Genomic DNA, 57,031 nt, shown 5'->3' with positions numbered 1-57,031 from the left:
TCAATCAAATTGTGCATAAGAGCAATGACCGTCTTGAGCACGACATGGCCTTATGCGTCAAATATAAGGTACCCATCATCATCACTTCTCTCGGTGCACGTGAAGAAATCAATATCGCCGCACATAGCTATGGCGGCATCGTGTTACACGACATCATCAATAATGCTTTTGCCAAAAAAGCAATCGAAAAAGGGGCTGATGGCTTAATTGCTGTTGCGGCTGGTGCCGGCGGACATGCCGGAATTAAAAGTCCATTTGCATTGATACAAGAAATTCGGGAATGGTTTAAAGGTCCGCTGGTTCTTAGCGGCTCCATTGCTACTGGTGGTGCGATCTTAGCTGCTCAGGCCATCGGTGCTGACTATGCTTATATAGGTTCAGCGTTCATTGCTACTGAAGAAGCTCGTGCGAGCGATGACTACAAACAAGCGGTGGTCGACTGCAACTCAGACGATATTATCTTGAGTAACTTATTTACCGGCGTATCTGGAAACTACTTGGCACCGTCAATACGGAATGCTGGCTTAGACCCAGAAAATCTTCCTGAGAGTGATCCAAGTAAGATGAACTTTGGTGGTGCAGCTCAGAAAGCCTGGAAAGATATCTGGGGCTGCGGCCAAGGTATTGGGGCAGTTAAGGCAGTTACACCTACAGCGCAGTTCGTTGCTCGTTTAAAAGCTGAATACGATCAGACTAAAACCGATTTGCTCAAAGGCTCTGCATAACTCACATGATTAATCATCAACTAACGGACGGTATTCTTAAGATATTACTAAACCGCCCCGAGAAGAAGAATGCATTTACCAACGCGATGTATCGCGAGCTGACGCAGATACTTTCTGAGGGCGATCAGAATCCTCATGTAAAGGTAATGTTGATTTCTGGCGCTGGGAATGCCTTCTCCGCCGGGAATGATATTGCTGATTTCATGAAATCACCCATTACCCATGAAGATGCCCCGCCGATTAATTTATTAAAGGTACTTGCGAGCCTTAGCAAACCATTGATTGCAGCGGTAGATGGCGTGGCAGTTGGTATCGGCGCAACACTCCTGTTTCATTGTGATTTAGTCTATGCCCAAAAGGATGCTCGTTTTATCTTTCCTTTTGTCTCGCTAGGATTGGTCCCTGAGGGTGCTGTTTCTTTGCTACTGCCTCGTCTCGTTGGCCATCAAAAAGCATCAGAGATATTGCTTTTCGGTGAACCCATCAGCGCAGATGATGCCCAGGGGATTGGATTCGTAAACAAGGTGATTTCAGAGTCGTCCGCATTGCCTTATGCGGAGCAAAGAGCCAAGAAGCTCACCGCTCTCTCCTCGGGCTCTATTTTGCGAACCAAGTCCTTATTAAAAGGTAGTGAACTGAAGGCTGCGGTACTTCATCAGATTGATGTAGAGGGAAGACTCTTCATTGATAGACTTCATAGCCCAGCAGCTAAAGAAGCACTTACTGCATTTTTAGAAAAACGTGCCCCCAATTTTGAGGGCTTAGATTAGCGATCTGCCCGAATGAGATCTATTGCTTTTTCAGCTATAGCGATAACTGGGGCGTTGGTATTGCCGCCGACCAGGGTTGGCATGATGGATGCGTCGACTACGCGTAGGCTTTCAATGCCATGAACTTTAAGAGTTGAGTCCACTACAGCCATTGGGTCATTGCCCATTTTGCAGGTGCCCACCGGGTGATAAACGGTATCCGCCCTCCCCCGAATAATCTTCCGAATGTCGTCGTCCGTTTTTACATTCGGCGTAAAGACATCTTGCTTGCGTATCTTTGTAAACGTAGGGGCATCCATCAATCTTTTAGTTAATTGATAACCCTTAACCAGTGTTTCAAGATCATCCTCTTCCTCTAAAAAGCCAGGATCTATGAATGGTGCATCTTTCATACTCGCAGTTGCTAATGTCACTTGCCCTCGACTCTTTGGTCTGAGAACGCAAACATGGCATGAGTAGCCATGAGCCATATGCAATTTACGGGCATGGTCCTCTACTAGGCTGACTACAAAATGCAACTGCACGTCAGGTGCCGCAAGAGTGGGATCCGTTTTCAGAAAACCGCCCGCCTCTGCGAAGTTAGTGGCGATCATGCCTTGGCGTGAACGGACGTACTTGACAATTTCACCGGCCAACTTAACGGTGCCACCCAAAGAAATGCCAATCAGATCCAGACTATTAGCTGAGTACCCAAAGATAAAGTCTGGATGGTCTTGCAAGTTTTGACCCACCCCCGGTAGATCGTGCACTACCGGTATGCCAAGCTGATTTAATTGCTCTTTAGGTCCTACGCCCGAAACCATTAATAATTGCGGCGAATGAAAAGCTCCAGCACATAAGATAACTTCTTTATTGGCACGTGTGATGTGCTGTTTTCCGCCCTGCGTATACGCGACACCGATTGCTTTTTTTCCTTCAAACAAAATACGCTCAACCTGAACTCCAGTTTGAACATTGAGATTTGAGCGTTTACCCATATGTGGATGTAAATAGCCACGCGCTGCACTCCAACGCTCACCATTTTTATGGGTGACTTGGTAAATTCCTAGACCCTCTTGTTCAGCACCATTGAAGTCTTCAGTGACTGGAAAGCCGGCTTCCTTTGCCGCGTTTAAATAGATTTGCTGAAAAGGATTATGTGACTGCAGAGTTGATACAGATAACGGACCATCATTGCCGTGGTATTCATTCTTGAATTTGGTATTGTTTTCACTTTTCTTAAAGTAAGGTAGCAACTCCTTATAAGACCAACCCGCATTACCTAGGGATGCCCAATGGTCATAGTCCGAAGGATGTCCTCTTGTATAAATCATGGCATTAATCGCAGAAGATCCACCCAAGCATTTACCTCGGGGTTGATATCCCCTGCGACCATTTAAACCCTTCTGGGGTAATGTCTGAAATGCATAGTTATTAATTGATGTGGGTAGCATTGCAACTGCAGCTGCAGGGGTTTTAACAACCCAGCTATCGCCCTCGCCTCCAGCCTCTAGCAATGCAACGCTTGTACCAGTATCTTCACTAAGCCGCCCAGCCATGACACTTCCAGCAGACCCACCTCCTACGACAATGTAATCAAAGGCCTGAGGCTGCATTATTGAGCGCCCCAACGCTTCATCAGTCTTGGCCTTGCTGAAGGGTGTATGTTCATTTTGCTCATATCCCCAGCGTAATGCCGCACTACTCGCTTATTCATTAAGGCGAACCAAAGGGGTGGACAGTAGGCCAAGGTGATCATAGATGCATATCCACCAGGTAATTGAGGAGCCTCTCCAAAATGACGCAACGCTTGATAACGCCGAGTTGGGTGGGCATGATGATCTGAATGGCGTTGCAGGTGATACAACAGAATATTGCCAACAATGTGATTGCTATTCCAGGAATGCTCGGGCGCACAGCGAACGTACTCGCCGTTCTCTTTATGACGCAGTAACCCATAGTGCTCTACATAATTGACCACCTCCAACATCGAGGCAGCATAGATCCCCTGCAGAACCAAGAAAACGAGAGCAGGCCATCCCAGCCAAATGATGAGAGCGCCATATAAAAGAATGGTGAGCGACCATGCTTGCAGATTTTCATTCTGAATACTCCAGACACCCTTCCCTTTTCTTTTTAAGCGCTCGCGCTCAAGATCCCATGCAGAAATCAGACTTCCTGACACTGTACGGACAAGAAAAGACCAGAATCCCTCTCCCATGCGGGCGCTGGCGGGATCTTCGGGAGTGGCTACACGTTTGTGATGACCGCGATTATGCTCAACAAAGAAGTGACCATACATACTGGGCGCTAGCGCTAATTTTGAAAGCCAACGATCAACAGATTCTTGTTTGTGTCCTAGTTCATGCGCTGTCCCTATACCAATACCATTGATAGATCCAACGGTAAATACCAAGGCGATATAGGTATACCAATCCAAGGATTGAGTTACTGCCAACCAAGCTCCGTAAACAGTGCCGATCATCTGAAATGGCACATAGAGCCAAACCATGAGGCGGTAGAAAAAATCTTTGTTTAGACTTTCAACAGCAGACTCGGGGGGATTACTAAAGTCCTCACCAAACGTCAGATCTAGGATAGGAATGGCGATATGAATGATCGCTGGGGCAAAGAGTAAATATAGCCACTCCCCCGTCAAAGAGAAGGCAAAGATAGAGGCAGTAAAAGCAAATGGAATTGAAGGACTCAATAACCAAAGCCAGCGCTTATCACTCCACACTTCATTCGCAGTTGCCGACACCATACTCATTGATCACCCCTTCAGGATGCTTTAACCAAACGATATTGCTTAAAGCGAGGAATACATAAGCACCATAATGCCATCAAAGCTAATTGCTTAATATGTCCTGAATTCTATCTAGGAAAAGGTCTTGGCCATGATGAACTTTAGCCTGCCAGTCCTCACCAGAACTCTCATTGGCATCATCTGTGATGTATTTAAAAGACTGCCAAGGGATATTGTGTTCATGTGCGATTGCAGCAATTGCAAATAGCTCCATATCAACAACATCAACCCCTTGACTGCTGAGCCAGGGATCATATGCAGTCACAAAGCTATCACCAGATCCGCATAAAAACTGCCCAGTAGACACATACTCCTGGGGTCTATTACAAAAAGGAGTGCTGCCGCGAGGTGCTAAGGGCTCAGCGTCCATATCGCGCTGAATGACTTTACCGATTTCTAGTAGCCCCTGTAATTCTGGTTTGAGTTTTCCGGCTGTACCAAAGTTCAATATTCTTTTTGGTGAGTATTGATGAATTGCTTTGATGCTGGTCATGGCAGCATTAATTTTGCCAACACCGGAATACACAATGTGCACACCTTGAGGTAATGATTCACGCTTGAGCTCGGACTCTAATGCGGTAATAATGAGGAGATCTGTTTTCATATTGGCCTGTAATGAATTTATTAGATTATCTACCCGGAGTTCCAGATTTTCCAAAACCCGGCGTCCTTTTTAGGGATATATCCCCACTACTAGCCAATCCAGCAGCTTTCAAGGAAGCTATTCGCCAGTTAGGTGAGATTGCCCAGCAATTTGATTACACCCATATCCTGGGAATTGAATCACGAGGCTTTATCTTTGGGTCAGCTCTAGCCCATCACGCAGATAAAGGCCTAGCTTTGGCTAGAAAGCCGAACAAACTTCCATTGGCGAGTCATCGTGAGGCTTATGGCTTGGAATATGGCAATGACGCTTTAGAGATTCAGCAATCTACCTTACCCAAAGGTGCAAGAGTACTGCTATTGGATGATGTCCTAGCTACCGGGGGAACGCTAGTTGCTGCGAACAGATTAACTCGTAGCGCTGGCTTTGAAGTCGTTGGTGCAGTGACTTTGTTGGAAATTACATTCTTAAATGGCAACGCGCTTTTAAATCAATCAGGCATTCGCCATCAGTCAGCATTAAAAAGTTAAACGAGCTTTTTAGCAGTCTTGATAATCTTCATAGCACCCCAACCCACAGCAAGTGCCTTGCTTGCCAATTTGGGTTTGTAATGCGCTAGCGCTGCAAAGGCGCTAGTCCACAGAATGGGATTGCTTTTGAGGAAGTTGACCGCATCTATTCCTTTGTCCGCCCAGGATAGCGGCTTTTCCCAAGCCTCAAAATGCTCAGCAAACTCCTTACGCTCACGGTGTGCCTGATGCTGGAGTTCTTGCTGGCGTCGCTCAAGCGCCTCTAGTTTGGCGCTCATTTTGAAAGCGCTTCGCGATCTTTGGCCAATTCAGTGATTGAAGCCTCAAATAATCTTGGCATCTTGCGAAGTGACTGCGCAATCAACAGGGCCAAGATGATTCCGATAGATAGGAAGGCACCTGTTAATAAACCGAGAGCCATCATTCGATCAGTCTCCCAGCTATAAATTACGATGAGCAATGCCAACATGACTAGGCCAAAGAACAAAAAGAATAGAGCGCTAATAATCATGACCAACAAGCTAACAAATTTACTTCTGGCAATTTGCACATCCAAAGATAAAAGCTCTAAACGTGTTTGGGCAATTGATGCTCCAGTTGTAGCAAGACCTTTGATGGAGGAAAGTAGATTTTCTTGAGACATAGGACTCTAGCGACGGCCAATAAATAAACCAATGAGCAAACCTAAGCCCGCTGCAACTCCAACAGCCTCCCAAGGATTGCGATGAACAAAATCATCCGCACCTTCAGCTGCAACCTTTGCTTTATCCAGCATCCTGCCCTCGACACCTGAAAGACTCTCTTTGGCACCGGCCAAAGTTTCCAGGGCTTTATTGCGAATAGAGCTAATAGCAGCGCCAGGATGATCTTCTGTCGCCTTGATTAATGCCTCAGCATCAGCCATTAAAGATTTAAATTCACCAATGAGACTTTCTGCGCCAGCTGGATGGTCATCATGGACAACAGCATGGTCGATTTTCTTAGCAGTCATGGAAGTGCTACCTATTAGATGAGACGTTCATTACAGATATAACCCTATTCTAAGCACTTCTAGCCTGAGATCCCAGCAATAAAACAGTCATGCCAGCATTACCTTCTTTGAAGCGCTTGAGGTAACGCTTTAATCCAGGACGACGTTTGAGTAAGGCATGGTAGGCCTCGCTGGCAAAAGGAACCTCTTCACCAAAGTAGTACTCTTCCACCCTGTCTGAGTAGCGGTTATTTTCCAGAGCGTCATGGATGGCCCATTTAATTCGCCCACCCTCCCCACTAGACCCATAGCCATGAATCAGCACAATGGCTTTGATCCCTATTTCTAAGGATTTACGTAAGTAATCCGTCAGGCGGTCTAAAGCCTCTTCCACATATGGCCCATCCTGCTTGATATTGAGCTCAATCGTGTCTGAACTCAAGATTGGCAAATTGACAGAACCGCAATGCGGACACTGATTAAACAGTGCCCGCATATTCCCACAATCAGGACATTCTGCGTTGTGCGCCAATGTAGTTCGGTTGGACTGAACTCCTTAAGAGCAGTACTTGCCTTCTAAGCTTCTGACATCGGATGATTTATCGTCGACCATCAGGTTCAAGGTCTTTTGCGCAAGATCACGATTCTCTGGAGTCTTCAGACTTGCGTTAATCAGGGTGGATACGTCCTTGCGAATTGAAGTGTTGCCATAACGCAAACCTTTCAAGGTGGATACCGCTTCAGCAGAGATTTTGCACTGCTGATTTACCAACTCGGAGGAATCTGACGGTGATGTATTCGCATAAGCGAATGCAGCAACGGAAATCGTTACGGCTGCTAGTAGTGTCTTTTTCATCTTAGTTCCTTATTTTGTGACCACACGTTGGACAACAACCCACTTCTTTCGCCTTTGTCTTTCTAAGGGCGGCATACACACTGGATTCTGAAATTTGCATCTTTCTGGCCGCTTGAGCAGCGGTCATACCCTTCCCCACCCACTCCAAGGCTTGATGTGTTTTCGGTATCTGTCTCTTCATTTCATCTCCCAGTTCTAGCACTATATCACAACTTCTGAAGTTGTGAAGTTGTGAAGTTTATTATTTGACTAGCGAGATACCCTAATAAAAAGGGCTAGCGATCGATGCTGGGAGTGCGGCTGTATTGGGGCGTACAGGCCGCTTTGGTGTTATAAATACTGGATAAATAAGAAATTAGGGCTTTAAAGATTGTCTTTAGAGCACCTTACAAATCGAAGGAGATCTATGTCTTTACTTTTCACACCTAAAAAAGGTTTGCTGGCAGTTTTTGCCGCCCTCATTACGGCCGCCTCAATGCCAGCCCTAGCGCAGTCATCAGCAGCATGGCCGACTAAACCCATCAAAATTATTGTTGGCTATTCGGCCGGCGGCGCTACTGATGTATTAACGCGCCTGGTATCGGTCAGTATGGGCACTACCTTGGGTCAATCTATCGTGGTTGAAAATCGCCCCGGCGCAAACAGCAACGTAGGCGCTGAAATCGTAGCTCGCTCACCTGCGGATGGCTATACGCTATACGCATTCTCAATTGCAAACACAATTAATGCCACGCTCTACCCTAACCTGAGCTATGACCCCATTAAAGATTTCGAACCAGTAGGCATGATTGCCAAGATTCCAAATATCCTGGTGGTTAATCCAAACTTGCCAGTAAAAACTGTAGCTGACTATGTGCGCTATGCCAAAGATTCAAAGGATGGGGTAACCTTTGCTTCCTCAGGCAGCGGCTCATCTATTCACCTCTCCGGTGAAATGTTTAAGATGCAGGCAAAGATTCAAATGCTGCATATTCCATACAAAGGTAGCGCTCCTGCGGTAACGGATTTGCTTGGCGGTCAAGTGGAATCCATGTTCGACAATGCTCCTTCTGCATTGCCCCACATTAAAGCCGGAAAACTCCGTCCGATTGCTATCACTAGTGCGCAACGCTCTCCGTTTTTACCGGATGTCCCTACGATTGCCGAATCAGGCTATCCAGGTTTTGATGTCCAGTCATGGTTTGCTCTGGTTGCCCCAGCCGGGACACCTAAACCCATCGTCACTCAATTAAATGCGGCCCTCAATAAAGCACTTAACTCACCTGAAGTACGTCAGCGTATGCAAGAGTTGGCTGCAACACCGGAGCCCGGCTCACCAGAAAAGATGGCTGCATTTGAGGCATCTGAAGTCAAGCGTTGGCGTGATGTAGTCAAAGCCTCTGGCGCTAAGGCTGAATAACTACTTATGTTTCCTATTGATTTCTTTTGGCGGGCTGCACAACGCTGGCCCGACCGCGTCGCCATTGATACCCCTGCGGGTCCGATTCATTACGCAACGCTGTCTGCTCGAGTAAAAGCGCTAGCATCAGGTCTTACCGCTTTAGATCCGACACTACAGAGTCGAGTTGCCATATGTGCCGGCAATAACGCCGATCACATTACTGCCCTACTTGCCATTTTAGCTTGTGGCAAGGTTTGGGTCCCACTGAATCCTAAGAGTACGCATCCAGAGATACAACGCATCATCCATGTCACTGAGCCATCCATCGTTATTTTGGATGCTACCAATCAAGATCTACTTAAAGGCGCTCCAGGGGCTTGGATTTACACAGGCATGGACTCTGGCCCATCCGCACGCAGTATGGATGAACTAATTCATCTACATGAGGATGCGCCACAACCCTCTTTTGAATTACCTTTAGATGCAATTCAAGCAATCAAATTTACTGGCGGTACCACCGGCGCTCCTAAAGGTGTGATGCAGCCCTACCGCGCTTGGATGGCGAACATTAGCAACCAGATTCAGGTGTGGGGGTTTGATGAGCATGAGCGCTATGTAGTTGCCGCTCCGATTACCCATGGCACATCTACCTATATCGTCCCCATCTTGGCGCAAGGCGGCTGTCATGTGATCTTGGATGGCGCAGGTGCTGAGGTGGTGAGATCAGCCTTCCGCGATCGAAGGGGTACTGTCTGCTTCATGCCGCCAACACTGGTTTATATGCTGATGGCTTTGCCGAATGCATCCAGAAATGATTTTCCAAAGTTACGCAGACTGATTTATGGAGGGGCACCAATGCCTCCAGAGCAAGTTCGTAAGGTTCGGGATTTCTTTGGGCCAGTATTAGGCACAACGTACGGGCAAACCGAAGCACCACAGATTTTGACAGTCATGCTTCCAGAGGACTTTGAAGATCCCAATAACTGGGCTGCAGTTGGAAGGCCTACCTGGTTTAGTGATGTAGCGATTATGTCTCCTGAAGGCAAGTTATTGCCCACCGGTGAAATCGGTGAAGTCGTTGCTCGTGGTGACCTACTGATGAATGGCTATTGGCGCATGCCTGAGAAAACGGCTGAAACCATTATTGAAGGCTGGTTACATACAGGCGATCGTGGCTTAATTGATGAGCGCGGATTTTTATACCTTAAAGATCGCCTCAAAGACATCGTGATTACCGGTGGCTTTAACGTCTACCCAGTGGATGTTGAGAATGCTCTAAGTCAGCATCCTGCTGTTCATGAATGCCTTGTCTTTGGCCTCCCCGATGAAAAATGGGGAGAAACTGTCCAAGCTGCAGTTCAGTTACATCCTGGGCAACAGGCAGATGAGGCAGAATTAATCGCGTTTGTACGCAATTTGCTTGGACCAGTTCAGACCCCTAAGCGTGTGCATTTTTACGAGAGCTTGCCACGCTCCAATGTGGGTAAGTTGCTGAAGAGTGCCGTGATTCAAAAACTTCAAACGCCTACCTAAACGTTATTTAATACCAATAGACCATGACTGACAAAAAAACACCTATTACCGGCTTATGTACTCACACCCTTACTAGCCTGCATTACCGCGATGCAGATTTAGTGGCAGATTTAATGGGCAAGAAAACATTTACCGAAGTGATGCTGATGCAGATTTTGGGTAGAGAGCCTCGTGGTGTTGATATTCGTATTACGGATGTAGTGTTGATTGTGTTGATGGAACATGGTTTAACACCGAGCGCGATCGCAACACGCCTCATTTATATGAGTGCCCCAGAAAACCTACAAGGCGCTGTTGCTGCTGGTTTACTTGCAGTAGGCAGCTCCTTTATTGGCACGATGGAGAACTGCTCCGCTCTACTCGACAGAATCATTGCCTCTAAAGATCAATATGCTGAGGCGCTTTCGATTGCGCAGCATTACAAGAGCATTAAAGGTCCTGTTCCTGGATTTGGTCATCACTTGCATAAGCCTGTAGATCCAAGAGCATACAAACTTTTAGAAATGGGTTGTGCTGAAAAGGAACTCAAAGGCGATCATATTCGTGCGCTAGAAACGCTATCTAAGGCGGTTGATGAAGTTGCTGGTCGTCCAATCACTATCAATGCTACCGGCGCTGTTGCCGCCCTACTTGGTGAGATTGGCATACCTACTGCTGTAATGCGTGGCTTTGCCGTGATCTCGCGTTCGGCTGGCTTGGTTGCCCATATTGTTGAAGAGCAACAAAGCCCGTCCGGTCGCTTCATTTGGGACACCATTGAACATGCTATTCCGTTTGTGGATGGCGCTAATAAGATTGGCTAACCTTTAATCATGGGCTCTGACATCAAAACCCCTAAAGAATCTGTACTAGTTACCGGTGCTAGCCGTGGCATTGGTCGCGCAATAACAGAGCGCCTGATTGCTGATGGCATGCATGTGATTAATTTTGATAAAGAAGCGCCCGTCAAAGTTGCCGAGCATGAAACCTTTATCAAAGTAGATGTTTCGGATGAAAAAGTATTGCGTGATGCATTAGCGGAGATAACGGCCAAATTTGCGATTACTCGTTTAGTTAACAATGCAGGCATCGTGCGCCCCGCCACCATTGAGAAAACTACGATTGCGGATCTGCAGGCGGTCATGAATGTCAATGTTGCAGCAGCCATTATTTGCGTACAGGCACTCCTTCCTACTATGAAAGCCGCTCATTTTGGTCGTATCGTGAATATTGCTAGCCGTGCAGCTTTGGGTAAGGAGGAACGTATTTCATATGCGACTTCTAAGGCAGGATTATTAGGCTTAACTCGTACGTTAGCCTTAGAGCTCGCATCTAATGGCATTACGGTTAACGCCATTGGACCTGGGCCTATTGCCACTGAACTCTTTAAGAGTGCCAATCCTCCTGGCGCACCTGCTACACAGCGCATCTTAGATAGCGTTCCATTGGGACGCATTGGTCAACCAGAAGAAGTTGCACATATCGCCGCTTCACTACTGGATCAGCGTGCTGGCTTTACAACTGGTCAGACTGTCTATGTCTGTGGCGGCATGACTGTGGGTCTAAGCCAGTAAATACGTCTAAATCCCAGAAATCAAGCTCCAAACCAAGGGATAGTATGATTTGGTGATTACTTAGGAGCTTTTTATGGATCGCATCATCTACCGAATCGTCTTATTACTCGCTATTAGCACCGGCCTTGCTGCCTGCAATCAAAATGATAAAAAGATTAGTGGCTGGGAAATTAATGATGTCTATCACTCGACCATCATTACGCCTAATGCAGTAACTGGTGGAAAAACCTATCAAGGCCCTCCTATCAATACGATGGATGAAGCCAATACTTATGAGATGTTTAGCCTCAGAGCTGAACAACCAAAGCAAGGTGCAAAGACTTATGAGCTCAACGCACAATTGACTTATTTTTCACAATGGCGTTACTACGATTCAGCAATCCTAGAAAACACGCCTGCCACGACCTTTAAGGTAGTTGGTAGAGAAGCTGGTGCTTGTGGCGATAGAGGTTGCATCTTTAGAGAAGTGGTTTCTATTCAATTGCCTGAAGCCTTCCTCAAAGACAAGATGAAGAAAGGTTTTATCCTGACTGTATCTTCCAAGTCTGGGATCAAGACTGAACTCTTTGTGCCGCCACAATATATTCAAGGCTATATGCAGGCTGTGAATGGATTTAACTGATAGTCATTAGACATTAGGAATAAATAAAGGGGCCATGAGCCCCTTTATTTTTAAGTACTTGGCGGACGCTACCTCAGCAAATATCGCTAAAGACCCAAAGCAGTCGTTTGAGGAAAAATCACTCCGAATATAGGTTAATTACAAGGTTCGAAGTATTTCCGCTTTTTTTGCGTTGTACTCGTCTGGTGTAATTAAACCCTTCTTCAACATAATATTTAAATCATCCAGTCTTTTTGCTGGGTTTGGTATGTCATTACTTTGCTTGACTTGATTGCCTGGCGTAATTGAGGCTCTGGCAGGGCCGGGCGTAGTTGTAGTGCCGCTAGATTGGGTTTCAGTTATGACGCCTGGCGCAGCTTGTGATGAAGCCATATTAGCCTGAGGACCGGTAGGAACTGCTGGAATAACATTTCCTTTAATTAGCTCAATATTTAGCGTGGGTGGATACGAAAATCCTGCGCCACTACTTGCATCTACGGCATAGCCTATCAGACCGCCAGCTAGCACATTTCCCCAAACTGAGCCTTCGTTTGCTGATTGAAAAGTGGCAACACCAACATGCGTCTCCTCCTTCTTGCAAGTAGCGGACATATCACCATAAGCTTTTAATATGGTAACTGAGCCAGGCGTATTCACGTACCAAGTTCCTTTGTCGTTTACTAGAGTGCAATAAGCACCTGTAACAGGCTTTCCTTCGTGAGTTGTCGTGACTGAAATTGGTTGATTTCTTGAGCCAGTTATTGATGCACAACCTACCAATAAAACACTCATTAAAGTTACTAGGTAAAGACTGATTCGACTCATTTACATTCCATTTTTGTTATTCGAAAGGATATAGGAATTGGAACGAGTTTCTAAAAATAATAAAAAGGGAAACCCTAGATACATTGAAATTATTGGTAGATTGGATGCTACAGAAATAAAAAAAGGGCTATAAGCCCTTGATTTATATAAGTACTGGCGGAGACGAGAGGATTCGAACCTCCGATCAGAGTTTTAGCCCCGATGCTCCCTTAGCAGGGGAGTGCCTTCGACCAGCTCGGCCACGTCTCCGTACTTCTTACTATTACAACGCCCCACAGTTTAACGGATAACCGCTTCTGAGGGGTTTATTACGCTTTTTGCTTACTTCTGGTCCAGCTCAAATGCCTTGTGCAAGGCACGTACAGCCAATTCCATGTACTTCTCATCAATCACTACTGAGATCTTGATTTCGCTAGTAGAGATCATCAGGATATTGATGCCCTCTTCTGACAAGGTGCGGAACATCTTGCTAGCAATGCCAACGTGAGAACGCATACCAACACCCACTACTGAAACTTTAGATACCTTTGGATCACCAGAGATTTCTTTAGCTTCGATGTGCGCCTGCACTGTGTTCTTCAGAATGTCTAATGCTTTTTGGTAGTCAGCACGTGGCACTGTAAATGTGAAGTCTGTCTTACCTTCTACAGATTGGTTCTGGATGATGATGTCCACATCAATATTGGCATCTGCAATCGGGCCAAGAATTTGATAGGCGATACCTGGACGATCAGGAACTCCAAGAACGGTAATCTTCGCTTCATCACGCGCAAAGGCGATGCCGGAAATAACTGCGGCTTCCATAGTGCTGTCCTCTTCAAATGTAATCAAGGTGCCCGACTTCATCTCGACGTCTAAAGGCATCAATGGGTCTGTCAAAGAAGACAGAACCCGGGTTTTAACTTTGTACTTACCTGCAAACTCAACAGAACGAATCTGCAATACCTTTGAACCTAAGCTTGCCATTTCTAGCATCTCTTCAAAAGTAATCTTGTCTAGGCGACGCGCATCTTCACAAACGCGTGGGTCTGTTGTGTAAACACCATCAACGTCTGTATAGATTAAGCACTCATCTGCTTTGAGAGCTGCAGCCATCGCCACTGCTGACGTATCAGAACCACCACGACCCAATGTAGTGATGTTGCCATTAGGATCAACGCCTTGGAAACCAGTTACCACTACAGCACGACCCGCATTGAGATCTTTGAGAATCTTGTCGCCTTCAATACTCTTAATGCGCGCCTTGGTAAATGCAGAATCGGTATGCACGGTTACTTGCCAACCAGCGTAGCTCACTGCATCAATACCTTCACGCATGAGTGCCAGTGCTAACAGGCCCGAACTAACTTGCTCACCTGTAGAAGCGATTTGATCTAACTCGCGTGGATTTGCATCAGGATTGATTTCTTTTGCGAGGCCTAACAAGCGATTGGTTTCGCCTGACATGGCTGAAGGCACAACCACCACTTGGTGGCCTGCACGCATCCATTTAGCAACGCGTTTGGCAACATTCGCAATGCGCTCTGTTGAGCCCATTGAGGTGCCACCATATTTATGAACGATAAGAGCCATAAAGCCGTCTATTTAACTATCAGTAACAAGGAAATGAATCCTTGAGGGTCTAAAAAGGGCTTATTTTACAGGGTTTTGCACCCATTCCGGGAGTACTCGCCTACCGGTGGAGGTCAGGCGCGGATAACTCAGCCCAATACCCGCCACAGCAATCAATTCATCATTGATGTAGAGCAAGGGTGCCTGACGCTCCCAAGGAGGGATATCAGCCTCCTGAAACAGGTTTTTGAGGGTTTTACGGGGTGTCTTGGGCTTAATCTGGATCTTCTCGGAGCCCAGGCGCTCTCTCAGCGTGATTTGGTTATTCTCTTGGGCTGCTTTTACCCAATCTGCAGGAAGACCTAATTGCTTGGAATTGGCCGACAATGATTTGAGCACCCATTGACCTTCTTCGCCTCCTGCAACCTGGAGGGCTCCACGCCAGAGATAGATCTTGCTCTCGTCATGCAGCCACTCGAGTTTGGCATCTGCTTTAACTTTCGCCAGATCACGCCACCAAGCTTGGAGGCGCTCTTGCGATGGCATTGCCAACTGCTGAGTTTGCAACCAGTAACGCAAGACATTGTTTGCTGCAGGCAAATCATCTTTAGCTAAAGCTAGAAGTGGCAATACTTTCAATTGATCTTGATTGAGAATATTTTTGCCGTCTTGCTGCGCTAAACGATTGAGTAGCGTTTGCGCTTCACCAAGTAACTCAGCACTGCGTGCCATATTCGCTAATGCTTCGGGTTGAATACTTTCAAGGGCAGGAATAATTTTCTTGCGAATAGCATTACGACGATATTTTGTATTTTGATTGCTTGGATCTTCAATCCATTTGAGCTTATGTTCTTTGGCATAAGCCTCAAGCTCTTGCCTGCTTTGATTTAAGAGTGGTCGCCATAGAGTAATGCTGGGGTTGCTTGCAATTGCTCTGCTTGCGGGCATGCCTGATAGGCCGGCGACCCCGGAGCCTCTGAGCAGTTGTAGCAGAACCGTTTCAGCTTGATCGTTTTGGTGATGTGCCAAGAGCAAATCTTCGATGCCATATTCTTCGCAAAGATCAGCGAGCGCTTCGTAACGCCCTGCTCTTGCTCTTGCTTCGATATTGCCCTGCTCATTCGCGCTGTCTAAATGTAGGAGGCGGAAATCAAAATGGATCTTGTATTGCTTTGCGAGCTTCTCACAAAAGATTAGCCAATCATCTGCTGGCTTTTGTAAGCCATGATGAATATGAAAGGCATAGATTTGATTTTGGTTTTTAGCTTGCGCTTTACAAACCGTGTCGAGCAATACAACCGAATCGAGGCCGCCACTTAAGGCAACCGCAATTCGTTTTCCTGACTTAGGACTTTGCTGTGATTTCCTTGAACTTGCCATAGCTCATCAAACGCTCATGACGACGCTCAAGTAGCGCATCTACTTTCATGCCATCAAAGGTTTTTAAAGATTCAGCAAGTGCTTTACGCATATTGCTCATCATATTGTCGTAATCACGATGCGCTCCGCCAATAGGCTCAGCAACAATCTTATCGATCAGACCTAAAGTCTTCAGGCGCTGCGCCGTTAAACCTAACTGCTCGGCAGCCTCTGGAGCCTTATCAGCCGTCTTCCAGAGGATGGAAGCGCAACCTTCAGGAGAGATCACTGAGTAGGTAGAGTTTTGCAACATTAAGACCACATCACCCATCGCAATCGCTAAAGCACCACCCGAACCACCCTCACCAATGATGGTGGCAATGATAGGCACTTCGAGTTCGGCTTGAACATACAGGTTACGACCAATCGCTTCGGATTGATTGCGCTCTTCTGCATCAATGCCAGGAAATGCGCCTGGGGTATCAACAAAAGTAAATACTGGAATACCAAATTTTTCTGCAAGACGCATTAAGCGCATTGCTTTGCGATAACCCTCAGGACGACTCATGCCGAAGTTTCGCAGAGCGCGCTCTTTGGTGTCACGCCCTTTTTGATGACCGATCACCATGCAAGGTTGATTTTCAAAACGGGCTAAACCACCAATGATCGATTGATCATCTGCAAAAGTACGATCGCCGTGCAACTCATGAAAATCAGTAAACAAGGAGCCTACGTAATCCAGCGTATAAGGACGCTGCGGATGACGTGCTACTTGAGAAACTTGCCAAGGAGTGAGATTGGCGTAAACGTCTTTGGTGAGCTGCTGACTTTTTTCAGCAAGCGTTTTGATCTCATCGGAGATGTCTACCGATGACTCGTCTTGCACAAAACGCAGCTCTTCAATCTTTGACTCTAATTCGGCGATTTGCTGCTCAAAATCCAGGAAAGTCGTTTTCATAGTCTGATTTTAATATTCAACTGGGGTCGGGTCGATACTTCTCCACATATACCAGGTGGCAACCGTGCGCCACGGGGCCCAATTAGCAGCCACCTCCCTAGCTTCATGGCGGCTCACAGGCTCACCACTGAAGTAATTGAGGGAAATGGCCTTAATGAGGCCGACATCGTCCAAAGGCAAGATATTGGGGCGAACCATATTGAAAATGAGGAACATTTCGGCAGTCCAGCGGCCAATTCCCCGAATGGCGCTTAATTCCTTAATGACACTCTCGTCGTCCATATCTTTCCACTGATTGGCATGTAGCCGCCCAGAATCAAAGTGATCGGCTAAATCTCGGATGTATTCGACCTTGCGCGCAGATAATCCAGCGGCACGCAATTCTTCTACGGAGAGCGCTAGGATATTTTTAGGGGTGACCTTCTTCTTGCTTGCAGCAAGCACCCTATTCCAAACTGTTTGAGCTGCTGCAACTGAAATTTGTTGCCCAACAATCGATCTTGCCAAAGTATTAAATGAATCACCGCGTGTCACTAAAAATCCGGATCCAATCTTAGGAATCAGTTTTTTTAAAATACGATCTTGCTTCATTAACTCCTTGCAAGCCTGCTCCCAATAATCTGGAGCAATTGCTTGCAAGATGGATTCTGTATTTTCTTTTACTACAGTCATTAAGCCCTACGCCATTCTGTTAAGCCGCCGGGTTTATCTTCTAGAACAATTCCTTGCTCCAGCAATGTTTTACGAATCAAGTCTGCCTTAGCGAAGTCTTTAGCTTGCTTAGCGGCAACACGTGCAGTAATTTGTACTTCAATTTGTTCTGGGCTTAAGCCCTCTTGATCCTTAGAGCCCGCTTGCAAAAATGCGGTTGGATCACGCTGCAAGAAATTCAATGCCGCACCTAGAGCTTTCAGCGTGTTAGCCAGTAATTGCTTTTCCTCTCCATTGGCACGATTCACTTCACTCGCCAAATCAAACAAGACCGCAATTGCCTCAGGCGTATTGAAGTCATCATTCATTGAATCAGCAAAGCGTTTGGCCCATGGATTATTGGGATCTAACTTGATTGCCTGGGCTTTTGGAGCTTGAGCTAAAGCGGTATAGAGACGTGCCAATCCTGAACGAGCCTCTTCTAACTGCGCATCGCTGTAATTAATCGGGCTACGGTAATGCGCCTTCAACATGAAGAAGCGCAGCACTTCTGGATCAAAGCTTTTGAGTACATCTCGAATTAAGAAGAAGTTACCTAGTGACTTAGACATCTTTTCTTCATTTACGCGGATGTGGCCGTTATGCATCCAGTAATTTACAAAGGGAGCATCATCCTCTTTGCGATCCTTGCCATACAAGGCACCTTCGCTTTGAGCAATTTCATTTTCGTGATGCGGAAACTGCAAATCAGCGCCACCACCATGAATATCAAAGTGCTCGCCCAATAAGTCACAGGACATGGCAGAACATTCAATATGCCAACCAGGACGGCCTTCGCCCCATGGAGATTTCCAGCGCGTGTCAGCAGGCTCTTCTGCTTTAGCGCTTTTCCATAAAACAAAATCCAATGGATCACGCTTACCGTCACCCACTGCAACGCGCTCACCGGCATTGAGCTCATCTAGCGACTTGCCAGATAGCTGACCGTAGCGCGGCAGTAAACGCACCGCAAAATTTACATCGCCATCATTGGCTTGGTAGGCTAATTCGTTTTCAATGAGTTTGCCGATCATGCCTTGCATTTGAGTGATGTAATCAGTAGCGCGCGGCTCTTGGTCGGGATGCATTAAACCCAACTCATCCGAGTCGGCATGCATAGCATCAATAAAGCGATTGGTTAATGCAGAAATAGGTTCGCCATTTTCAATGGCGCGGTTGATGATCTTGTCATCAATATCGGTGATATTACGTACATACTGAACTTCATAGCCACTAGCCCGAAGCCAGCGAACCACCATATCAAAGACAATCATGACCCTGGCATGGCCAATATGGCAAAAGTCATAAACCGTCATGCCGCAGACATACATCTTGACCTTGCCCGGCACTATGGGCTTAAAGACCTGTTTTGAACGGCTTAGGGTGTTATAGATTTGCAGCATAGGGCTATAAAGGAGAGGCAAGTAGCGCCAATTTGTTAGACTGAGCGCTGAGTATATCGAATGAGCCCGTTTCACACCCCTGCCCCTATGCCCCACAACGCCCCAGCGCCACGTCCTGCCCTCAATAAGGTCTTTGCCCCAGCTTTTGCTGCTTTGGCAGCCCTGGCACTCTTATCAGGTTGCAGCACCCCTGCCCAGCAGCGTGCTGATGCTGAAATTGCAGCATTCAATACCCAGGAAATGAAATCCGGCCAAGCTACCCCGCAGCCTTATCTTGGCGGATACAGCCCAACTGATCCCCCTAGACTTTCCGCGGACATGGGTTATGACCCATTAAACCCAGAGTTATCCGAAACCGTTGGCGTGCCATTTTTGTCATTCTTGATCATTGAGCCAGACCCGATTACCAAGAATGCCGTGCCGTCCGATGTTGAAAAGCTGATCAAGGCTCGTAAGTATCAAGATGCAGTAACGCAAATTAACGTAGATCTCAAAAAGACTCCGCGCAACGTGCAACTACGTTTTGTAAAAGCACGGTTACAAATTGAGATGCGCCAGTTCGATCAAGCCAAAAAGACCTTGATTGAAATTACACAGCAGTTTCCAGAACTACCCGAGCCTTACAACAACCTTGCAGCGATTGCTGCGAACCAAGGTCAATGGATTGAAGCGCGAGATTATTTAGAGCTTGCATTAAAACTACGTCCTAGCTATGCCATTGCCTCTGCCAACTTAGGTGAGATCTATATTCGTCTTGGTGCCCAAGCCTATGAGGATGCTGGCAAGAATGCCTTACTGAATCAACGTCAGTACACCAATCGCGCTAAGGCACTCTTGGATATATTGAAACCTCCAGCAAAATCCCCAGTTAATCGTGCAGTGAATCCACCCTCAAATACCTCGGGTTCTCTGCCAGGTAATAACCCATCCACTAACCCTCCAGAAAGTAGACCGAATAATGGCGAAAGTACTCCTAAAAACCAATAAGGGTGATATCACTCTCACTCTTGATGCGGCAAAGGCACCTAAAAGCGTTGCCAACTTCTTACAGTATGTAAAAAGTGGCCATTACGATGGCACGATCTTTCATCGTGTGATTAACAACTTCATGGTCCAAGGTGGCGGCATGACTGCCGGGATGAAGCAAAAGCCGACAGGCGCTGAAATTGAAAACGAAGCCAACAACGGCCTCAAAAATGATCGTTACACGGTAGCGATGGCACGCACTAGTGAGCCACACTCCGCAACTGCTCAATTCTTCATCAACGTGAATGACAACGATTTCCTTAACCACACCGCTCCAAATGCGCAAGGCTGGGGCTATGCGGTGTTTGGCAAGGTAACGGATGGAATGGATGTGGTTGACACCATTCGCAAGGTAAAAACTGGTAGCGCTGGTTTTCATCAAGACGTTCCTGCTGAAGACGTTGTCATTGAGAAGGCTACTGTTCTCGAGGAATGATTCCGCAATTCGCGAGCGCGCTGCTCATATCAGACTTACACCTTACGCCGTCAATGCCCTTGACGGCGCAACGCTTTTTTGACTTCTGTGAAAAGGAAGCGCCAAAAGTTGAGGCTGTATTTATTCTGGGTGACTTATTTGAATACTGGGTGGGTGATGATGCAGCAGCATCTTCCCCCTTCCAACAAGAGGTACAGCGCGCCATCGCCAATCTTTCTGCCAAAGTAAAAACGTACTACTTGTATGGCAATCGGGATTTTTTAATCGGTAAACACTTTATTAAAAAAACGGGCATGACTCTCATGTCAGACCCAAGCACTGTTGAGATTGCTTCACAAAAATGGGTACTCGCCCATGGTGATGCTTTATGCACTGCAGACCTTGGTTACCAAATATTTCGCAGCTGGGTTAGAAAACCCTGGATTCAAAAAATCTTCTTAACTCTGCCGCTCAATTGGCGTAAGGGTGTTGCCCAACATCTCAGAACGAATAGCCATAGCCAATACCAATCACAACAACGTTCTGCATCACAGCAACGCAAAATGGATGTGACAAGAGAGGCTTGTGCTGCTGTATTGAAAGATCAATCTGGAGACAGATTAATTCATGGCCACACTCATATGCCTAAGCATCATGAAGAAACTTTGGGCAATCAGAATTGGCAACGCTGGGTCTTGTCTGACTGGGATCTAGATCACCCAGAGAGCGGTCGCCCTAGGGCAAGCGCTTTACTCATTGATAGCGCTGGGGCCCGCTATCTCGACCTGAACCTGTCCTAAACAGGTCGGTAGATTCTCAGGCCCGGTGTTTCACCTGGTATTTCACTTGGTGTTTCTTTAAGACGCTGAGTACTTAGACAGAGTTTGTACCATCTGTGCAAAGATACGTGGATTGGCTGCCATCACCTCACCGCTCTTCAGAAAACCTTCTTCACCGCGGTAGTTACCAATTAATCCACCCGCTTCAGTAATCAGCAATGCACCAGCTGCCATATCCCATGGCTTGAGATCGCTCTCAAAGAAACCATCGTAACGACCGGCTGCTACATAAGCTAAATCCAAAGAAGCAGCACCTGGACGACGTAAGCCTGCACATTGACGAGTCATCTCACCAAAGATTTTTAAATATTTATCTAAGTCTTGATCTTCGCGATAAGGGAAACCTGTACCCAATAAAGCATTGGCTAAACGATCTTGTGAGGCAACACGCAAACGCCGGCGATCTAAATATGCGCCAGCACCACGAGTAGCAGTAAACAATTCATCACGGGTTGGGTCATAGACCACGGCTTGTTGAGTTACACCATTTACTGCAAGTGCAATCGATACCGCGTATTGCGGGAAGCCATGAATGAAATTGGTGGTGCCATCTAGTGGATCAATGATCCAAACATTTTCTGCATCCGCATTGCGCTCGCCAGTTTCTTCAGCCAAAAATCCATGAGTTGGATAGGCTTCACTGAGCGTTTCAATGATGGCGGCTTCTGCGGCTTTGTCCACCTCGGTGACGAAATCGTTATGTTGCTTACGGTCAACCTGTAAGCGCTCCAAATTCAAGGAAGCACGATTGATGACTGTTCCAGCGCGACGGGCGGCCTTTACGGCCACATTTAACATGGGATGCATAGTATTGATGGACAAATTAAATAAGAACAAGCTCCTTGTAATGCCAACAATTAAAGTAAATTGGATGACAATACGAAGCTAACAGATTGATTCTAAACGATTAGGGTCTATTACCCCCAATTAACCGCCCCACAAACCATTCCATAACGCATTGACGAATATCGATACATCTCAATTACTTCGCTGGGTTTTAGTTAAAACCAGCCACCCTGGAAATGTGGGTTCAGCCGCGCGCGCCCTCAAAACCATGGGCTTTAGCGATCTACGCCTCATCAACCCCAAGATCCAAGGCGTAGCAGCCAACCCTGACGCAATAGCCCTGGCTAGCGGTGCTGCAGACATCCTGGAAGGCTCCTCAGAAAGCGATTCTTTGGCTGCTGCGGTAGAGGGCTGCTCCTTAGTTTTGGGCCTCACTAGCCGAGATCGAGAATTTGGCCCTCCTGCAATGGATTGGAAAAGCGCCAGGACATTGATAGCGGATACCTCTGCGGGGGGCGGCAAGACTGCCCTGCTCTTTGGCCCCGAAAGAACAGGCCTAGATAACGATCATTTAGCCTTATGCACCCATAGGGTTTGGCTTGATGCCAATCCCGCCTATCCATCCTTAAACCTGGCTCAAGCCATCATGGTTTGCGCCTACAGCCTCAGAGAAACCCTGCTCAATAATCCCCGGGGGAGCAGCCCTCTTGCTGACCGTCAAGAAATGGCTGATTTTGCTGATCCTGCAGCCGTAGCAGCCATGCTAGAACATTGGCGCGAGGGCCTTGAGGCCATTGGCTACCTAGACCCAGCCAATCCCAAGAAACTCATGCCACGCATCCAAGCCCTATTTGCCCGCAGCCGCCTCCACAAGGAAGAGATTGATCTTTTACGTGGCATCGCTAAACAGATGCTCCTGAGAAAATAAGCACATCCCGTTAAAATCAACTCATGTCTAATTCCTTCTTCGACCAAGTCGACTCGATTATTGCCAGAGACCCTGCAGCACGGAATCGTCTCGAGGTCATCACCTGCTACCAAGGTCTGCACGCAGTGTGGTTGCATCGTGTCTCCCATTTTTTATGGAATCTCGGCCTGAAATGGATTGCCCGTGTGCTCTCCATGTTTGCGCGCTTTCTGACTGGCATTGAAATTCATCCGGGAGCAAAGATTGGTCGCAGAGTTTTTCTAGACCACGGACTTGGCATTGTTATTGGTGAGACTACAGAAATTGGTGACGACTGCACTATTTATCAAGGCGTTACTCTAGGCGGCACTTCACTTTATAAAGGCGTCAAGCGTCACCCCACTCTTGGTAAAGGTGTTGTGATTAGCGCTGGTGCGAAAGTGCTTGGTGGCTTTACTGTTGGCGATGGCGCGCGTGTTGGCTCTAATGCGGTTGTGCTCAAAGAGATTCCCGCAGGTGCAACTGCAGTTGGTATTCCTGCGCGAATTTTGCATCCAGATTTGCCACAAAGCCCGGATAGCAAAACCAAAGAATACTTTTCTGCTTATGGTGTTACACCGAATGTTGACGATCCGGTATCCATGGCACTAAAAGGTTTAATTGATGCCACGATTGAACAAGAGGCCAAAATTGCGGCCTTAGAAAAGGCGCTGGCCAAGTTAAGCAATGCCCCCGCCGGCCCTGATGCCGGTGGCTCAAGCGATACTAAGCGCGATTTGGATGCGATTAAAGAATGGCTCAGGGAGTAATGATTCTGGAGCGGTGGCTCTAGGGTAGTCATTCTGGACACGTACTAAAGAAAAAGGAATAGCACGCTATTCCTTTTTTATTCTGAGCTTGCTATTCATTAATGCAAGGTGCGTGGTCCAGTGCTGTTGCCGCCTAATGCGCCACCCAGAAATTCTTCATCGTCACCATCATCACTGTCATCATTCGGCATGCCGAATGAAAAACTTTCACCGCCTTCTGGATGACGATTTTCAATCTCATCATCTGTTGCAGCACGAACATCCTCTACCTGAACCCAAAAACGCAAAGCCATGCCAGCCAAAGGATGATTGCCGTCCAACACCACTTGATTGTCAGCAACATCAGTCACCGTGTAAATCAAAGGCTCATCATCCGTATCATCTGCGCTAGCATCTTCCTCTGCATCAGGTACACCCTCAAACTGCATACCCACTTCTAGGGGCTCAGGAAAACGGGTGCGAGGTTCAATCTTGAGAAGCTCAGGGTCATACTCACCAAAAGCCTCATTAGGCTCTAACTGAATCGTGGCCTCATAGCCAATATCTTGACCATCTAGCAGGGTCTCAATTTTAGGAAAAGTACCTTCGTAACCACCGTGCAGGTATACCATCGGAGAATCTGGTTCTTCAATGACATTATTTTGCGCATCGGTTAACTTATAGCGAAGGGATACGATGGTATTTTTTTCAATCTTCATGCGGAATTTGTCGAACATTCGTTTTTAATCAGTTTCTAAAAAGCTTTTACCTTTTACTTTATGACCTCATTTTACTTGAGCAAGCCCTACGAACCACCCCAAGCCCCTCCAAAGCTACCTATAGATGAGCCCTGGGCCCTATTTGGTGGGATTAGCCCAGATCAGTTCATGGCACGCTATTGGCACAAGAAGCCCCTCCTCGTTCGTGGTGCGATTCCGGCATTCGCCCTATCCGCTCAGGCCGGGGAGCCACTGGACAGCCCCATTCCCGCCCAAGAATTACTCAGATTTGCCCATGACGATACGGTTGAATCCCGCCTAGTGAAGTCCAAGCCCTGGAGCTTTAACCATGGGCCATTCCCTAAAAAGGCAATTCCCTCGATTGATAAACCAGATTGGACTTTATTACTCCAGGGGATGGATGCACATCACCCTAATGCCGCAAAAATTCTTTCTTGGTTTCGCTTTATTCCAGATGCTCGCCTTGATGACCTCATGATTAGTATTGCCGGTATTGGCGGCGGCGTTGGCCCCCACTTTGATTCTTACGACGTTTTCCTCATACAAATGTCTGGCAGAAGACAGTGGAAAATTTCAGAGCAAAAAGATTTAAGCCTGAACCCCAATCTCCCATTAAAAATTCTGCAGAACTTTAAAGCAGAGCAAGCATGGGTTCTCGAACCAGGTGACATGCTGTATTTACCTCCACATGTTGCTCATGACGGTATTGCCCTCGATGCGGGCTGCCAAACTTGGTCCGTTGGTTTTCGATCACCTAGCTTTAAGGAGTTGTTACAAGAAGGTTTGTGGCGTCTTGCGGAATCTCTAGAAGATATTCCTGCTCTAGAAAATAAGTTTGCAGACCCCAAGCAAAGGGCTACCGAGGTTGCCGAACAATTACCCGATGAGCTCATTGAACAACTTGCCTTAAAACTCAAGGAGCTCAAGTTAAATCAGATTGAAAGCTTTTTGCCGGGCATCACTGCATATCTTTCAGAGCCCAAACAACAAGCCTTTTTTGACGCCCCTGAAGCCCCCTTGAATCCCAAGGCATTTATAAAGAAATTAATCACCACCAAGCTGATCCCTCAGGCGCAAACCCGGATATTGAGTCTTGGAAAGCAGGTTTATTGCAATGGTGAGCCCATGACCCAGGGGCAGGCTGCGGATATTATTTCGGCCTGGCAGACCCTCTCAGCCAAGAAGGGGCTCAAAGCAAGCAAACTGCAAAATCTTGAAAAATCTAGCCTTTATGAGGCCTACTTAGCTGGATGGGTCATTTTTGAGTCTTGAATACAGACATGGATATAATATTTACTGGAAATTACTTAGGGATAATCCCTTGGTGTTTCCAGAAAACAATTACCGGTAATTGTTGTTAATTTTTTAAAGGAATTTACAAATGAAGAAGTCACTCGTATTCGCTGCTATGTTAGCAATCGCCTTGGCCGCTTGCGGTAAAAAAGAAGAAGCAAAGCCTGTTGAAGCTGCTCCTGCTGCTGCTCCAGCTGCTCCTGCTGCTGAAGCTCCTGCTGCTGCTCCAGCTGCTCCAGCTGCTGACGCTAAGAAGTAATCTTCTTCATGAAGAAAAAAAAGCCGCTGAAGAGCGGCTTTTTTATTTGCTGTTAAAAATAAAACAGCTCGTATTCATTCAAATTACTTCGATAGCTGCTCTGTCAACAAAGTAAGCAACTGGAATCCAGCAGGCGTATTTTCTGGTTTGCCTTCAGCATCTTGAACGTAAACATTGGCAGAGTTTTCGCCAGTGCTCTTCACTACTACCTGATACTTCTTCGCCTTCAAGCTAGAGTCATCTTTACTACTAAAGAAGTTGGTGAGGAATCCTTTGGTATCACCCAAGTCTTTTGGATTAACGTAGCGCACGTAATAAACGCCATTAGAGCGATTACGATCTTCAACAGTAAAGTTAGAGCGATCAAGCGCCAAACCAACATCGCGCCAAGAACGATCAAAGCCGGCACTCAACTCAATAAATGCCTGATTATTTCCTTCTTGCACAAACTTCGCTTTTGGAGTTTTAGGGCCAAGCGGTACTGCAACCATTGCCTTAGCCTGCTCTTGGGTCATGCCCAAACGCTCCATTAGACGAGCTAAAAATGCCGCCTCAAGCTCTGGGTCGTTAGGTCGCGCAGTCCATATTGTGGAGATACAGTTTCCTGTTCCGTCAGTGGTACATTTTTCAATGGCGCCACGCTGCGTAATGTAAATCTCCGTTTCGCCCGGCTTGCTTACTTCAAGACGAGTTTTGTACTTGTCACGCTCGCCTGTGTCATAAATCGTATCTAAAGCACCGCCAATCGTTGAACGAATCCAGTCCTGAGCAATCTTTGCGCGATTCTCGGCCCAATCCGTCTCCATAATGCCGGTTGATGGTGAGTCAACTACTAACAAGAAACCATTCTCTTGCCAAAAGTCTTTTACTTGTGGATAGAGTTCAGGGGCTGGTTTTTCAACAACCAACCAACGACGCTCGCCATCACGTGCAATACGCATGCCGGGGATACCCGTCATCACATTGCTTCTCATTTGCACAGACTTCTTAACGGCAGCATTGTATTCAGACATCGTAGCTGTACCGTCCTGGACGATATAACGACGATCAGCCTGAGCCGTAATTAAATCAGGAGGATATGACAGATTGGGGCCACGCGCAGCACCAGCGCTCTTATAGTCAACGGTGTCATTGCTAGTCACCGACTTGCAAGCAGTTAATGCAGCAGATGCAACGAGCACAAAGGCTAAGATCGATAAATATCGACGGATTAATTGGAGCAAATTCATCATAATAGGTTGGCCTGTTTTAACGCTGCCTTCAAAGGCTCACGCAAGGAATTGCTTAAGGGTGTCAATGGCAAACGAATGCCTGCAGTAATTTTGCCCATCTCATGCAATGCCCATTTAACAGGAATTGGGTTTGCTTCTATGAACATGGCTTTGTGTACTGCGATCAATTGATACTGAATCTCTCGGGTTCTCTTAACGTCATCTGACATTGCTGCAACGCAGAGTTCATGCATTAAACGTGGTGCAATATTGGCTGTAACAGAGATATTTCCTTTGCCACCCATCAGCATCAACATCGCTGCGGTTAGGTCATCACCTGAAAATACCGCGAAGTCCTGATGACCGGCTTGTTTCAAATCATTTATTAATAAGGTCCCGCGCTCTAGACTGCCGGTTGCCTCTTTAATTCCGATGATGCCTGGCACACCTGCTAAACGTACTACGGTCTCACCCGCCAAGTCGGCAACTGTTCTGCCAGGTACGTTGTACAAAATGACTGGAAGATCTACAGACTCAGCAATCTTTTTGAAATGCGCATACATGCCTTCTTGTGTAGGCTTGTTGTAATACGGAACCACTTGCAAACTGGCGTCGGCGCCAACTTGTTTAGCAAACTTAGTTAACTCAATCGCTTCTATGGTTGAGTTACCACCAGTGCCTGCAATCACTGGAATACGTCCAGCAATCTGTTCAACTGTTACGCGAATCAGCTCGCAATGTTCTTCAACTGAAACCGTCGGAGATTCGCCGCTCGTGCCAACAATCACAATCCCGTCGGTACCCTCAGACACGTGCCAATCCAATAAAGCACGCAAGCTAGCAAAATCCAAGCTGCCGTCCTCGAACATCGGGGTCACGATAGCCGGCATGCTGCCAGCGATGGGCTTTTTACTACCTTTGGAATGAGCTGAATTTGTCACCGAATATGCACCGATTTTTTAGCTGTCTTAACCCTGAAATTGTAACGGAATGCGCTGTTTTGGCTCGCCTTTTACAGCACACAGGCGCTGAACCATAGCTGCTTTGGGCTGATCCACATAAATATCCTCATAAGCCAGCACTTTGAGCTGGTGGCGGGAGGCAAATGCCAGCAATTCCCCTGGATTTAGGAGGAAATTAGGGTTGGAAGGTTTGCCAAAATCCCCATTTCCCAGGGCGAAGGTTTCATAGATTAGGACACCCCCTTCTTGCAGCATTTTGGGCAGCTGGTCTAAGTGTGGGCGATATAAGTAGTTAGTTACCACAATGCCGCTGAACTCAGACCCAACGAGAGGCCAATTAGCCTCCTCAAGATTGAGGCGTTTTGAAGTGATGAAGGGATTTTTAAGCAACTCTATTGCTGAGACATCTTGATCGACAGCCAGCACCTGATAGCCGATGCTTGCAAATAATTCAGAGTGACGACCAGATCCACAGGCTAAATCTAAAACTACCCCACCTTGCGGAATGAATGGAGAAAAACGCTTAACCCAAGGTGAGGCGTTCAAAATCACATCATGCGGATTGGGCAAGGTCAATCCTCAATCGTAAGCAAGGCCCATGGCCTCGCGAACTTCGCGCATTGTTTCTTGAGCAACCTTGCGCGCTTTATCGCAGCCATCAGCAATGATGGAGCGCAGCAAGCTCGGATCATCTAAGTATTTTTGTGCGCGCTCAAACATCGGTTGTTGTTCAGCCAAAATTGAATCAATCACAGGCTGCTTACACTCAAGACAACCAATACCTGCTGACTTACAGCCTTTATCAACCCATTGCTTCGTCTCTTCATTGGAATACACGGTATGCAACTGCCATACCGGGCAACGGGCTGGATCACCCGCATCGGTTCTGCGCACGCGAGCAGGATCAGTCGGCATCGTACGAATCTTTTTAATCACATCTTCAGGATTTTCACGAATGCTAATGGTGTTGCCATAAGACTTTGACATTTTCTGACCATCAATGCCGGGCATGCGTGAAGCGGTAGTTAGTAGTGCTTGGGGTTCAGGCAGAATAATTTTGCGAGCACCCTCTAAAAAACCAAAGAGTCTCTCGCGATCAGCCATGGATAGGCTTTGCGCCTCTTGCAATAAGGCCTTAGCTTGCTCCAACGCTTCATCATCGCCCCGCTCCTGAAAAGCAACACGCAATTCCGCATACATCTTGGCGCGCTTGCTTCCGAGCTTCTTAACAGCTTCGAGCGCTTTTTCTTCAAATCCTGATTCACGCCCATATAAATAATTAAAACGACGCGCTACTTCTCGCGTCATTTCTACGTGCGGCACCTGATCTTCACCTACCGGCACAAACTGCGCACGGTACATCAAAATGTCGGCAGCTTGAAGCAACGGGTAACCTAAAAAGCCATAGGTTTGCAGGTCTTTTTCCTTCAGCTTCTCAATTTGATCCTTGTAGGTAGGCACCCGCTCAAGCCAGCCCAATGGCGTTCCCATGGAGAGCAATAAAAAAAGTTCAGCATGTTCAGGCACTTTGCTTTGAATAAACAAAGTTGCTTGATTTGGATCTACGCCAGTTGCCAGCCAATCAATCACCATATCCCATACCGATTGCTCGATTACATCGGGAGTCTCATAGTGAGTAGTTAATGCATGCCAATCGGCCACGAAAAAGAAACAAGGGTATTCGGACTGCAGGCGTACCCAGTTCTTTAAAACGCCGTGGTAGTGACCCAAGTGCAAATTGCCGGTTGGGCGCATGCCAGAGAGAACGCGTTCAGCAAACATCTGTATTCTTTTTCTTAGTGGTTAATTGGATGGGGGGATTAAGGGATTAATGAAAAGCAGACCACACCGGAGTGAGATGATCTGGTAAATGCGGCAAGCTACCTAGATCAATATGACTCTCATTCGGATCATGAAAATCTGAACCGCGGGAAGCCAAAAAGCCATATTGCTGGGCAATCTTTGCAAAAGTTTTGTATTGGTCAGGACTGTGACTGCCAGTGATCACTTCAATGGCCAAGCCGCCAATATCTTTAAAGTGCTTATAGAGCTCATCCATTTGCATCGCATTGAGTCTACTGTAACGACCAGGGTGCGCAATCACGGCTATACCGCCTGCGGACTTAATCCAGCTAACAGCGTCATCCAGTCTGGCCCACTGATGCGGGACATATCCCGGCTTGCCTTCAATTAAATAATTTTTAAATACCTGTTCCGTATTACGGCATACGCCCTGCTCTACCAAGAAACGAGCGAAGTGCGTTCTTGAGATCAATTCATGATTACCGGCAAAATGCAGTGCACCTTCATAGGCACCTGGAATTCCCACCTTAAGTAATTGCTCAGCCATGAGTTGTGCGCGATTCGCACGACCATCACGCGTTTGACGTAAGCCCTCAATAATTCCAAGATGCTCTGCATCAATGCCGAGACCCACAATGTGAATCGTCTCACCCATCCAAGTGACGGAGATTTCCACGCCGCCAAGGTAATCCATTCTTAATGCACTAGCCGCTTCCCTGGCGCGCTTCTGGCCACCCAATTCGTCATGATCGGTCAGCGCCCACAAATGGACGCCATTTGCTTTAGCGCGTTCGGCTAATTCTTCAGGCGTCAAAGTGCCATCAGAAACCACTGAGTGGCAATGCAAGTCGGCATTTAGGGGTGAAAAGCTGCTCATGACCCTATTTTAGGTCAAGCTGGTATCAATTACCCGGCGCGGCGCATCTAGGTAGTCACGAGACTGCATCTCGATCAATCGGGACACGGTTCTTGAGAATTCAGCGGTAATTTGACCCTCAGTGTACAAATCCGGGGCTAGAACCTCGGCGGAAATGATGAGCTTGATCTTATGGTCATAAAGGACGTCAATTAACCAAATAAAGCGACGTGCCTCATTGGTCATTCTGGGGGGCATATAGGGAACCCCGGACAGAATCACCGTATGGAACTGGTTAGCAATCTCCAGATAATCATTTTGCGAGCGCGGGCCGCAACACAATACTTTGAAATCAAACCAAACCACACCGTCAGCCATATGCAAGGGACGTAATTCGCGAGACTCAATATTTAAGACTGGGTTACGAGTCTCTTTTTGATTACCAATCAAGGTTTGAAACATTTGACCGAGCGTTGCTTGTGTTTCTGCATTGACGGGTGTGAGATAGGCCTCCACTTGCGCCATCTGCACGCGGCGGTAATCATTGCCAGCATCCACATTCAAAACGTCAAGCTTTTCTTCTAGCAACTTAATCGCTGGTATCAACCTATCGCGATGTAAGCCATTTGGATAAAGCTGGTCTGGACGATAGTTCGAGGTCATCACAAATTGCACACGGTCAGCAAAAAGTGCATTGAGTAAGCGATACAAAATCATCGCATCAGCAATATCATTGATATGAAACTCGTCAAAACAAATTAAACGATAGCGCTTAGAAATACGCTTAGCTAGCTCATCGAGCGGATCTGACATCCCAGAGAGCTCATGCAATTCACGATGCACTTCTCGCATGAACTCATGAAAGTGAATGCGAATTTTCTTTTCTAATGGTGAGGCTGCATAAAAGCAGTCCATCAAGAAAGACTTGCCACGACCTACCCCGCCCCATAAGTAAATACCGCGTGGGAGCGTTGGCTTGAAAATCTTTTTCTTGAGGGTGTTGCTGCGGATTTCTTTATAGGCAATCCACTCGTCTTCGCACTCCTGAAGACGCTCTACAGCACGAAGCTGCGCGGGATCACTTTGATACCCGCGCGCCTTTAACTCTTGCTGGTAAAACTCAATGGTTTTCAATTACATATTTAATGCACGCGAGTCTGTCGCCAACGCTGCTTCGCGCATCACTTCAGACAAACTTGGATGTGCATGACAGATACGAGCAATATCTTCTGCTGCTGCTTTAAATTCCATTGCAACTGCTGCTTCGGCAATGAGGTCAGAAGCATTTGCGCCAATGATGTGTACACCCAGAATCTCATCTGTCTTAGCATCAGCTAATACCTTGATGAAACCATCAGCACGACCCATACCTAATGCACGGCCGTTAGCAGCAAATGGGAACTGTCCTGCTTTATAAGCAACACCTGCCTCTTTAAGGGCTTGTTCTGTTTTACCAACCCAAGCAATTTCAGGATCGGTATAGATAACCCAAGGAATGCAGTTGTAATCGATGTGTGGTTTTTGGCCAGCAATCACTTCAGCAACCAAGACGCCTTCGTCTTCTGCTTTGTGCGCCAACATCGGTCCGCGAACCACGTCACCAACAGCGTAAACGCCAGGCGCAGCAGTTGCACAAGTATGGTCATCAATTGGAATGAAACCACGCTCATCTACCTTGAGGCCAATCTTGTCTAAACCCAATTTATCGGTGTTTGGTACACGGCCAACAGAAACAATTAAGCGGTCGCATTCCAACTTAGCAGCTTTTCCAGCGCTATCAGTGTAATTAACCACTACACCCTTCTTGTCAGCTTTGACATCGCCGATCTTCACGCCAGTATGAATGTCCAAACCTTGTTTAGCAAAGAGCTTTTGGGCTTCTTTAGCAATACCAATATCGCAAGCACCCAAGAATGAAGGCATAGCTTCGAGCACAGTCACTTCAGCACCGAGACGGCGCCAAACTGAGCCTAGCTCTAAGCCAATCACGCCAGCACCAATCACACCTAATTTCTTAGGAGCAGAATCAAACTTCAAGGCGCCTTCGTTATCGCAGATCAATACGTTATCTACAGCGATACCTGGAAGATGACGTGCCTTAGAGCCAGTTGCAATGATGACATTCTTGCCGGTAACCGTTTCTTTGTCTTTGCCATCAATTTTGATTTGATAGCCATCAGCGCCCTTGCCTTCAAATGAAGCATGGCCTTTTAACAAAGTGATTTTATTCTTGCGGAACAAGTACTGAATTCCACCAGTCATTTTGGTAACGATGTCATCTTTACGAGCGATCATCTTCTTAGAGTCGATGCTCACAGAGCCAACTTTAATGCCATGATCAGCAGCATAATGATTGATCTTCTCAAATTCTTCAGAAGACGCTAACAGTGCTTTAGAAGGAATACAGCCAACGTTCAAGCAAGTACCGCCTAAACGTGGCTCGCCCTTAGGATCGTCATAAGAACTTGATTCAGCGCAGGCAACTTTGAAACCGAGTTGCGCTGCACGGATTGCGGCGATGTAGCCACCAGGGCCACCACCAATTACTACTACATCAAAAGCTTGGCTCATGATCTTCCCTTCTTACAAATCAAGGAGAAGACGTGAAGGATCTTCCAACGCATCCTTCATCGCAACCAAACCAAGCACAGCCTCACGGCCGTCAATGATGCGGTGATCGTATGACAAAGCGAGGTAGTTAATTGGGCGAACCACTACTTGACCGTTTTCAACTACAGCACGGTCTTTAGTAGCGTGGATACCCAAAATAGCAGATTGTGGTGGGTTGATGATTGGTGTTGAGAGCATGGAGCCGAATACACCACCGTTAGAGATGGAGAATGTACCGCCAGTCAACTCTTCAATCGATAGTTTTCCATCACGCGCCTTAGCGCCAAACTCAGCAATCTTCTTCTCGATGTCAGCCAAGTTCATTTGGTCAACGTCACGCAAAATTGGAACCACCAAACCACGTGGTGAGCTCACTGCGATACCGATATCAAAGTAACCGTGGTAAACAATGTCATTACCATCAACAGAAGCATTCAAGAGTGGGAATTTCTTCAAAGCGTGTGTCGCTGCCTTAACAAAGAAAGACATAAAGCCTAACTTCACACCATGAGTCTTTTCAAACTGATCTTTATATTTGTTACGCAAAGCAATGACTGGGCCCATGTTGACTTCGTTGAAGGTAGTCAAGATGGCGTTGTTTGCTTGGGACTCGAGCAAACGTTCAGCAATACGGGCACGCAAGCGGCTCATTGGCACGCGCTCTTCTGGGCGATCGCCAGTTGGAATTGGTGCGCTTGGCAATGCAGCAGACTTAGTGCCACCAGCAGAAGCATTTAATGCGTCGCCTTTAGTAATGCGGCCATCACGTCCAGAACCAGCAACTTGTCCAGCGTCGACACCCTTCTCTGCCAGAATTTTTGCAGCTGAAGGAGCGGCGGCTGCGCCAGCCTTAGCAGCAGGTGCTGCAGCTTTTGCTGGAGCGGCGGCAGGAGCAGCAGCGGCTGGCGCAGGTGCTGCAGCAGCGGGAGCGGCAGCTGCAACAGCAGTGCTATCAATCTTTGCAATCAACTGCTCAGCAATAACAGTACCGCCATCAGCGACAACGATTTCTGTCAAAACACCAGCGGAAGGCGCTGGAACTTCGAGCACCACTTTATCTGTTTCGATTTCGATCAAGATCTCGTCTTGACCTACAGCATCACCAACCTTCTTTTTCCATTGCAACAAAGTTGCTTCAGCAACTGACTCTGAGAGTTGTGGAACTTTAACTTCGAAAATAGCCATGATTAATCCTGTTTATATGTATGTGTGTATGTTCAATTATGAAAAACGATTATTTCGTGATCACGTAACCTTTGAGTTTGGCAAACGCCGCATTCAATAAAGACTTCTGCTGTTCCTGGTGGAGATGGGCATATCCACAAGCTGGTGATGCTGATGCAGGACGGCCTGCATAGCCCAACTTCATGCCATCAGACATATTCTCCAAGATGTTGTGCTGTACAAAGAACCAAGCACCTTGGTTTTGCGGCTCATCTTGACACCACACGATGTCCTCCAACTTCGGATATTTCTTCAGCTCAGCAGTCAATGCTTTGTGCGGGAATGGATACAACTGCTCCAAGCGAATAATGGCAACATCACCAATCTTCTTCTCGGCGCGCTGTTTAACCAAGTCGTAATAGACCTTGCCAGAGCACATGACTAAACGAGTAACCTGCTTTGCATCAATAGAGTCGTCACGCTCACCCAAAATAGTCTGGAACCCACCTTTTGTGAATTCAGATAAAGGTGATGCAGCTTCTTTATTTCGCAATAGAGATTTTGGAGTCATCAAGATCAGCGGCTTGCGGAACTGACGAATCATCTGGCGACGCAGTACATGGAAGATTTGCGACGCAGTAGTTGGCTGAATCACTTGCATATTGGTGTCAGCACACAACTGCATGAAACGCTCAAGACGTGCAGAGGAATGCTCTGGGCCCTGACCTTCATAACCATGCGGCAACATCATGACCAAGCCATTAGCGCGGCCCCACTTCACTTCACCAGAGGCGATGAACTGGTCAATCACGACTTGAGCGCCGTTAGCAAAGTCACCGAACTGGGCTTCCCAAATAGTTAAGGTATTTGGCTCTGCAGCAGCATAGCCGTATTCAAAACCAAGCACCGCCTCTTCAGAAAGAATCGAGTCAATCACTACAAATGGCGCTTGATCTTTAGTGACATGCTGAAGCGCGATATAAGTACCGGTATCCCACTTCTCGCGATTTTGCTCATGCAATACCGCATGACGGTGAGTAAAGGTACCACGTCCGCTATCTTCGCCAGATAAACGCACTGGATAGCCGCTAGCAACCAGAGATGCAAAAGCCATATGCTCGCCCATACCCCAGTCAACATTAATTTCACCACGGCCCATAGCTGCACGGTCATTGAATACCTTTGCAACCAACGGATGTGCCTTGAAGCCCTCAGGAATAGTTGAAATCTTCTCAGCCAAGCGCTTCCACTCAGTTAAGGGGATCGCTGTATCAGACTCATCGGTCCATTTCTTATTGAGGAACGGAGACCAATCGACTGCAAACTTACCTTTGAAGTTACTCAAGACCGGATCGGAAGTCTGCTTACCTTCGTCCATTGCAGCGCGATACTCTTTAACCATCAGGTCACCAGTACCTGCCGGCAACACACCTTGCGCTTCTAATCTGTCGGCATAAACCTTACGCGTTCCAGGATGCGCAGCAATGATTTTGTACATCAATGGCTGAGTCATTGCAGGCGTATCTTGCTCATTGTGGCCAAGCTTACGGAAGCAAATGATGTCAATCGCAACATCCTTATGAAACTTCATGCGGAATTCGAGAGCTAACTTTGTAGCTAAAACTACCGCCTCAGGATCATCGCCATTTACGTGCAATACAGGGGCATCAACAATCTTCATGATGTCCGTGCAATACAAGCTAGAACGCAAGTCACGTGGATCAGAAGTTGTGAAACCAATTTGGTTGTTAATAACGATGTGGACTGTACCGCCGGTGGAATAACCACGAACCTCAGACATCGCCAATGTTTCTTGCATCACGCCCTGACCTGCAATCGCAGCATCGCCGTGAACCAAGACTGGCATGACTTGCTCGCCCAACATGTCACCGCGACGCTCCATACGAGCACGTGCAGAACCTTCAACTACTGGGTTTACGATTTCTAGATGGGATGGGTTAAATGCCAATGACAAGTGAACCGGACCGCCAGGAGTAGAAATATCGCTTGAGAAACCTTGGTGATACTTCACGTCACCCGCAGGCAATGTTTCAGGGCCTTTATGCTCAAACTCAGCAAACAAGTCTTTAGGCATTTTGCCCAAGGTGTTTACCAATACGTTGAGACGACCACGGTGGGCCATACCAATAACGATCTCTTGAACACCTTTATTACCTGCATCACGAATCAACTCGTCCATACAAGCAATAAAGCTCTCACCACCCTCTAGGGAGAAGCGCTTCTGACCCACATACTTAGCCTGAAGGTAACGCTCTAGGCCTTCAGCAGCTGTAACGCGATCCAAAATTTGACGCTTCTCGTCCACATTAAATTGTGGGGTTGAGCGAATGGACTCTAATTTTTCTTGCCACCACTTCTTAATCTTTTGGTCGGCAATAAACATAAACTCGACACCAATCGTGCCGCAGTATGTCTCGCGCAATGCTTGGAGCAAATCGCGCAAGGACATTTCATTTCTACCGAAGAATGTATTGCTAGTATTGAAGACGATATCCATATCGCCATCAGTGAAGCCATAGAAAGCGGGATCTAACTCAGGAATGTCCTGGCGCTCCGTCCGCTTTAATGGATCTAAATTTGCCCAGCGATTGCCGACGTTACGATACGCGGCAATTAACTGCTGAACAGCAACGCGTTTGCGGCCCATCTTTGAGTCAGCTGAATCAGAAATCGTTCTGATGGGGCCCTGCTTAGCGCGCTCAGCAAATGAAGCAACAATCGGTCCGTGGGCAATGTCAGTTCGAGATGAACCATCGACCGCTGGAACCTGTTTCACGTTATCAAAATAATCTCGCCAATGATCAGCTACTGAAGCTGGATCGTGCAAGTAAGATTCGTAGAGTTCCTCTACATAGGGTGCGTTTCCGCCGAAGAGATAGGAGTTATCTCTTTGATCCTGCATCATGATGCTCACCTTTCATCGGGTTTCCCGAATAAAAACTGTGGTTAAAACCATTCGTTACGCGGCTCTACCGCTTGGCGAATTGATCTGTGCGAATACTGGTAGTACAGGTGTAATTTAACACGAATAGCCACAGATACATAAAGGGCTTTCCCTGATTTCATGGGATTTGGGGGGTATTCACCAATAAACGAGATTAATAAGAAGTTTCCTACCCCGCTTTAAAGGATTACCGACAGATTCAAATGATTTTGATTTTTATTCTCTAAATCTTCAAATAATTAAATGAAATTAAGGGAAATATGAAATCGATTACCCCAGAAACGGAATACCTGAGTACACGTCAGAGCGCCAAGATTTTGCAGGTTTCCCTTGGCACCGTCCAGAAAATGGTTGAACTAGGCGAACTCATCGCCTGGAAAACCCGTGGTGGCCACAGGAGAATACTGGCCAGCTCATTAGAGCAACAGTTACTACGTCGAAAAAGGGCCATGCGGCAAAAAACCACACAAAATTGTGTGGCCATGGGCATATTTCGAAGATCTGAGAATGGCCATGAATTATTAGAGTCAATTGCTGATTGGCAACTCAAAGTAGACATGGAAATGGCAGTCGATAGTCTAGAGGGCCTTATGAAGGCAGTCTCAATAGCTCCCGACTTAATATTTTTGGATGCCCTCATCCCGCCCGTTGAGCAAGTGCACTTAATCCATTATTTGAGTAAAAACAAGGACACACAGCGTATACCTATTCTAGTAGATGAAGGTTTTATTAAGCTCCACCCTGGTGTGGTTGCTTTAGCGGATGAAAACTCAGGCGGCAAGCTGCCCTTAAGCGAAAACATCAAACAAGAGCTAGAAAACGGTTTAATTGACCTTAATCCACTCATTATTGGGTATCCCGCCACCAATCCTGAAGCCGAGGATGGCTGGCTCATGGATCAAGGCATGGTCTGCTGGAGCCCCTATTTGTGGAAGCACTTGCCAGAAAGTGTGCCTAGAGCCCCATTCGAAGTTGGGAATATAAAAGGCCGCTAGTTGCGGCCTTTTTACTAAAACTCAATTAAATCAAGGATTTAGATTAAATAGCTACTACGATCTCTGCCCTCAATCCACTTAGGCGCTTTACCGCGTCCAGTCCAGGTCTCGCCTGTGGATGGATTGCGGTATTTAGGGGCTACCTTACCGCCAGCACTCTTTCCGCCGGCTTTACGGCTGAATAAGTCCGATGCAGTTAACCCGTATTGCTCAATAATCACCTTTGCCTTAGCGATACCATCTGCTTTTTCGTTGGCAATTGCTTCTTTAATCTGTTTATCCAACTGCTCGCGTTGGGCTAAAAGCTCTTTATAAGAAGTCATCTTATTTTTAATCTCCGAATAATGGGTTATTTATACGGTATATATAAGCCGTATTAGATGGTCATTATATATAAACTAATAAAACAGACAATATATTATTCGGATGATTAACCTATATTTATTAGCATTAAATAATTAAGGGTTAATAAAAGACATAATCTTTATAAATACTATATTTAATTAAGATACCTTAGATTGTCTGAGCATAAAGGTGCCGCTTGATTTAGCAGTTATCTCCCCTGCCTCATTCAAAACAATCGCTTCACAGTAATTAATCGTTTTGCCCGGCTTCAAGATAGTGCCCTCAACCACGATTTTGCCGATACTAGGGCGCAGAAAGCTCACCGACATATCAATGGTCATAGCACCCAAGGGCACATCTGAAGTACTTCTTGCTGCCGCACCCATCGCAAAATCCAATAGAGTCATGATGACGCCACCGTGAGCGATACCAAAGCTATTCTCGTATTCGGGCTTCAGATCTAAGCTAATTCTGGACTTGCCATCTTTTGCATACTCGGGAACCACACCTAAATGAGCCAAAAATGGAATTTTGAGACCAAAATATTCAGTGGATTTTTGAGTGCTTGTCATGGAAATATTGCTTATAGGGAGTAAAAAGAAAATGAATGGTCGGGGCGAGAGGATTTGAACCTCCGACCACATGCACCCCATGCATGTACGCTACCAGGCTGCGCTACGCCCCGACGAAAGACAAAATTGTAGCAGTAACTATTTAGAGAGAATCTGCAGGACCGCTTGCAATTCTTCACGTAGACGGAGATCGCCGCGAGCCTCTTCGAGACGATTGCGTGCTCCGCTGATCGTAAAGCCCTCTTCATAGAGGAGAGAGCGAATCTTTCTGATCAAGACCACTTCATGATGCTGGTAGTAACGACGGTTACCACGGCGCTTCTGAGGGCTAAGCTGAGAAAATTCTTGTTCCCAATAACGTAGTACGTGAGAACGCACGCCACAAAGATCAGCTACCTCACCGATGGTGAAGTAGCGCTTAGCAGGTATTGGGGGAAGTTGAGAGCTCAGCAGTACTGAGCTGGCATCAAACTCGGTTTTCTCGAGCATGTGACTCCACTACATCTTTAAGCTTTTGACTTGCGTGAAAAGTAACAACGCGTCTAGCAGCAATCGGAATCATCTGACCTGTCTTTGGATTTCGGCCAGGACGAGCCGATTTATTGCGCAACTGGAAATTACCAAAACCAGAAATCTTGACCTCTACACCTGCCTCGAGAGATTGACCAATGCGATCAAAGAAAGCATCAATCATGTCTTTCGCTTCACGCTTATTCAATCCAACTTGATCAAAAAGAGCTTCAGATAGCTCATTCTTAGTAACGGTATCGTTAGAAATCAATTCAGTCATTGCTTGTCTCTTTGGTAACTAATTATTTATTTGATTTGTGCCTAATATTAAACCTAGCGCAAACGGGCTGCGCACTTTTTCTCTACGGCACCCAATAAAGCGGCCATTACTGCATCAATTTGGGGATCCTGCAATGTTTCATTAGGGTTTAACAGGGTGACACGGAACGCCAAACTTTTCTCATCATCCGCCATGCTGCTCGAACCAGCCTTAGGCTTGAACTCATCAAATAATTCAATATTACGCACAAAGTTTTGCTTGCTAGCTGTCATAGCATCCAAAAGCGCTTGGGCAGAAACACTTTGCTTGACTACCAGAGCCAAATCACGCTGCACAGCGGGGAATTTACTCAACTCCTCGGGTACAGGTAAGCCTAGTTCACGAATTGGATCTAAATCCAACTCAAAAAGCACTGGCGCTTGAGGTAACTCGTAAGCTTGCTGCAAGCCGGGGTGTAATTCTCCGATATATCCTACTTCAATGCGACTCTTGGCTGTAGTCAAGAATATCTTCGCACTGCGACCCGGATGCAAAGCGGGATGTTGCGCAGCTTCAGTGATGAAATGCAGCGGATCTAAAACACGCTCAAGATCACCCTTCACATCAAAGAAATCAACTGCACGTGTTGTATTAGCCCATTGCTCAGGCACAAATGAGCCATAAGCTAAGCCACCTATTTTTTGTGGTTGATGAAATCCAGCTACCTTGCCAGCTTCTTCTTGAATAGTAGCGTCACGCTTAAATACGCGACCAGTCTCAAACAGACGTACACGCCCTGCTCCGCGGTTCAAATTGGCCTTCAGGTTGCCTAGCAAGCCACCCCACAATGTGCTGCGCATGACGCCGTACTGATTTGCAATCGGATTAAGAACCTTAATCAAGTCTTGCTCTTGTGCGCCAGCAAGACGCTGCTCGCTTTCAAGATCTGTAAAGCCAAAGTTCACCGCCTCTTGATAACCCTGAAGAGCCAAACGCTGACGCAATAAATGAACACCGCGTTTTGCCTCTGGTTTAGCACTCATCTTCAACGAGGCTACCGGTGGTTGATCAGGAATATTTTCGAAGCCATACATACGGGCGACTTCTTCAATTAAATCTTCTTCGATTTCAATATCAAAACGATAGCTTGGAGGAGTAACGATAAATGCATCACCCTCTTGCTTAAACTCAAAACCAAGACGCTTAAATACATCAGCAACCACTTCACTAGTGAGTGGAATACCAATGACTTTTTCAGCTCTAGCCAAACGCATCTTGACCGGCTTACGCTCAGGAATATTCAATACTTGATCATCTACCGGACCAGCCTGACCACCGCAAACCTCAATAATTAAGGCGCTGAGATACTCCAAGCAATTAACCGTGTTTTGTGGATCTACGCCACGCTCAAAACGATGTGCTGCATCAGTGCTGAAGTTAAAGCGACGGGCACGGCCCTGAATTGCTGATGGCAACCAATAGGCAGCCTCAACATAGATATTCTTGGTGTCATCAGACACAGCGCAGTGATTACCACCCATGATGCCTGCAAGTGCTACTGGACCATTTTGATCGGCCACTACACCTGCGTCTTGCAACTTGCCTGCAGAGTCTGGACCCTGCAAAGTTACTGTCTGACCATTTAAAAGCTCAAGAGTTTCGCCAGCTTTAGCCCAACGAACGGTGATATCGCCATTTAACTTGTCAATATCAAATACATGGGTTGGCTGACCCATCTCTAACATCACATAGTTAGAAAGGTCTACTAATGCAGAAATACTTCTTTGACCGGCGCGCGATAAACGCTGCACAATCCAGTCGGGTGTTTTTGCTTGTGGATTTACACCACGAATTACTCGACCCGCAAAGCGACCACAAAGTTCTTTATTTTCTACAGTAACTTTGCGCTTATCGTCGATGGATACTGCTGGCGGAGTCCACTTTGGCGCGCAGAGTGCCGCACCAGTAATCGCTGAAACTTCTCTTGCCATACCCATCAATGAGAGGCAATCTGCTTTATTGGGAGTTAACTTAATAACAAAGATTTGATCATCGAGATTGAGATATTCACGAATATCTTTTCCAACTGGCGCATCCGCAGGCAACTCTAAGATGCCCTCATGATCATCGCCCAAACCAAGCTCACGACCAGAGCACAACATCCCTTGGCTCTCAACGCCACGTAGCTTGCCAACCTTGATCATGAAAGGCTTGCCGCCCGCTTCAGCAGGAGGCAATTCAGCACCAACCATAGCGCATGGAATCTTGATACCAGCACGTGCATTAGGCGCACCGCAAACAATTTGTAATTCTTGTCCAGTACCAGCATCTACTTTACAAACACGTAAACGATCTGCATCTGGATGTTGCTCAGCAGACAAAATCTGCGCAATCACAATCTTGGTAAATGCAGGCGCTACTGAATGCTGCTCTTCAACCTCTAAACCAGCCATCGTCATCGCGTGACCCAAAGCATCGCTGTCTAGCGATGGGTTCACATACTGACGGAGCCAAGATTCTGAAAATTGCATAGCGCGATCTAAGAGTAAGTAGTAGTAATGATGTTGTTATGCAGGAAACTGCGCTAAGAAACGCAGATCGCTTTCAAAGAAGAGACGCAAATCATCAACGCCGTAACGCAACATCGTCAAGCGCTCTAAACCAGAGCCGAAGGCAAAGCCGGTATAGCGCTCTGGGTCAATCCCCATATTGCGCAATACATTTGGATGCACCTGCCCTGCTCCAGAGATCTCTAACCAACGACCAGCAAGCTTCCCGCTACCAAAGGCCATATCAATCTCTGCTGATGGCTCAGTGAATGGGAAATACGAAGGACGGAAACGCACTTGCAATGCATTCGTTTCAAAGAAGGTTCTCAAGAAGTCTGTATAGACGCCTTTGAGATCTGCAAAGGAAACGCTCTCAGCTATCCATAAGCCTTCGACCTGATGGAACATCGGAGAATGGGTTGCATCACTATCTACACGATAGGTTCTGCCAGGCGCGATCACTTTGATTGGCGGCATTACATCGGCATTAGCGTATTTCTTAACATGCTCGCTTGCATAGCGTACCTGAATCGGGCTGGTATGCGTGCGTAATAACAAAGGCTTCTCATTGGAATCTTTGCCATCAATATAAAACGTATCCTGCATTGAACGCGCAGGATGATTTTCAGGACTATTTAAGGCGGTGAAATTAAACCAATCGGTTTCAATTTCAGGACCATCTGCTACATCAAAACCAATCGAGCGGAAGATCTCTTCAACGCGCTCCCAGGTGCGCATCACAGGATGCAAACTACCTACCGCTTGGCCACGGCCAGGCAAGGAGACGTCAATAGACTCAGCCGCAAGACGTTGCATCAACACGGCATCAGCCAAAGCTTGGCGGCGCTCTTGTAATGCAGCTTCTACTTGAGTTTTGATTTGATTTATTTGGGCGCCAGCACTCTTGCGCTCCTCAGGCGACATTCCACCAAGCGCTTTTAAACGCTCAGTGAGAACACCTGACTTACCGAGATACTTGGCTTTCGCGTCCTCTAGAGCTGCCGCATCGGCAGCTCCGAGGAAATCACGTTTAGCATCCTCGACAATGTGGTCGAGAGAAACCATTGCAGCTTAGTTTAGAAAACTAAGATTAAGCTGCAGCGTTTACTACGGATTTGATCCGAGTAACCAAAGCAGCAAAAGCCGCTTTGTCAGCAATGGCCATATCAGAAAGTACTTTGCGGTCGAGTTCGATCGCAGCTTTCTTCATACCATTCATGAATACGCTATAGGTCATGTCATGCTGACGAACTGCCGCGTTGATACGGGCAATCCACAAAGCGCGGAATACACGTTTCTTATTGCGACGGTCACGATATGCATATTGACCAGCACGCATAACCGCTTGCTTAGCAATACGGAATACGTTCTTACGACGGCCACGGTAACCTGTAGCAGCATCGGTGATTTTCTTATGACGGGCTCTTGCTGTAACCCCACGTTTGACTCTTGGCATTTAATTCTCCTAATCTAGTCTGAGGTTAAGCGTATGGAAGCATGGAGCGAATTGACTTAACGTCAGCTTTCGCAACTTCTGTGGAACCACGGAGGTGACGCTTATTCTTTGTGGTCTTCTTGGTGAGGATGTGGCGTTTGAAAGCCTGACCTCGTTTAATCGTTCCGCCTGCGCGAACCGTGAAGCGCTTTTTAGCGCTACTCTTGCTCTTCATCTTGGGCATAAAGCACCCCTTCAATTACTTGTGCAACATAGGTGGTAACCGACGGTTACTCTTCCTGTACCCAGAAGCACTTCAAACTACCGACACTTTTCAGTGCCTCCCTACATAAGAACCAGGTGAAACCTAGTTACTTAGCCTTACGAATGGGGGCCAATACCATCACCATCTGGCGGCCTTCCATCTTTGGAAACTGTTCGACTTGGCCGTATTCAACGAGGTCCAACTTCAAACGCTCCAACATTCTGACTCCGATTTCTTGGTGGGCCATTTCACGACCCCGAAACCGCAGCGTAATCTTTGTCTTATCGCCATCTTCCAAAAAGCGGATTAGATTGCGTAGCTTTACACCATAGTCACCATCATCAGTACCAGGGCGGAACTTCACTTCCTTCACCTGAATTACTTTTTGCTTCAGCTTAGCTTCATGCATCCGCTTGGCTTCTTGGTATTTGAATTTGCCGAAGTCCATGATGCGGACTACAGGTGGCACAGCCGTCGGAGCAATTTCAACCAAATCGGTTTCTTTCTCTTCTGCTAAAGCCAAGGCTTCACTCAACTTAACTACACCGATGGGCTCCCCATCGATTCCAATCAAACGCACTTCAGGAGCAGTAATTTCCCGGTTAATGCGTTGCAATTTTTCAGTAGCGATCTTCTTAATTCCTTTAAAAAAACAATAAAAACCGTTCTAACCCTAGCTAGGCTCGGGTCCGACTTTCTGGGATATATCCTGCTGGAGTCGGGCAACGAAGGCATCAAGAGGCATTACACCTAAATCCACTCCGCCACGGGCACGAACGGCCACCGTATTACTTTCAGATTCTTTATCCCCTACAACTAGCAAAAAAGGGATCTTCTGTAATGCGTGCTCGCGTATTTTATACGTAATTTTCTCATTCCGCAAATCAGATTCGACTCTAAACCCTTGTTTTTTCAGTAATTGCTGGACTTTTTGTGCATATGCAGCAGAATTTCCAGAGATATTAAGGACTACAGCCTGGGTTGGAGCCAGCCAAACTGGCATGTTTCCAGCGTGATTTTCGATCAAAATACCGATAAAACGCTCTAAGGAGCCCACAATTGCCCTATGGAGCATGACTGGAGTCTTGCGGCTATTGTCTTCAGCCACATATTCAGCATCCAGACGGGCTGGCATAGAGAAATCCACCTGAATCGTGCCGCACTGCCAAGTGCGCCCAATCGAGTCCTTGAGGTGGTATTCGATCTTTGGACCGTAAAACGCGCCCTCACCTGGTAATTCTTCCCATTCTTGGCCAGAAGCTTTTAATGCGCCACGCAGGGCTTCTTCTGCCTTATCCCAAATAGCATCATCACCAACACGCTTAGCTGGACGCAATGCAAGCTTGACGGCCACTTCAGTAAAGCCAAAATCCTGATACACAGCGCGCACTGCTTTATCAAATGCAGCCACTTCAGATTGAATTTGATCTTCAGTACAGAAAATATGACCGTCGTCTTGTGTGAAACCACGCACGCGCATCAGACCATGCAATGCGCCTGAAGGTTCATTGCGATGACACTGACCGAACTCACCAAAACGTAATGGCAACTCACGATAGCTATGCAAGCCAGAGTTATAAATTTGTACATGACCAGGACAGTTCATCGGCTTTAATGCATAAGCACGATTCTCTGACTCCGTCGTGAACATGTTTTCTTTATAGTTTGCCCAGTGGCCTGATTTTTCCCAAAGCCCACGATCCAAAATCTGTGGCGCTTTAACTTCTTGGTAGCCCTCTTGCTGATACACGCGTCGCATGTATTGCTCAACCTCTTGCCAAATCGACCAACCTTTTGGATGCCAGAAAATTAAACCAGGCGCTTCTTCCTGGAAATGGAATAAATCGAGCTGCTTGCCGAGGCGACGATGATCACGCTTCTCAGACTCTTCCAGCATATGCAAGTAGGCATCTTGATCTTCCTTGCGCAACCAGGCCGTACCGTAGATACGTTGCAACATCTCATTCTTGCTGTCGCCACGCCAGTAAGCACCAGCAAGCTTCATCAGCTTAAATACTTTCAGTTTTCCAGTAGAAGGTACGTGTGGACCACGGCACAAGTCCGTGAACTTACCCTCAGCATATAAGGACACATCTTCGCCCTGTGGAATGCTGGCAATCAATTCTGCTTTGTAGTTTTCGCCTTGCTTTTTGAAAAACTCGACAGCTTCATCGCGCGGCATGACGGTACGTAGTACTGGCTCATCTTTTTTGGCGAGCTCAGTCATCTTCTTCTCTAGGGCAACTAAGTCGTCCGGTGTAAAGGGACGGTGATATGAGAAGTCATAGTAAAAGCCATTCTCGATTACAGGGCCAATTGTCACCTGCGCTTCTGGGAATAATTCTTTTACGGCATAAGCCAATAAGTGTGCTGTGGAGTGACGAACAATCTCTAAGGCCTCTGGACTCTTGTCGGTGATGATGGCTAGCTGACTGTCTTTGTCGATTACAAAACTGGTATCGACCATCTTGCCGTCGACGATGCCGCCTAATGCAGCTTTTGCAAGACCGCTACCAATGCTTTGCGCAACATCTGCGACACGAACTGGGGCCTCAAACTCACGTTTTGATCCATCGGGTAGAGTAACTACAAGCATGACGACTCCATCTTATTTACTGAACTTCCGTTTTACTTCGATGACCTAAAAATAAAGCGCGGCAGCTTTTGGGCAACCGCGCTTTGGGTCCTATTCGTTGGTAGGCTCGATTGGACTCGAACCAACGACCCCCACCATGTCAAGGTGGTGCTCTAACCAGCTGAGCTACGAGCCTATACAGCCATAGAGTTTATCACCGGCGGCGCACTTGGGTGACCCCTTTAACCTCCTCTAGGCTATTTTGAACCAGGCGCAAGACCTCAGAATCCCTTACCTCAATCGTTAAAAGGATCTGGGCGAGACCTTTTTTGGCGGATTTACGCAGGTCAATTACATGTACACCTTGTCTAGTGAGAATCTCAAAAAGCTCCCGCATGAGCTCAGGACGATCTAAGCCAATGACCACCAAATCAGCTGGAAACACCCTTTTTTGGTCTTGATTGACAACTGGGTCAGCCGCAGAAGCAGTCCAGGCTGTTTGAATCACGCGTTCGGGCGCTCTTTCTAGGAGGCCTCTAAATGTTTTGCAGGAACGGCGATGAATCGACACGCCCCTACCCTGGGTTACGAACCCCGCAATAGCGTCTGGCGGAACTGGTCGGCAGCAACGCGCCAACTGCGTGAGCAATGAGTCCACACCAACAACCAAGACGTCGCCACCACGACCTGCTTTATGACTGCTACTACGCAAAATAATCTCAGGTGTGGCTGGCGCTACTTTTGTCTCTGGAATTGTTTCATGTTTAGGATCAACAGTCTTGGCAGATTGACCGACCTCTTCATCATCAAGCGCATTAAACCAAGCGCGAACACGTTGGCGCGCTCTTTGTGATCGCACATAATTTTTGTCGGGGCTAATCCAGTCTCTTGATGGACCGCCGTGCTTGACAGCAATAATCTCAACAGTCTGACCATTCTTTAATGCGGTCTCGAGTGGAACCATAGCGCCATCTACCCGCGCACCCCTGCAGCGATGACCCAGATTGGTATGTACGGCATATGCAAAATCAATTGGCGTTGAACCCTTCTCCAAGGAAATCACTTTTCCTAAAGGAGTGAGTACATAAATATGATCATCAATCTCATGATGCTTAAGCTGCTCCCAAGCATCCTCCTTCCAGGAGATAAGCTGACGAGCCCAAGCGATCTGCCTCTCATAGGCAACTTCAGCACTGTGCGTGCCCTGTTGATGATTCACGCTAGGCTTATTGGATTTGGCGGTATTGGGTGGCGTAGCCATCCCTACATAAGCTCCCTCTTTGTAGCGCCAGTGTGCTGCCAAGCCATACTCAGCCTGCTGATGCATCTCTTGCGTACGTACCTGAATTTCAAATGCAGTGCCATCATCATTCATGACCACTGTATGCAGGGATTGATAGCCGTTTGGTTTAGGCCTTGCAATGTAATCATCAAACTCACGAGGAACTGGTTGCCATACGTTATGAACGATACCCAGAACGGCATAACAAGACTTCACGTCTTCTACCAACACTCGGAACGCCCTAACGTCATACAGATTGGCAAAATCTAAAGATTTGCCTTCCATTTTTTTCCAGATGCTATAGATATGCTTTGGCCTTCCAAGTACTTCGCCTTCGATCTGCGCCGCCGTTAACTCTTCTTGCAATTGCAATACGATTTGATCAATGAATGATTGCCGCTCTATCCGTTTTGCATCGAGCATCTTAGCGATCTCACGATAGGTCTGCGGTGATAGAACACGAAATGCTAAGTCCTCCATCTCCCACTTCATTTGCCAAATACCCAGACGGTTGGCTAATGAAGCATCGATATTTAGAATCTCTTGAGCCCATGCTGCAGGCATTTCTATCTTTTCTTGTGTGATCCAGCGGAGGGTTTGCAAGCGGGAGGCAAGATAGATTAAAACTACTCGAAGATCATCACCAAACGCCAACAGCATTTTGCGCAACATCTCTTCTTGACCGGTGACACTTAGCCCACCATCATCACGCACCAGCTTTGCCTGGGCTTGACGTAAGCCACGATAGCCAATGAGTAACTTTGCAGACTCCTCACCAATGAGTTTAATAAGCGCTTCTTTGCCGTGTGTACGAGCAATATTGCTTGCTGCAGTTAATGTAGCCTCATCTAGATTAAGGACTTGCAGTATTTGTGAAACGCCAGCCGAATGGCGTTCGGCTGGCTCCCCATACCAGGCATCTTGAAATAGCGCTACTTTTTCTGGTTGAGGAGAGGCATTTGCCATTGGCAACTAGGAGTGATTAAGAAATAATTAACTGAAAAACTCTTTTGCTAAAGCAATTTGCTCTGGCTTCACGAAGGCGGGTGCATGACCGACATTCGGAATCTCAATGCTGCGGGCATAAGGATTGACCTTGCACATCTCTGCAACAGTAGCTGCTGATAACAGGTCTGAATCGCCGCCTCGCACAATCAACATCGGAATATGAATTTGCTTAAAGGCATGCCACATTGCCATTTCACCAGCCTTGGCCATGATTGGGTTTACTGATGCGAATGGCACAGCAATGTCCGGGTCGTAATGCATGATCCACTTGCCCTCTTTTTGAATCAACATAGGGCCGTTATAAATCTCCCACTCTTCTGAAGAGTGATCACCAAAAGTGGCACAGATTTCATTTAGGCGCTGGAGAGCGTGAGTACGATCTGCAAAAGTAAATGGTTGCCCCACATAAGAACCTAGACGCTTGATTGCCTCTGGCTCAATCTTTGGACCCACATCATTGATGATCATTCTCCGAATCGGAGAGTTAGGCATTGCGGCATAGACCATGCCAATCAAGCCGCCCATAGAAGTTCCCAGCCAATCCACTTGTGAAACACCCAACTTCTTCACCAGCGCGGCAATATCAGCAACGTACTGAGGCACGGCGTACAGCATTGGGTTAGTTAAGCGATCAGAGTCACCTCTACCAACTATATCTGGACAAACTACGTAATAGTCTTTGCACATCGCCTGTGCGAGAGTCTTAAAGTCACTGCCTCGTCGTGTCAGACCATGAACGCACAGCAGAACTTGATTGCTGGGGTTTCCCCAGGCGTGATATGCCATGCGATGTTTTTCATCACCATTTGAACAATCCACAAAGAAAGTATCTCCATCGTGGAATACATTTGCTAACTGAGCTTCATTGTGAATCTCATGACTTTCATCATGCTGATGATCGTGATCGTCACCCACCTCTTCTGGTTGTAATGTCACGTGATCAATGCCGTGCTTATCCAAAAGCATTGCATTGATTCTGGCCATAATTTCTGGCCACTCCTGCATCTCGGCAATCTCAATATGCCCAATCAAGGCTGGAAAGCTGGGAGTCATTTCCCACACATGCAGATCATGTACTGCCAGTACGCCTTGAATGTTCCTTAAATCGGTGCCTACTTGTAAGTAGTCAATATGAAGGGGGACGCCCTCCATTAAGAAGTGATAAGACTCATGAAGAATGGAGATAGTAGATTTCAGAATCAAGAGTGAAACCAAAATAGAGAGGATGGCATCAATTGGCATCCAGCCTGTTAGCTGAATGACAATACCTGCGATCAAGGCTGCTACAGAGCCTAGTAGGTCGCCCATCACATGAACTAAGGCAGCGCGAGTATTAACACTCTTCTTATCGCGCGATAACACCCAGGCCACTACGATATTCATTAGCAAGCCAATAGCAGCTACGACAGTCACTGTGAAGCCGTCTACTTTATGCGGATCATAGAAGCGGCTGATTGCCTCAACCACAATCCACACAACCAATGCCAGCATTGCAATACTGTTTACGAATGCAGCTAAAGCTTCTGCGCGACCAAAGCCAAAGGAATGTTTCGGAGAAGGCGGACGACGAGAAATGATTTGCGCCAACAATGCCAAGCCTAAAGCCGCCGCATCGGTCACCATATGACCAGCATCCGATATTAATGCTAATGAGTTAGCAAAATATGCTGCAGCACCCTCAACCCCTGAAAAACCCAAGGTAAGAATTAAGGCAATCAGCAACAGATTTTGATTTGAGACTTGCTTGCTATGGGTGTGCTGTGCATCACCCTTCTTGTGGGCATGTAAGGAAGGATCAGCCGCAGATTGATTCTGAGGTTTAGATGGCTTTGAGTGGAAATGATGGGAGCCCGACATGGTGAACCCATTATTCCATTAATTGATAACGCTGGTTAGAAACCTGTTGTATCAACAGGGGCTCCTGTCTTTGCAATAACCTCTTCCTTAGTCACGCCTGGAGCTAATTCAGTTAACTTCAAGCCCTTCGGGGTGATGTCAAGAACACATAGGTCAGTAATGATCTGGCTAATAACACCCACCCCTGTCAAAGGTAATGTGCACTTCGGCAAAATTTTGAGCTCTTCTGTGCCATCTTTTTTCTTTGCAACGTGCTCCATCAGAACAACAACATGTTTCACGCCAGCCACTAAATCCATTGCGCCGCCCATGCCCTTAACCATTTTTCCTGGAATCATCCAGTTGGCTAAGTCACCATGTTCGCTGACTTGCATTGCACCCAAAATTGCAATATTGATTTTGCCGCCACGAATCATGCCAAATGAATCCGCAGAAGAAAAGATTGATGAGCCAGGCAATGTTGTAATAGTTTGCTTGCCGGCATTGATTAAGTCAGCATCAATAGTTTCTTCAGTTGGAAATGGGCCAATCCCTAACAATCCATTTTCAGACTGGAGCCACACTTCCATGTCTTTGGGTACATGATTGGCTACCAAAGTTGGCATACCGATGCCCAAGTTCACGTAGTAACCATCTTTTAATTCTTTAGCAGCACGTGCCGCCATCTCATCTCTAGTCCAAGGCATTTCAATCTTCCTAAATTAAGCTTTTGCAGTCAGAGTGCGCTGTTCAATACGCTTCTCTGGAGTCTTGTGGAGTACCAAACGGTGTACATAGATGCCGGGCGTATGGATTTGATCGGGATGCAATTGACCGTTCTCGACAATCTCCTCTACTTCAGCAACAGTGATCTTGCCAGCCATCGCTACAACCGGATTAAAGTTACGTGCGGTATAGCGATAAACCAAATTTCCTGACTTATCCGCTTTCCAAGCTTTTACAAGAGAGATGTCAGAAACAATTGAACGCTCCATGATGTATTTTTCACCATCAAATGTTTTTTCTTCTTTACCGTCTGCAACCAAAGTACCAACACCTGTTTTGGTATAGAAAGCAGGAATGCCGCAACCACCAGCGCGTAATTTTTCAGCCAAGGTACCTTGAGGCGTAAATTCCAACTCCAGCTCACCTGCTAAGTACTGACGTTCAAATTCTTTGTTTTCACCCACGTATGAGGCAACCATCTTTTTTACCTGACGGGAATTGAGCAATAGACCCAAACCAAAACCATCAACGCCTGCATTATTAGCAATCGCAGTAAGGTTCTGAGCACCCAGATCTTTGACTGCCTGAATCAAAGCCTCAGGAATGCCACAAAGACCAAAGCCACCAACAGCTAATTTCTGTCCGTCTTTTAAGATATCCCTCAGGGCATCCACTGCCGATGGGTAAGTTTTATTCATAACTTTTGTCCTAATATTGCCAAAATGGGTAAAAAAGCAATCATAACGCTTCAGACTCCCTAAACTAGGCGGTCTTGGCACTGAATTGGTTTTTGGCAGTTAGAACTAAACTATTAGGGCTTAAATGCCCTATTTTTGAGAAATTTCGGAGAAATTGAATGAATGCTGCAGAGCTGGTAGCGCAATTTGGACCTAGAGACTCCATGGACTATGACCTAGTCATCGTTGGAGGTGGACCTGCTGGCTTGTCGGCCGCCATTAAAGCCAAGCAATTAGCAAACGCTTCCGGCAAAGAGATTAGCGTCTGCGTATTAGAAAAAGGTTCCGAAATCGGCGCTCACATTCTTTCGGGTGCCGTAATGGACCCAAAAGCGCTTACCGAATTATTTCCAGACTGGAAAGAGCTGGGTGCACCACTAGAAACCGAAGTCACCCAAGATCAGTTTTTATTCTTAACGAGCGATAACTCATATCAAGTTCCAAACTGGATGTTGCCGCATTGCTTTAAGAATGAAGGCAACTATATTGTGAGCCTAGCTAACGTGACACGTTGGTTAGGACAGCAAGCAGAAAATCTCGGTGTTGAAATTTTCCCCGGCTTCCCCGCTGCAGAAATTCTCTATAACGAGCAAGGTGCCGTATGCGGAGTCATCACCGGCTCAATGGGTTTGGATAAGGAAAGCAATCCAACAGATCAATTTCAGCTTGGCATGGAATTGCGCGGCAAATACACCCTCTTTGCTGAAGGTTCACGTGGTCATCTCGGCAAACAGCTCATCGCTAAGTTTGCATTAGATAAAGACGCTGATCCACAAAGCTACGGTATTGGCATCAAGGAGCTCTGGGAGGTAGAGCCCTCTAAGAGCAAGCCTGGACTGGTTGTTCACACTGCAGGATGGCCTCTTGAGAGTGATACCTATGGCGGTTCATTCCTCTACCATCTGGGTGACAACAAGGTTGCTGCTGGCCTGGTGGTAGGACTGTCTTATAAGAACCCTTACCTTTCTCCTTTTGAAGAATTCCAACGTTATAAATTGCATCCGAAGATTCGCGATACTTTTGAAGGCGGCAAACGCATTGCATACGGTGCACGCGCACTGACTGCAGGCGGTTTAAATAGCCTTCCTAAAACCGTATTCCCAGGTGGCGCTCTGATTGGTTGCGATGCTGGCTTCTTGAACGCTTCACGCATTAAGGGAAGTCATGCCGCAATTAAGACCGGCATGCTTGCTGCTGAAGCTGCAGTAGCCGCGATTAATGAAAATCGCTCCGAAGATGTTTTGTCTGCATATCCAGCAGCATTCCAAAATAGCTGGTTACATACCGAGCTCAATCAAGCACGTAACTTCAAGCCATGGATGTCCAAGGGGCTCTACCTTGGCACATTAATGGTTGGGCTAGAACAAAAGTTATTGGGTGGCAATATGCCGTGGACCATACATTTAAAGCACGCCGATCATGAATGCCTCGAGCCAGCAGCACAGCACAAGCCAATTGACTATCCAAAGCCAGATGGCAAGCTTACATTTGATCGCCTCTCTTCTGTATTTATCTCCAATACCAACCATGCTGAGAATCAACCGATTCATTTAACTTTGAAGAATGATTCTGTGCCGGTAGATATCAACCTCAAAACCTATGCAGGTCCTGAGCAACGCTATTGCCCTGCCGGTGTGTATGAGTATGTGGAAACGGATGGCAAGCCTCGTTTGCAAATTAATTCGCAAAACTGCGTGCACTGTAAGACTTGCGATATTAAAGATCCAACTCAAAACATCATCTGGGTTACGCCCGAGGGCGGCGGTGGCCCCAACTACGCATCGATGTAAATTAATGCAACACAGCAAACCCCGGTTAGATGCCGGGGTTTTTTATCTCAACACGATTAAATAAATAGCGTTATATTCAAACCATGATGATCCTACACACTATGCTGCGCGTCGGCGACTTAAATCGCTCTGTTGATTTCTACACCAAAGTTTTGGGCATGAATTTATTGCGCACGACAGAGCGTCCTGAGCAGAAATATTCATTGGCTTTTGTGGGATACGGTAAAGGCAATGGTGACGGCCAATCCGAGATTGAGCTTACCTTCAACCACGGCGTTCATTCCTATGATTTAGGCACAGCATACGGACACATTGCAATCGAAGTTCCTGATGCTTATGCCGCTTGCACAGCCATCAAGGCTGCAGGTGGCAATGTCACTCGTGAGGCCGGTCCAGTTGCTGGTGGAGATACCATCATCGCCTTCGTTACCGACCCCGATGGCTACAAAATAGAACTCATTCAGCGCTAATCGTGGCTCCGCCCGATTCTTTTCAATTAGAAATACTCGATCGCTTAAGCGATATCCCCAGTAATGACTGGAACGCCTTGCTTCCTGCAGATGCAGGACCTTTTCTTCGCCATGAATTTCTCAGTGCGCTAGAAGAAACTGGTTGCGTTGGCGGCAATACAGGTTGGCAAGTTGCGCACCTTCTTTTACGAGATGATCAGAGGCTGATAGGCGCCCTACCTCTCTACCTAAAACAACATTCTTACGGAGAATTTGTATTTGACTGGTCGTGGGCACAAGCTTATGAGCAGCAAGGAATGCAATATTTTCCCAAAGCACTCTGCGCCATTCCATTCACCCCAGTTCAGGGCTCAAGGATTTTGAGTCTTAGTGGGGACGGTATTGATGCTAGCGGAGTTGCTAGGCGTTTGATAGAGGGTCTAAAAGCTTTGGTTCTGCAAAACGATTTGTCATCGGCGCATGTATTGTTTCCCTATGCAACCGAATTAGAGGCTTTGAAGGAGCACGGTTTTATGTTGCGTGACTCTGTGCAATTTCATTGGCATAACCAGGGCTTTGAAAATTTCGAGCATTTTCTATCAGCTCTTACGATGAAGCGTCGAAAAAATATTCGGCGGGAACGCGAACAGGTAGCGCGAGAGCTTATTAGCTTTAGACACATCCCTGGAGAGTCTTCAACTAATGCCGATTGGGAGTTCTTCTATCGGTGCTATGCCAATACCTATTTAGAGCATCGCTCTAGCCCTTATTTGAATGAGGCTTTTTTTAAGCTATGGGCGCAGCGCATGCCTGAGAATCTGCACCTCATTATTGCTGAGCGCAATGGCAGTCCAATCGCCTCATCATTGCTGGTGGTTGACCCTACAACCTCGAAGGCTTATGGAAGATATTGGGGTGCTATTGAGCATGTGCCCTGCTTACACTTTGAAACCGCTTACTATCAGGCGATCGAATATTGTATTTCTCAAAAGATTCAAACTTTTGAAGGTGGGGCCCAAGGAGAGCAAAAGATGGCACGCGGATTTTTACCTAAGACTATTCAATCTGCCCATTTCATTGCCGATCCGCAATTTGCTAAGGCGGTAAAACACTTCTTAGATCGTGAGCATCAAGGTATTGGCGCCTATGTTGATGAGCTCGCCGAGCACAGTCCTTTGAAATCGTCTAAAGTACAGCCATGAATTCTGAAGACACCAAACCGGCCCTGCAAGATGGCTCTCATTCTCTCTCCACTGGGGATGCAGACTCTGACTCGCCTTGTATCGGTGTGTGTACTACGCTATACGATGAAATCTGCCAAGGGTGTGGGCGAACACTTGGCGAAGTGAGTAATTGGGTATTCTTTTCTCAAGAAGAAAAAGATTCTGTATGGCAGCGCATTCGAGCAGAAGGTACTGCGACTCGCTTTCAACGACAGGCCAAAGAAAATAAGCCCACTTAGGGGCTTATTTATGGGCTTATTTATGGGCTTATTTTTTAATTGCTTAGGACTGTCTTAGCCCTCAAGCGCTTGGCTACGCAAATACTCTTCGTAAGTGCCTGAGTAATCGGTAACCGTTCCATCCATCTTCACCTCCAAGATGCGATTCGCTAAAGCAGATACGAACTCACGGTCATGAGAAACAAATATGAGCGTGCCATCGAATTTCTCAAGTGCAATTTGTAAGCTCTCGATTGATTCCATATCCATATGGTTGGTTGGCTCATCCATTGCCAAGACGTTATATTTTTGGAGCATGAGTTTGCCCCAAATCATTCTGCCCTTTTCACCACCAGATAGAACCTTAACGGACTTGCCAATGTCATCACCAGAGAACAAGAGACGACCTAATGTGCCACGGATGACTTGATCATCGTCGCCAGTGTTGCGCCACCAATTCATCCAGTCCATGAGCAATTCGTCTTTGGCGAACATCTCGGTATTGTCTTGAGGCATCACACCAACATTGGCGTTCTCAG

The 57,031-nt window shown here is 46.8% G+C and carries 60 protein-coding genes and 3 tRNA genes (2 of these 63 cut by a window edge); 20 read left to right on the top strand and 43 right to left on the bottom strand.

Annotated elements, in window-relative coordinates; translation table 11 throughout:
- Positions 1-725 carry the 3' portion of a nitronate monooxygenase family protein gene (locus AOC21_RS04485; protein ID WP_215392567.1) on the top strand. 256 nt of this gene lie to the left of the window's left edge, so the window shows 725 of its 981 coding nt (coding positions 257-981); its start codon lies beyond the left edge, outside the window; its stop codon occupies positions 723-725.
- A 5-nt stretch (positions 726-730) separates the two neighbouring features.
- Positions 731-1,495: an enoyl-CoA hydratase gene (locus tag AOC21_RS04480; RefSeq protein WP_251371577.1), complete on the top strand. Its 765-nt coding sequence runs from the start codon at positions 731-733 to the stop codon at positions 1,493-1,495.
- On the opposite strand, the gene AOC21_RS04475 is transcribed toward AOC21_RS04480, so the two are convergent.
- The 3 genes from AOC21_RS04475 to AOC21_RS04465 form a co-directional block, all read right to left on the bottom strand.
- Positions 1,492-3,090, bottom strand: coding sequence for a GMC family oxidoreductase (locus AOC21_RS04475; protein ID WP_215392566.1), 1,599 nt, complete (start codon positions 3,088-3,090; stop codon positions 1,492-1,494). The genes AOC21_RS04480 and AOC21_RS04475 overlap by 4 nt on opposite strands.
- Positions 3,090-4,244, bottom strand: coding sequence for an alkane 1-monooxygenase (locus tag AOC21_RS04470; RefSeq protein ID WP_215392565.1), 1,155 nt, complete (start codon positions 4,242-4,244; stop codon positions 3,090-3,092). The genes AOC21_RS04475 and AOC21_RS04470 overlap by 1 nt, the downstream gene beginning before the upstream one ends.
- 79 nt (positions 4,245-4,323) lie before the next feature.
- Positions 4,324-4,884, bottom strand: coding sequence for a 5'-methylthioadenosine nucleosidase (locus AOC21_RS04465; RefSeq protein ID WP_215392564.1), 561 nt, complete (start codon positions 4,882-4,884; stop codon positions 4,324-4,326).
- Between the two features lie 11 nt (positions 4,885-4,895).
- Between AOC21_RS04465 and AOC21_RS04460 the strand changes: the two genes are divergently transcribed.
- Positions 4,896-5,414 (top strand): adenine phosphoribosyltransferase, encoded by a 519-nt coding sequence (locus AOC21_RS04460; protein ID WP_215392563.1) that lies wholly within the window; start codon positions 4,896-4,898, stop codon positions 5,412-5,414.
- On the opposite strand, the gene AOC21_RS04455 is transcribed toward AOC21_RS04460, so the two are convergent.
- The 5 genes from AOC21_RS04455 to AOC21_RS04435 are packed head-to-tail and all read right to left on the bottom strand — an operon-like array spanning position 5,411 to position 7,240.
- Positions 5,411-5,692, bottom strand: a complete 282-nt coding sequence (locus AOC21_RS04455) for a YqjK-like family protein (RefSeq protein WP_215392562.1) — start codon at positions 5,690-5,692, stop codon at positions 5,411-5,413. The two genes, AOC21_RS04460 and AOC21_RS04455, sit on opposite strands and share 4 nt — an antisense overlap.
- Positions 5,689-6,057 carry a phage holin family protein gene (locus AOC21_RS04450; RefSeq protein ID WP_215392561.1) on the bottom strand — a complete coding sequence of 123 codons (369 nt, stop codon included), beginning with the start codon at positions 6,055-6,057 and terminating at the stop codon, positions 5,689-5,691. The genes AOC21_RS04455 and AOC21_RS04450 overlap by 4 nt, the downstream gene beginning before the upstream one ends.
- Positions 6,058-6,063: 6 nt before the next feature.
- Entirely contained in the window at positions 6,064-6,405 is a 342-nt protein-coding gene (locus tag AOC21_RS04445) for a YqjD family protein (protein ID WP_215392560.1), read from the bottom strand.
- Positions 6,406-6,454: 49 nt separating this feature from the next.
- The gene (locus AOC21_RS04440; protein ID WP_251371576.1) at positions 6,455-6,880 is read right to left on the bottom strand and encodes a Smr/MutS family protein; all 426 of its coding nucleotides are present in this window, start codon (positions 6,878-6,880) and stop codon (positions 6,455-6,457) included.
- Positions 6,881-6,940: 60 nt separating this feature from the next.
- Complete coding sequence (locus tag AOC21_RS04435; protein WP_215392558.1) at positions 6,941-7,240, bottom strand: hypothetical protein; 300 nt, start codon at positions 7,238-7,240, stop codon at positions 6,941-6,943.
- A 406-nt stretch (positions 7,241-7,646) separates the two neighbouring features.
- On the opposite strand from AOC21_RS04435, the gene AOC21_RS04430 reads away from it, so the two are divergent.
- The 5 genes from AOC21_RS04430 to AOC21_RS04410 all read left to right on the top strand — a co-directional run bounded on the left by AOC21_RS04430 (position 7,647) and on the right by AOC21_RS04410 (position 12,329).
- Complete coding sequence (locus AOC21_RS04430; RefSeq protein ID WP_215392557.1) at positions 7,647-8,639, top strand: tripartite tricarboxylate transporter substrate binding protein; 993 nt, start codon at positions 7,647-7,649, stop codon at positions 8,637-8,639.
- A 6-nt stretch (positions 8,640-8,645) separates the two neighbouring features.
- Positions 8,646-10,154, top strand: coding sequence for a class I adenylate-forming enzyme family protein (locus tag AOC21_RS04425; RefSeq protein WP_215392556.1), 1,509 nt, complete (start codon positions 8,646-8,648; stop codon positions 10,152-10,154).
- 23 nt (positions 10,155-10,177) lie between these two features.
- Positions 10,178-10,957, top strand: coding sequence for a citryl-CoA lyase (locus tag AOC21_RS04420; protein ID WP_215392555.1), 780 nt, complete (start codon positions 10,178-10,180; stop codon positions 10,955-10,957).
- 9 nt (positions 10,958-10,966) lie between these two features.
- On the top strand, positions 10,967-11,707 hold the full coding sequence (locus AOC21_RS04415; RefSeq protein WP_215392554.1) for an SDR family oxidoreductase: 741 nt from the start codon (positions 10,967-10,969) through the stop codon (positions 11,705-11,707).
- Between the two features lie 73 nt (positions 11,708-11,780).
- Positions 11,781-12,329, top strand: coding sequence for a hypothetical protein (locus AOC21_RS04410; RefSeq protein WP_215392553.1), 549 nt, complete (start codon positions 11,781-11,783; stop codon positions 12,327-12,329).
- A 138-nt stretch (positions 12,330-12,467) separates the two neighbouring features.
- Here the strand turns inward: AOC21_RS04410 and AOC21_RS04405 are convergent, their stop codons facing one another.
- The 7 genes from AOC21_RS04405 to cysS form a co-directional block, all read right to left on the bottom strand.
- Entirely contained in the window at positions 12,468-13,133 is a 666-nt protein-coding gene (locus AOC21_RS04405; protein ID WP_215392552.1) for an SHOCT domain-containing protein, read from the bottom strand.
- A gap of 154 nt (positions 13,134-13,287) precedes the next feature.
- Positions 13,288-13,382, bottom strand: a tRNA-Ser gene (locus tag AOC21_RS04400).
- A 72-nt stretch (positions 13,383-13,454) separates the two neighbouring features.
- Positions 13,455-14,705, bottom strand: coding sequence for an aspartate kinase (locus AOC21_RS04395; RefSeq protein WP_215392551.1), 1,251 nt, complete (start codon positions 14,703-14,705; stop codon positions 13,455-13,457).
- Between the two features lie 60 nt (positions 14,706-14,765).
- Positions 14,766-16,064, bottom strand: a complete 1,299-nt coding sequence (gene tilS / locus AOC21_RS04390) for a tRNA lysidine(34) synthetase TilS (RefSeq protein ID WP_215392550.1) — start codon at positions 16,062-16,064, stop codon at positions 14,766-14,768.
- Positions 16,030-17,001: an acetyl-CoA carboxylase carboxyltransferase subunit alpha gene (locus AOC21_RS04385; RefSeq protein WP_215392549.1), complete on the bottom strand. Its 972-nt coding sequence runs from the start codon at positions 16,999-17,001 to the stop codon at positions 16,030-16,032. Before AOC21_RS04385 ends, tilS begins: the two co-directional genes overlap by 35 nt.
- Before the next feature lie 9 nt (positions 17,002-17,010).
- Complete coding sequence (locus tag AOC21_RS04380) at positions 17,011-17,673, bottom strand: DNA-3-methyladenine glycosylase (RefSeq protein ID WP_215392548.1); 663 nt, start codon at positions 17,671-17,673, stop codon at positions 17,011-17,013.
- Positions 17,673-19,094, bottom strand: coding sequence for a cysteine--tRNA ligase (gene cysS, locus AOC21_RS04375; RefSeq protein ID WP_215392547.1), 1,422 nt, complete (start codon positions 19,092-19,094; stop codon positions 17,673-17,675). The genes AOC21_RS04380 and cysS overlap by 1 nt, the downstream gene beginning before the upstream one ends.
- Positions 19,095-19,154: 60 nt before the next feature.
- Between cysS and AOC21_RS04370 the strand changes: the two genes are divergently transcribed.
- The 3 genes from AOC21_RS04370 to AOC21_RS04360 are packed head-to-tail and all read left to right on the top strand — an operon-like array spanning position 19,155 to position 21,335.
- Positions 19,155-20,081, top strand: a complete 927-nt coding sequence (locus AOC21_RS04370; RefSeq protein ID WP_215392546.1) for a M48 family metallopeptidase — start codon at positions 19,155-19,157, stop codon at positions 20,079-20,081.
- Positions 20,053-20,556 (top strand): peptidylprolyl isomerase, encoded by a 504-nt coding sequence (locus tag AOC21_RS04365; protein ID WP_215392545.1) that lies wholly within the window; start codon positions 20,053-20,055, stop codon positions 20,554-20,556. The genes AOC21_RS04370 and AOC21_RS04365 overlap by 29 nt, the downstream gene beginning before the upstream one ends.
- Positions 20,553-21,335, top strand: a complete 783-nt coding sequence (locus tag AOC21_RS04360; protein WP_215392544.1) for a UDP-2,3-diacylglucosamine diphosphatase — start codon at positions 20,553-20,555, stop codon at positions 21,333-21,335. The genes AOC21_RS04365 and AOC21_RS04360 overlap by 4 nt, the downstream gene beginning before the upstream one ends.
- Positions 21,336-21,392: 57 nt before the next feature.
- Here the strand turns inward: AOC21_RS04360 and AOC21_RS04355 are convergent, their stop codons facing one another.
- Positions 21,393-22,181: an inositol monophosphatase family protein gene (locus AOC21_RS04355; protein ID WP_215392543.1), complete on the bottom strand. Its 789-nt coding sequence runs from the start codon at positions 22,179-22,181 to the stop codon at positions 21,393-21,395.
- A gap of 151 nt (positions 22,182-22,332) precedes the next feature.
- Here AOC21_RS04355 and AOC21_RS04350 point away from each other — a divergent pair, with 151 nt between their 5' ends.
- Entirely contained in the window at positions 22,333-23,088 is a 756-nt protein-coding gene (locus tag AOC21_RS04350) for an RNA methyltransferase (protein WP_215392542.1), read from the top strand.
- Between the two features lie 23 nt (positions 23,089-23,111).
- A complete protein-coding gene (cysE, locus tag AOC21_RS04345) occupies positions 23,112-23,876 on the top strand; it encodes a serine O-acetyltransferase (protein WP_215392541.1) in 765 nt (254 codons plus the stop codon).
- A 98-nt stretch (positions 23,877-23,974) separates the two neighbouring features.
- Here cysE and AOC21_RS04340 read toward each other — a convergent pair whose 3' ends face one another.
- On the bottom strand, positions 23,975-24,574 hold the full coding sequence (locus AOC21_RS04340) for a peptidylprolyl isomerase (protein WP_215392754.1): 600 nt from the start codon (positions 24,572-24,574) through the stop codon (positions 23,975-23,977).
- A 60-nt stretch (positions 24,575-24,634) separates the two neighbouring features.
- On the opposite strand from AOC21_RS04340, the gene AOC21_RS04335 reads away from it, so the two are divergent.
- Together AOC21_RS04335 and AOC21_RS04330 are read left to right on the top strand one after the other, a co-directional pair.
- Positions 24,635-25,867 carry a cupin domain-containing protein gene (locus AOC21_RS04335; protein WP_215392540.1) on the top strand — a complete coding sequence of 411 codons (1,233 nt, stop codon included), beginning with the start codon at positions 24,635-24,637 and terminating at the stop codon, positions 25,865-25,867.
- 109 nt (positions 25,868-25,976) lie between these two features.
- Entirely contained in the window at positions 25,977-26,147 is a 171-nt protein-coding gene (locus AOC21_RS04330) for a hypothetical protein (RefSeq protein ID WP_215392539.1), read from the top strand.
- 83 nt (positions 26,148-26,230) lie between these two features.
- Here AOC21_RS04330 and bamC read toward each other — a convergent pair whose 3' ends face one another.
- The 9 genes from bamC to AOC21_RS04285 all read right to left on the bottom strand — a co-directional run bounded on the left by bamC (position 26,231) and on the right by AOC21_RS04285 (position 37,679).
- Entirely contained in the window at positions 26,231-27,379 is a 1,149-nt protein-coding gene (gene bamC, locus AOC21_RS04325; protein ID WP_215392538.1) for an outer membrane protein assembly factor BamC, read from the bottom strand.
- Entirely contained in the window at positions 27,376-28,248 is an 873-nt protein-coding gene (gene dapA, locus AOC21_RS04320; RefSeq protein WP_215392753.1) for a 4-hydroxy-tetrahydrodipicolinate synthase, read from the bottom strand. The genes bamC and dapA overlap by 4 nt, the downstream gene beginning before the upstream one ends.
- A 78-nt stretch (positions 28,249-28,326) precedes the next feature.
- Complete coding sequence (locus AOC21_RS04315; protein WP_251371575.1) at positions 28,327-28,890, bottom strand: bifunctional 2-polyprenyl-6-hydroxyphenol methylase/3-demethylubiquinol 3-O-methyltransferase UbiG; 564 nt, start codon at positions 28,888-28,890, stop codon at positions 28,327-28,329.
- 9 nt (positions 28,891-28,899) lie between these two features.
- Positions 28,900-30,102, bottom strand: a complete 1,203-nt coding sequence (locus AOC21_RS04310; protein ID WP_215392537.1) for a tryptophan--tRNA ligase — start codon at positions 30,100-30,102, stop codon at positions 28,900-28,902.
- Positions 30,103-30,148: 46 nt separating this feature from the next.
- Positions 30,149-31,000 (bottom strand): 3',5'-nucleoside bisphosphate phosphatase, encoded by an 852-nt coding sequence (locus tag AOC21_RS04305; RefSeq protein WP_215392536.1) that lies wholly within the window; start codon positions 30,998-31,000, stop codon positions 30,149-30,151.
- Between the two features lie 9 nt (positions 31,001-31,009).
- Complete coding sequence (gene zapE / locus AOC21_RS04300; RefSeq protein ID WP_215392535.1) at positions 31,010-32,113, bottom strand: cell division protein ZapE; 1,104 nt, start codon at positions 32,111-32,113, stop codon at positions 31,010-31,012.
- Positions 32,114-33,550: a dihydrolipoyl dehydrogenase gene (gene lpdA, locus AOC21_RS04295; RefSeq protein ID WP_215392534.1), complete on the bottom strand. Its 1,437-nt coding sequence runs from the start codon at positions 33,548-33,550 to the stop codon at positions 32,114-32,116. It lies immediately after the preceding gene.
- A gap of 12 nt (positions 33,551-33,562) precedes the next feature.
- A complete protein-coding gene (odhB, locus tag AOC21_RS04290) occupies positions 33,563-34,774 on the bottom strand; it encodes a 2-oxoglutarate dehydrogenase complex dihydrolipoyllysine-residue succinyltransferase (RefSeq protein ID WP_215392533.1) in 1,212 nt (403 codons plus the stop codon).
- Positions 34,775-34,823: 49 nt separating this feature from the next.
- Positions 34,824-37,679, bottom strand: a complete 2,856-nt coding sequence (locus tag AOC21_RS04285; RefSeq protein WP_215392532.1) for a 2-oxoglutarate dehydrogenase E1 component — start codon at positions 37,677-37,679, stop codon at positions 34,824-34,826.
- A gap of 299 nt (positions 37,680-37,978) precedes the next feature.
- Here AOC21_RS04285 and AOC21_RS04280 point away from each other — a divergent pair, with 299 nt between their 5' ends.
- A complete protein-coding gene (locus AOC21_RS04280) occupies positions 37,979-38,713 on the top strand; it encodes a helix-turn-helix domain-containing protein (protein ID WP_215392531.1) in 735 nt (244 codons plus the stop codon).
- Between the two features lie 38 nt (positions 38,714-38,751).
- On the opposite strand, the gene AOC21_RS04275 is transcribed toward AOC21_RS04280, so the two are convergent.
- From AOC21_RS04275 to AOC21_RS04200, 16 genes are all read right to left on the bottom strand, one after another.
- Positions 38,752-39,036 carry an H-NS family nucleoid-associated regulatory protein gene (locus AOC21_RS04275; RefSeq protein ID WP_215392530.1) on the bottom strand — a complete coding sequence of 95 codons (285 nt, stop codon included), beginning with the start codon at positions 39,034-39,036 and terminating at the stop codon, positions 38,752-38,754.
- Between the two features lie 180 nt (positions 39,037-39,216).
- Entirely contained in the window at positions 39,217-39,630 is a 414-nt protein-coding gene (locus AOC21_RS04270; protein ID WP_215392529.1) for a PaaI family thioesterase, read from the bottom strand.
- A 36-nt stretch (positions 39,631-39,666) separates the two neighbouring features.
- A tRNA-Pro gene (locus tag AOC21_RS04265) sits at positions 39,667-39,743 on the bottom strand.
- A 25-nt stretch (positions 39,744-39,768) separates the two neighbouring features.
- Positions 39,769-40,119: a MerR family transcriptional regulator gene (locus AOC21_RS04260; protein ID WP_215349475.1), complete on the bottom strand. Its 351-nt coding sequence runs from the start codon at positions 40,117-40,119 to the stop codon at positions 39,769-39,771.
- Complete coding sequence (locus AOC21_RS04255; RefSeq protein ID WP_215392528.1) at positions 40,097-40,420, bottom strand: integration host factor subunit alpha; 324 nt, start codon at positions 40,418-40,420, stop codon at positions 40,097-40,099. The genes AOC21_RS04260 and AOC21_RS04255 overlap by 23 nt, the downstream gene beginning before the upstream one ends.
- A 53-nt stretch (positions 40,421-40,473) precedes the next feature.
- Positions 40,474-42,930, bottom strand: a complete 2,457-nt coding sequence (pheT, locus tag AOC21_RS04250) for a phenylalanine--tRNA ligase subunit beta (RefSeq protein WP_215392527.1) — start codon at positions 42,928-42,930, stop codon at positions 40,474-40,476.
- Positions 42,931-42,966: 36 nt separating this feature from the next.
- Positions 42,967-44,013 carry a phenylalanine--tRNA ligase subunit alpha gene (gene pheS / locus AOC21_RS04245; RefSeq protein ID WP_215392526.1) on the bottom strand — a complete coding sequence of 349 codons (1,047 nt, stop codon included), beginning with the start codon at positions 44,011-44,013 and terminating at the stop codon, positions 42,967-42,969.
- A gap of 25 nt (positions 44,014-44,038) precedes the next feature.
- Positions 44,039-44,404, bottom strand: coding sequence for a 50S ribosomal protein L20 (gene rplT, locus AOC21_RS04240; RefSeq protein ID WP_011902675.1), 366 nt, complete (start codon positions 44,402-44,404; stop codon positions 44,039-44,041).
- Between the two features lie 25 nt (positions 44,405-44,429).
- Complete coding sequence (rpmI, locus tag AOC21_RS04235; RefSeq protein ID WP_011902674.1) at positions 44,430-44,627, bottom strand: 50S ribosomal protein L35; 198 nt, start codon at positions 44,625-44,627, stop codon at positions 44,430-44,432.
- 127 nt (positions 44,628-44,754) lie between these two features.
- Positions 44,755-45,279: a translation initiation factor IF-3 gene (gene infC, locus AOC21_RS04230; RefSeq protein ID WP_174249837.1), complete on the bottom strand. Its 525-nt coding sequence runs from the start codon at positions 45,277-45,279 to the stop codon at positions 44,755-44,757.
- A gap of 42 nt (positions 45,280-45,321) precedes the next feature.
- Positions 45,322-47,244, bottom strand: coding sequence for a threonine--tRNA ligase (gene thrS, locus AOC21_RS04225; protein ID WP_215392525.1), 1,923 nt, complete (start codon positions 47,242-47,244; stop codon positions 45,322-45,324).
- A gap of 98 nt (positions 47,245-47,342) precedes the next feature.
- Positions 47,343-47,419, bottom strand: a tRNA-Val gene (locus AOC21_RS04220).
- A gap of 18 nt (positions 47,420-47,437) precedes the next feature.
- Positions 47,438-49,471 carry a bifunctional (p)ppGpp synthetase/guanosine-3',5'-bis(diphosphate) 3'-pyrophosphohydrolase gene (locus tag AOC21_RS04215; protein ID WP_215392524.1) on the bottom strand — a complete coding sequence of 678 codons (2,034 nt, stop codon included), beginning with the start codon at positions 49,469-49,471 and terminating at the stop codon, positions 47,438-47,440.
- A gap of 27 nt (positions 49,472-49,498) precedes the next feature.
- Positions 49,499-51,370, bottom strand: a complete 1,872-nt coding sequence (locus tag AOC21_RS10190) for an alpha/beta fold hydrolase (protein WP_215392523.1) — start codon at positions 51,368-51,370, stop codon at positions 49,499-49,501.
- Positions 51,371-51,405: 35 nt separating this feature from the next.
- Positions 51,406-52,056: a CoA transferase subunit B gene (locus AOC21_RS04205; protein ID WP_068321494.1), complete on the bottom strand. Its 651-nt coding sequence runs from the start codon at positions 52,054-52,056 to the stop codon at positions 51,406-51,408.
- A 15-nt stretch (positions 52,057-52,071) separates the two neighbouring features.
- Entirely contained in the window at positions 52,072-52,773 is a 702-nt protein-coding gene (locus AOC21_RS04200; protein ID WP_215392522.1) for a CoA transferase subunit A, read from the bottom strand.
- A 158-nt stretch (positions 52,774-52,931) separates the two neighbouring features.
- Between AOC21_RS04200 and AOC21_RS04195 the strand changes: the two genes are divergently transcribed.
- The 4 genes from AOC21_RS04195 (at position 52,932) to AOC21_RS04180 (ending at position 56,513) form a co-directional block, all read left to right on the top strand.
- The gene (locus AOC21_RS04195; protein WP_215392521.1) at positions 52,932-54,602 is read left to right on the top strand and encodes an electron transfer flavoprotein-ubiquinone oxidoreductase; all 1,671 of its coding nucleotides are present in this window, start codon (positions 52,932-52,934) and stop codon (positions 54,600-54,602) included.
- Between the two features lie 83 nt (positions 54,603-54,685).
- On the top strand, positions 54,686-55,072 hold the full coding sequence (gene gloA, locus AOC21_RS04190; RefSeq protein ID WP_215392520.1) for a lactoylglutathione lyase: 387 nt from the start codon (positions 54,686-54,688) through the stop codon (positions 55,070-55,072).
- A 2-nt stretch (positions 55,073-55,074) separates the two neighbouring features.
- On the top strand, positions 55,075-56,253 hold the full coding sequence (locus AOC21_RS04185; protein ID WP_215392519.1) for a GNAT family N-acetyltransferase: 1,179 nt from the start codon (positions 55,075-55,077) through the stop codon (positions 56,251-56,253).
- On the top strand, positions 56,250-56,513 hold the full coding sequence (locus AOC21_RS04180; protein ID WP_215392518.1) for a DUF1289 domain-containing protein: 264 nt from the start codon (positions 56,250-56,252) through the stop codon (positions 56,511-56,513). The genes AOC21_RS04185 and AOC21_RS04180 overlap by 4 nt, the downstream gene beginning before the upstream one ends.
- A 54-nt stretch (positions 56,514-56,567) precedes the next feature.
- Here the strand turns inward: AOC21_RS04180 and AOC21_RS04175 are convergent, their stop codons facing one another.
- On the bottom strand, positions 56,568-57,031 hold the final stretch of the coding sequence (locus AOC21_RS04175; protein WP_215392517.1) for an ABC-F family ATPase. It continues 1,144 nt past the right edge of the window; the window shows 464 of its 1,608 coding nt (coding positions 1,145-1,608); its start codon lies beyond the right edge, outside the window; its stop codon occupies positions 56,568-56,570.

Origin of the sequence: Polynucleobacter sp. VK25, from assembly GCF_018687355.1 — a bacterium.
In the GTDB taxonomy this organism is placed as follows: domain Bacteria; phylum Pseudomonadota; class Gammaproteobacteria; order Burkholderiales; family Burkholderiaceae; genus Polynucleobacter.
This window is presented reverse-complemented; position numbering and strand designations above follow the sequence as displayed.

Coding starts and splice junctions, on each gene's coding strand:
- AOC21_RS04480 (WP_251371577.1), top strand. CDS start 731: ATGATTAATCATCAACTAACGGACGGTATTCTTAAGATATTACTAAAC.
- AOC21_RS04475 (WP_215392566.1), bottom strand. CDS start 3,090: ATGCAGCCTCAGGCCTTTGATTACATTGTCGTAGGAGGTGGGTCTGCT.
- AOC21_RS04470 (WP_215392565.1), bottom strand. CDS start 4,244: ATGAGTATGGTGTCGGCAACTGCGAATGAAGTGTGGAGTGATAAGCGC.
- AOC21_RS04465 (WP_215392564.1), bottom strand. CDS start 4,884: ATGAAAACAGATCTCCTCATTATTACCGCATTAGAGTCCGAGCTCAAG.
- AOC21_RS04460 (WP_215392563.1), top strand. CDS start 4,896: ATGAATTTATTAGATTATCTACCCGGAGTTCCAGATTTTCCAAAACCC.
- AOC21_RS04455 (WP_215392562.1), bottom strand. CDS start 5,692: ATGAGCGCCAAACTAGAGGCGCTTGAGCGACGCCAGCAAGAACTCCAG.
- AOC21_RS04450 (WP_215392561.1), bottom strand. CDS start 6,057: ATGTCTCAAGAAAATCTACTTTCCTCCATCAAAGGTCTTGCTACAACT.
- AOC21_RS04445 (WP_215392560.1), bottom strand. CDS start 6,405: ATGACTGCTAAGAAAATCGACCATGCTGTTGTCCATGATGACCATCCA.
- AOC21_RS04440 (WP_251371576.1), bottom strand. CDS start 6,880: ATGCGGGCACTGTTTAATCAGTGTCCGCATTGCGGTTCTGTCAATTTG.
- AOC21_RS04435 (WP_215392558.1), bottom strand. CDS start 7,240: ATGAAAAAGACACTACTAGCAGCCGTAACGATTTCCGTTGCTGCATTC.
- AOC21_RS04430 (WP_215392557.1), top strand. CDS start 7,647: ATGTCTTTACTTTTCACACCTAAAAAAGGTTTGCTGGCAGTTTTTGCC.
- AOC21_RS04425 (WP_215392556.1), top strand. CDS start 8,646: ATGTTTCCTATTGATTTCTTTTGGCGGGCTGCACAACGCTGGCCCGAC.
- AOC21_RS04420 (WP_215392555.1), top strand. CDS start 10,178: ATGACTGACAAAAAAACACCTATTACCGGCTTATGTACTCACACCCTT.
- AOC21_RS04415 (WP_215392554.1), top strand. CDS start 10,967: ATGGGCTCTGACATCAAAACCCCTAAAGAATCTGTACTAGTTACCGGT.
- AOC21_RS04410 (WP_215392553.1), top strand. CDS start 11,781: ATGGATCGCATCATCTACCGAATCGTCTTATTACTCGCTATTAGCACC.
- AOC21_RS04405 (WP_215392552.1), bottom strand. CDS start 13,133: ATGAGTCGAATCAGTCTTTACCTAGTAACTTTAATGAGTGTTTTATTG.
- AOC21_RS04395 (WP_215392551.1), bottom strand. CDS start 14,705: ATGGCTCTTATCGTTCATAAATATGGTGGCACCTCAATGGGCTCAACA.
- tilS (WP_215392550.1), bottom strand. CDS start 16,064: ATGGCAAGTTCAAGGAAATCACAGCAAAGTCCTAAGTCAGGAAAACGA.
- AOC21_RS04385 (WP_215392549.1), bottom strand. CDS start 17,001: ATGAAAACGACTTTCCTGGATTTTGAGCAGCAAATCGCCGAATTAGAG.
- AOC21_RS04380 (WP_215392548.1), bottom strand. CDS start 17,673: ATGACTGTAGTAAAAGAAAATACAGAATCCATCTTGCAAGCAATTGCT.
- cysS (WP_215392547.1), bottom strand. CDS start 19,094: ATGCTGCAAATCTATAACACCCTAAGCCGTTCAAAACAGGTCTTTAAG.
- AOC21_RS04370 (WP_215392546.1), top strand. CDS start 19,155: ATGAGCCCGTTTCACACCCCTGCCCCTATGCCCCACAACGCCCCAGCG.
- AOC21_RS04365 (WP_215392545.1), top strand. CDS start 20,053: ATGGCGAAAGTACTCCTAAAAACCAATAAGGGTGATATCACTCTCACT.
- AOC21_RS04360 (WP_215392544.1), top strand. CDS start 20,553: ATGATTCCGCAATTCGCGAGCGCGCTGCTCATATCAGACTTACACCTT.
- AOC21_RS04355 (WP_215392543.1), bottom strand. CDS start 22,181: ATGCATCCCATGTTAAATGTGGCCGTAAAGGCCGCCCGTCGCGCTGGA.
- cysE (WP_215392541.1), top strand. CDS start 23,112: ATGTCTAATTCCTTCTTCGACCAAGTCGACTCGATTATTGCCAGAGAC.
- AOC21_RS04340 (WP_215392754.1), bottom strand. CDS start 24,574: ATGAAGATTGAAAAAAATACCATCGTATCCCTTCGCTATAAGTTAACC.
- AOC21_RS04335 (WP_215392540.1), top strand. CDS start 24,635: ATGACCTCATTTTACTTGAGCAAGCCCTACGAACCACCCCAAGCCCCT.
- AOC21_RS04330 (WP_215392539.1), top strand. CDS start 25,977: ATGAAGAAGTCACTCGTATTCGCTGCTATGTTAGCAATCGCCTTGGCC.
- bamC (WP_215392538.1), bottom strand. CDS start 27,379: ATGATGAATTTGCTCCAATTAATCCGTCGATATTTATCGATCTTAGCC.
- dapA (WP_215392753.1), bottom strand. CDS start 28,248: ATGCCGGCTATCGTGACCCCGATGTTCGAGGACGGCAGCTTGGATTTT.
- AOC21_RS04310 (WP_215392537.1), bottom strand. CDS start 30,102: ATGTTTGCTGAACGCGTTCTCTCTGGCATGCGCCCAACCGGCAATTTG.
- AOC21_RS04305 (WP_215392536.1), bottom strand. CDS start 31,000: ATGAGCAGCTTTTCACCCCTAAATGCCGACTTGCATTGCCACTCAGTG.
- lpdA (WP_215392534.1), bottom strand. CDS start 33,550: ATGAGCCAAGCTTTTGATGTAGTAGTAATTGGTGGTGGCCCTGGTGGC.
- odhB (WP_215392533.1), bottom strand. CDS start 34,774: ATGGCTATTTTCGAAGTTAAAGTTCCACAACTCTCAGAGTCAGTTGCT.
- AOC21_RS04285 (WP_215392532.1), bottom strand. CDS start 37,679: ATGATGCAGGATCAAAGAGATAACTCCTATCTCTTCGGCGGAAACGCA.
- AOC21_RS04280 (WP_215392531.1), top strand. CDS start 37,979: ATGAAATCGATTACCCCAGAAACGGAATACCTGAGTACACGTCAGAGC.
- AOC21_RS04275 (WP_215392530.1), bottom strand. CDS start 39,036: ATGACTTCTTATAAAGAGCTTTTAGCCCAACGCGAGCAGTTGGATAAA.
- AOC21_RS04270 (WP_215392529.1), bottom strand. CDS start 39,630: ATGACAAGCACTCAAAAATCCACTGAATATTTTGGTCTCAAAATTCCA.
- AOC21_RS04260 (WP_215349475.1), bottom strand. CDS start 40,119: ATGCTCGAGAAAACCGAGTTTGATGCCAGCTCAGTACTGCTGAGCTCT.
- AOC21_RS04255 (WP_215392528.1), bottom strand. CDS start 40,420: ATGACTGAATTGATTTCTAACGATACCGTTACTAAGAATGAGCTATCT.
- pheT (WP_215392527.1), bottom strand. CDS start 42,930: ATGCAATTTTCAGAATCTTGGCTCCGTCAGTATGTGAACCCATCGCTA.
- pheS (WP_215392526.1), bottom strand. CDS start 44,013: ATGGTTTCTCTCGACCACATTGTCGAGGATGCTAAACGTGATTTCCTC.
- rplT (WP_011902675.1), bottom strand. CDS start 44,404: ATGCCAAGAGTCAAACGTGGGGTTACAGCAAGAGCCCGTCATAAGAAA.
- rpmI (WP_011902674.1), bottom strand. CDS start 44,627: ATGCCCAAGATGAAGAGCAAGAGTAGCGCTAAAAAGCGCTTCACGGTT.
- thrS (WP_215392525.1), bottom strand. CDS start 47,244: ATGCTTGTAGTTACTCTACCCGATGGATCAAAACGTGAGTTTGAGGCC.
- AOC21_RS04215 (WP_215392524.1), bottom strand. CDS start 49,471: ATGGCAAATGCCTCTCCTCAACCAGAAAAAGTAGCGCTATTTCAAGAT.
- AOC21_RS10190 (WP_215392523.1), bottom strand. CDS start 51,370: ATGTCGGGCTCCCATCATTTCCACTCAAAGCCATCTAAACCTCAGAAT.
- AOC21_RS04205 (WP_068321494.1), bottom strand. CDS start 52,056: ATGCCTTGGACTAGAGATGAGATGGCGGCACGTGCTGCTAAAGAATTA.
- AOC21_RS04200 (WP_215392522.1), bottom strand. CDS start 52,773: ATGAATAAAACTTACCCATCGGCAGTGGATGCCCTGAGGGATATCTTA.
- AOC21_RS04195 (WP_215392521.1), top strand. CDS start 52,932: ATGAATGCTGCAGAGCTGGTAGCGCAATTTGGACCTAGAGACTCCATG.
- gloA (WP_215392520.1), top strand. CDS start 54,686: ATGATGATCCTACACACTATGCTGCGCGTCGGCGACTTAAATCGCTCT.
- AOC21_RS04180 (WP_215392518.1), top strand. CDS start 56,250: ATGAATTCTGAAGACACCAAACCGGCCCTGCAAGATGGCTCTCATTCT.